The organism is Alishewanella maricola (assembly GCF_016343785.1).
GTDB lineage: Bacteria > Pseudomonadota > Gammaproteobacteria > Enterobacterales > Alteromonadaceae > Alishewanella > Alishewanella maricola.
Genome location: NZ_JAEINI020000008.1, coordinates 57,672 through 115,342, shown reverse-complemented (window position 1 = coordinate 115,342; position 57,671 = coordinate 57,672). Strand labels below are relative to the sequence as shown.

Below are 57,671 nucleotides of genomic sequence, written 5' to 3'. Positions count from 1 at the left end.
ATGGTATTAAATTTGAGTATTTTGCACCTAGCTTAGGTGATACCGAATTTGCACTGTATTACATGAACTACCATAGTCGTGTACCTGTTATTTCAGGGGTGGCTTCTAATTTTAGCTCGGCCGCTATTCAATCTGATATTGGTTACTTGGTACAAAACGCCGGTAACTTAGATGCCAGCAATGTACAAAATCTACAAGCGTTCTCAAAGGGTATTTTAGAATACCCTGAAGATATCAAATTGTACGGTTTTAGTTTTAACACTAACTTAGGCACCACCTCTGTAGCGGGTGAGATTTCTTACCGTCAAGATGATCCTCTACAAATTGATGACGTGGAGATTTTATACGCGGGTATGCCAGAGCAGTTAGCCAATGCAGGTTTACGTCCTGATTTAGCGGGTATTTCTCAGTTAGGTCGTGACATTGGCGTAAAAGCTACACCAGGTAACTATGCGCAAGGTTATATCCTGCGTGATACGGCACAAGCTCAAGTCACCTTAACCCATTTGTTTGGCCCAATGTTAGGTGCTGATAACTTTACGATGTTGGCTGAAGTCGGTGGTGTCAGAATCAACAATATGCCTAGCCAAGACGTATTGCGCTTAAACGGGCCCAGCACCGATCGTAGCGGTGGCCCGTTAATTGGTGCTAATGGCGTGTCAGATGGTTTGCATACTGGCTTATCAAATGGTGCTGAAACAAACCCGTTCCCAACTGCGTCAGCCTGGGGTTACCGGATCTTAGCAAAAGCTGATTACAATAACGTGTTTGCTGGGGTGAACTTATCTCAACGTTTAGTGTTATCACATGACGTGAATGGTATTACACCTGACCCACTGTTTATGTTTGTTGAAGATCGTAAGTCGGCATCTTACGCCTTGTCTTTCGATTATTTGAGTAAATGGTCTGGTGAACTCAGTTACAACTGGTTCTGGGATGGTGTTGGTACAACAAACAACATTGCTGATCGCGATTTTATTTCATTCAATATTAAATACTCTATTTAAGGGACGAGCACGAATTATGAAAAAACTCACCCTGTTAGCTTCAGCTGTAGCGTTAGTGTTCAGCTGTAATGCACTGGCTAAATTACCGGCTGATCAAGTTGCCCGTTTAGGTCAAGATCTTACGCCAATTGGCGCAGAACGCGCGGGCAATGCCGATGGTTCTATTCCGGAATGGACTGGTGGTATTAAATCTGCTCCAGCGGGTTTTACCCCGGGTAATCACCATCCAAACCCATTTGCTGATGACAAAGTGTTATTTACTATCAGCAAAGCGAATCTTGAGCAGTATCGTCAGTTTTTAAGCCCTGGCCAAATTGCTTTATTTGATTTGTATCCTGATACATTCAAAATGAATATCTACCCAACACGCCGTAGTGCGTCTTTTCCACAGTACTTTTATGATGCGACTAAACAAATTGCTGGTAGTGCTGAGTTAGTGCAGGGGGGCAATGGTTTACGCAATGCCGCTATTGGTATCCCGTTCCCTGTGCCATCTAACGGTGTTGAGGCGGTTTGGAACCACATTGTACGTTACCGTGGTGTAGCCGCTTCTCGTAATGGTGGCCAAGCTGCACCGACGTCGAATGGTACTTTCACGATCATTGGTTTTGACGAAGAAATCATGTTCAAGTATTCACATCCTGATGCGACGCCGACTGCATTAGAAGCGGAAAACATCCTGTTCCGCTTTAAACAAAGCGTAAACTCACCTGCGCGTTTAGCGGGTACAGCGTTGTTGGTGCACGAAACCATGGACCAGGTGGCAACACCGCGCCAAGCATGGACTTATAACACCGGTCAGCGTCGTGTTCGTCGCGCACCAAACGTGGCTTATGATGCACCAGGTACTGCGTCAGATGGTCTGCGTACCACGGACGATTTCGATATGTTCAACGGTTCTCCAGATCGTTATGAGTGGACGTTAAAAGGCAAACAGGAAATGTTTATTGCCTACAACGATTACAAACTGCATAGCAACACACTTAAGTATGACGATATTTTGCAAGCCGGTCATATTAATCCAGAACATGTGCGTTATGAAAAGCACCGTGTTTGGGTGGTTGAAGCAACCTTAAAAGAAGGTACCCGTCATGTTTATGGTAAGCGAGTATTCTTTATTGATGAAGACAGCTGGCAGATCCATGTAGCGGATTTATATGACAACCGTGGTGATTTGTATCGTGTTGCTGTTGCTCATGGCTTGAACTACTACGAAGTGCCAACGCACTGGAGTACTTTAGAGGTGTATCACGATTTGAACTCTCGTCGTTATATCGCTATCGGTTTAGATAACGAAGACAAGATGTATGATTTCTCGGTAACCCTGTCTGATAATGATTTCACACCAGCTTCGCTGCGTCGTGAAGGTACTCGATAACACTTAGTTCGAAACAAGGCTGGCTAGTAGCCAGCCTTTTTTTTAACAAGACCAGTGTCATTCACTGCTATATTTTAATTAACTGACGCGCTAAGCAGAGTGAACTCAGCTCATGTATAACAAAATTTTTACCGGATGTCTGGCCGCGATGTTCCTGGTTCAGGGTGCTTATGCACACGCCAGCGATGCAGACGAAAACACCGAAATGTCGCCTAAAGCGGCTTATATGATGCCGTTGGCAAGCCAATCGCTCTTAACTGATGTGGTCAAGGTCGGGCAGCAAGGTTTTGCAGCTGTGGGTCAACGTGGTCACATATTGCTGAGCAATGATGCCAAAAACTGGCAACAAGCTACTGTGCCTGTTCAATCATTACTTACTTCGGTCTATTTTACAGACGATCAGTATGGCTGGGCGGTTGGGCACGACGCGACCATTTTACATACTCAAGATGGTGGCAAAAACTGGCAACTGCAGCAATTTCTGCCAGAACAAGATAAGCCTTTGATGGATATTTATTTTTTCAATCGGCAACAAGGCTTGGCTATTGGCGCATACGGTCTGTTTTTTACGACGTCTGATGGTGGAGTGTCTTGGCAACCGACCTTCCACAAAACCTTAGTTTCAGCAGATGACGCTGAATATTTAGCTGATTTAGAAGAAACCGATCCTGAAATGTATTTACTAGAACGCGAGTCGGTGTTGCCACATTTTAATCGGTTAATTGTCAACGATCAGCAAATCATCATGGTGGGCGAAGCGGGTTTTATGGCCAAAAGTGACGACGCCGGCGCTAGTTGGCAGCGTTTAGAAGAATTTTACAATGGCTCGTTGTTTGCTGTGCATCGCACCGAACAGGGCAGTATTGTGACTGCGGGTTTACGCGGGCACGTTTTTTTAAGTGAGGATGATGGCGATAGTTGGCAGCAAATTGATTTGCCGGTGTCTGCTACCCTCAACAGTCTTTTTGCTGATTCAGCAGGTCGACTGTTTATTACTGGTAATGCTGGCGCACTGCTGCGAAGCGAAGATAACGGTCAAAGTTTTCAAGATATGTCACAAGCCGATGGTCGCGCTATTTTAAATGGTGTCGCCCTAGGTGAGCAGTTGTTATTGGTCACTGAGGTAGGCATTAAATTAACACCATTAAGTAAGTCTGAATAATATGAGTATGAATTGGCTGGTAAATAAAATTGAAATTGGCTTGTTTCGGCATCGGCTGATCGTGATTGTGCTTTTTGCACTCACCACGTTATTGCTGTTGTTTAAAGCAACAGACATTAAATTGGATGCCGCTTTTAGTAAGAACATCCCCTTAAAGCATGAATACATGCAAACCTATCTGAAGCATGAAGCGGATTTTGGTGGTGCAAATAACATTCTGATCGCCATGTGCGATGCCAGTGGTGATATTTTCAACGCCAATTTTTTTGATAGCTTTCGTCGTGCCCACGATGATGTGGTGTATACACCCGGTATTGAGCGGGTATTAGTTAAATCTCTGTTCAGTCCTAGTACGCGTTTTATTGAAGTGGTAGAAGATGGTTTTGCTGGTGGCCCAGTGATCCCGGCTAATTTTACGGCTGACGCGCGTGGTCTTGCCAAAGTAAAAGAAAATACCGAAAAAGCCGGTGTGGTTGGCCGGATGGTTGCTGACGATTACAGTTGTGCCATGATCACCGCTTCGTTATTAGAGTTGGATCCAGAAACCAACTTACCCGTCGATACCATTGCTTTTGCCTCGACGTTAGAAAACGACATTCGGGCAAAATATCAATCTGAGCAAATCAGTGTGCATATTATTGGTTTTGCCAAAATGGTTGGCGATGTGGCTGAAGGTGCTAAGGGTGTCGTGGCGTTCTTTGGCGTTGCGATTGTAATCACTTCCATCATGGTATTTTTGTTCTCCGGCTCGTTAATGCTTACAGTATTGCCCATTGCTTGTTCATTAATTGCGGTGGTTTGGCAAATTGGTTTATTAACGGTACTGGGTTTTGGTATCGATCCGATGTCGATACTGGTACCGTTTTTAGTCTTTGCCATTGGTGTAAGTCATGGTGTGCAAATGATTAACTCCACCGGTAAACGGGTTGCTAGCGGCATGAATGCAAAAACGGCCGCCCAAGCCAGCTTCCGCAAATTGTTAGTACCAGGCGGTGTGGCGCTGTTATCGGATACGGTGGGTTTCTTAACGCTATTAATTATCGAAATTGGCGTGATCCGTGAGCTTGCTATCACAGCCAGTTTAGGTGTTGCTGTGATCATCCTGACTAACTTGGTGTTGTTACCGGTGTTAATGTCGTTTGTGCGCTTTAGCGATAAGTACAAGCAAAAAGTAGCTGCGCCTAATCTGCGCGCGGAAAAGGTATGGATGGCCTTATCGGCCTTCGCAACTCGGCCTTATGCAACGGTCATTTTACTCGCTACGGCCTTGTTATTTGCTTATGGCCATTGGCAAAGCCAGCAGTTAAAAATCGGTGATCTGCATGCCGGTGCTCCGGCTTTACATGAAGACTCTCGTTATAACCAAGATACCTTTATGATCACCGACCGTTTTGCAATTTCAGTGGATTATATCAATGTGATGGTTGAAACCATTCCAAGTGCTTGTACTCATCATGAAATAATGGATCGGATCGATCAATTTCACTGGTTAATGGAAAATGTACCTGGGGTGCAGTCAGCCGTTTCTTTGCCGTCGGTATCAAAAGTGATTAACGCAGCCTACAACGAAGGTAATGCGAAATGGCGAGTTTTACCCCGTAACACACAAAGTTTGGTGCAAGCGTCTTCGCGCGTTGAAACCAGCACGGGTTTACTTAACGCCGATTGTTCGGTGATGCCAGTGATGTTGTTTTTAGAAGATCACAAAGCTGAAACCATCGAGCGTGTTGTTGCTGCGGTGAAGCAATACGGTGCAGAATTAGGTGATGAGCAAACGCGGTTTGCGTTAGCGACAGGCCCTGCAGGGGTGATGGCCGCCACCAACGAGGCGGTGAGCGATGCGCAACAACCGATGATGTGGTATGTCTATGCTGCGGTCATCGTATTGTGTTTACTGAGTTTCCGCTCTGTTCGGGCAACGGCTGCCGTGATTATCCCGCTGTATGTCGTATCCGTGTTAGCGACCGCGTTAATGACGAAACTAGAAATCGGTTTAACCGTATCGACGTTGCCAGTGATTGCGCTGGGTGTGGGGATTGGTGTTGATTACGGCATTTATATTTTATCAACAATGAGCCAGCAGTTGCGTGAAGGTATGCCACTGCGCCAAGCTTATTTTGAAGCCTTAAAAGAGCGGGGCAGCGCAGTCTTGTTTACTGGTATCACCTTAGCGATTGGTGTAAGCACCTGGGTGTTTTCAGCACTGAAGTTCCAGGTAGATATGGGGATCCTGTTAACCTTCATGTTTATTGTCAATATGCTCGGCGCTATTGTGGTTTTACCGGCACTGGCGAGCTTCTTTTGGCGCAAAAACTAAGCGATTGCGCTTAACGCGTTTTGACATATTTATGCAGTGATGCAATGAGAAAATGGCCGTAAGGCCATTTTCTATTTAGGGTGCTTGAATAATCAACCAAATCTTCAGGCTAAACACTGGTTTAACCAGCATAAAAGCCAGAAATATCACTTCAAAAGCGCTACAATAATTACTACACTGCACCTGCACCATCCCTTATAATTTTGTGGATCATGCGACCTCGCAGTGATTGATAAAAGGATGTAATAATAATGACCAAGTTAGACAGTCTACCCTCAGTGTTACTACAAAACGTCAGCAAGCTCATCAAACAAAAAGTAAAAGAGCAGGTAACGTTAGTCGAAAAGTTTGCTTTAACCCTCTATGGAAATATGTCCAACGAAGATTTAGTCGGTCGTAATGACAGTGATCTCTATGGTGCTGCCCTCAGTTTATGGCAAACATTAAATCAGCATGCCGATGCTGCCGCACGGATCCGGGTGTTTAACCCTGAACTGGCTCGCCATGGGTGGGAATCTAAGCACACTATTGTTGAGTTAGTTGTGCAAGATATGCCATTTTTAGTTGATTCGGTGCGAATGGCGTTAACCCGTCATGGCATTACCGCACACCTGTTATTACACAACCCGCTGCAAACTAAGCGAGAGAAAGACGGCACCATAACCGATTTTTCAAAATTAGGTCGTTTAACCGATCCCACCACACAACAAACCGTGTTTCATATTGAAATTGACCGGATGACGGATGCTAGCGCTATCGACGCGTTAAAAGCCGAGTTGTTGTCTGTGATGGAAGATGTGTCTTTAGCTGTGCAAGATTGGCAACCGGCTAAGCAAAAATTAGAAGCGGTGATCGCGGCATTACCTAAGCATGCGGGTAAAGCCAGCAAAGAAGACATCGCCGAAACTACGGCGTTTTTAAATTGGTTAGTGAAAGATAACTTCACTTTACTGGGTTATCGCGCTTATGACATTAATCCGGTAAAAGGCGATTACCAAATTGTTGCTCATAAAGACAGTGCGCTCGGCTTAATGCGTCGTTCTGAACCACGTGATTTGATGTTATCCGAATTACCCGAGCGTGGCCGTGTGCAAGCGTTAAATAGCTCGTTGCTGGTACTAACCAAAACCAACAATAAATCTCGTGTACATCGCCCAGCCTATATCGATTATATCGGTATCAAGCGTTTTGATAAGAATGGTAAGGTGGTGGGTGAGGATCGCTTTATCGGTCTTTATTCATCCAGTTTGTACAACAACAGTGCAGCAGATATTCCATTACTGCAAAGTAAACTGCAACAAGTGATGACCCGTTCAGAATTCGCGGTGGGCACACATGCCTACAAAGCGTTATTGAATATTTTAGAAACGTATCCGCGTGATGAATTATTACAAGCGAACGTTGATGAATTATTAGATGTGAGCATGGGCGTACTGCAAATGCAGGAGCGTGACATGACACGTTTATTTTTGCGTGCAGATACCTTTGGCCGCTTTGTTACGGCGATGGTTTATGTGCCGCGAGAACGCTATAACACGCAATTACGTAAAGATACGCAAGCCTTACTGGCACAAGCTTTAGGATCGACTGAGCCAGTTGAGTTTACTACCTATTTCTCTGAATCTGTGTTGGCCCGCACCCATTATTTGGTGCGGATCAATGACCGCCAAGTTGAGTATAAAGTGAAAGAAATTGAACGTAACCTGGTTGAAGCCGCCCGTACTTGGGAAGATAAACTCGAAACAGCCTTAATTGGTGTTTATGGCGAAGCCAAAGGTCGTGACCTTAGTCGTAAGTATTTACATGCCTTTCCACGTGCCTATAAAGAAGACATGTTACCGAATGATGCCTTGGTTGATATCGGTAAGTTAGAAGGCTTAAATGCTGAACATAAGCTGGAAATGTTGTTCTACCGGCCACAAGAAGAGAGCAAAGACAGCAAAGCAGTACGTTTAAACTTATTCCATAAAGATCATCCTATCCACTTATCTGATGTGTTACCGATGTTAGAGAACTTCGGTTTACGGGTTATCGGTGAAACGCCTTATGCGGTGAAGTGTCCGGATGGTTCTGTTAGTTGGATCTTAAACTTCGCTATGGAGTTAACGGGGGAGTTACCGGCCGACTTTGCTGCAGCACAACAAAGCTTTCAAGATTCTTTAACCAAAGTTTGGTTAGGGCAGTTAGAAGACGATGGTTTCAACCGCTTAATTTTAGGTGCAGGCATTACTGGTCGTGAAGCGTCAATTATTCGTGCGTATGCTAAGTATAAACGGCAAATTGGTAGCACCTTCTCGCAGGCTTACGTTGAAAATACGTTCTCGCGTTATGCGGGTTTAGCCAGTTTATTGGTGCAGTTGTTCAGCTTGAAGTTCGATCCAAAATCGAAAGCTACCGCTAAGACGATTGAAAAACTGGAAGAGCAAATTGCCGCACAGTTAGAAAATGTCGCTAACTTGGATGATGATAGGATTATCCGCCGTTTCGTCGATATGATTAACGCAACCTTGCGTACCAACTATTATCAAAAAGCGGCTGATTACAGCGACAAGCCATACATCTCATTTAAGATCAAACCTGATCTGATCCCTGAAGTGCCATTGCCGCTACCGATGTTTGAAATTTTCGTTTATTCACCCCGGGTTGAAGGTGTGCATTTACGCTTTGGTAAGGTGGCGCGTGGTGGGCTACGTTGGTCAGATCGACGCGAAGATTTCCGTACCGAAGTGCTTGGCTTGGTTAAAGCCCAGCAAGTTAAAAACACCGTTATTGTGCCGTCAGGTGCAAAAGGCGGTTTTGTATGTAAAAAACTACCGGAAACCGGCGGGCGCGAAGCCTTTATCAATGAAGGTAAAGATTGCTATCGCACCTTTATTCGTGGTTTGTTAGATATTACCGACAATATCGTGCAAGGCAGTATCGTTCCACCTACTGATGTTGTGCGTTTAGATGAAGATGATCCGTATCTCGTCGTCGCAGCAGATAAAGGCACGGCGACCTTCTCAGATATATCAAACGGTATTTCGGAAGAGTATTCCTTCTGGTTAGGTGATGCCTTCGCCTCAGGTGGCTCTAATGGCTACGATCACAAGAAGATGGGTATTACTGCTCGCGGCGGTTGGGAAGCGGTTAAACGCCACTTCCGTGAAATTGGCATCAATTGTCAAACGACCGATTTTACCTGTGTCGGTATCGGTGATATGGCCGGTGACGTATTTGGTAACGGTATGTTGTTGTCAAAACATATCCGCTTGCAAGTGGCATTTAACCATATGCATATCTTCGTTGACCCGAATCCTGATGCGGCCAGCTCGTTTAAAGAGCGCGAGCGTTTATTTAATCTGCCGACATCAACTTGGGATGACTATGACAAGTCATTGATTTCAGAAGGTGGTGCTATTTTCAGTCGTAGTGCGAAATCCATCAAACTTTCACCACAAATGAAAGAGATGTTAGGCACGAGCAAAGCGACCATGACGCCGAATGAATTAATTCGTGAATGCTTAACCATGCCAGTGGATTTAATTTGGAACGGTGGTATCGGTACTTATCTGAAAGCGACGAATGAAAGTCATGCTGAAGTGGGCGATCGTGGCTCAGAAGCCCTGCGGGTGAATGGACGTGATTTAAAAGCGAAGATCTTCGGTGAAGGGGGTAACTTAGGTGCGACGCAGCGTGGTCGTATCGAGTTTGCTAACAACGGTGGTCGTATCAATACCGACTTCGTTGATAACGTCGGTGGTGTCACCTGCTCTGATAACGAAGTTAATATCAAGATACTCTTGAATGCGCTTGTCACAGGTGGTGATTTAACCATCAAACAACGTAATAAGTTGTTAAACGAAATGACGGATGATGTGGCGGCAATCGTGATTAAAGATTGTTACCGTCAAACGCAAAGCATTAGCTTGTCTTCATTACTCGGCTCTGAGCAAATTAAAGAATACACCCGTTTTATCCACGCTTTAGAAAAAGACGGTAAGCTAAATCGTGAATTAGAATTCTTACCTTCTGATGATGATCTTGCCGATCGTATGGCTAAAGGCATGGGCTTAACGCGTCCAGAACTGGCTATCCTAACGGCCTATGGCAAGATGGTATTAAAAGAGCGTTTAGTTACGCCAGATATCTCGGATAATGCCTATTTCCAACAGTTACTCAGTGGCGCTTTTCCAAAAGTATTGCAAACAAAGTTTGCTGAGCAAATCAGCCAGCACCCGTTAAAAGCCGAAATTATTGCCACTAAACTGGCCAATATGCTGGTTAATGAAATGGGACCTAACTTTGTGCAACGAATGTTCGAAGAAACGGGCGCCTCAGTATCGGAAGTGGCCATTTGTTATGCTATCGTCCGTGAGTTGTTTGAAGTGGGAAGCCATTGGAAACAATTAGAATTACTCGACAATAAAATTGCCGCAGATTTACAAAGCCGTGTGCTGTTCCAGTTACGTCGTACTATTCGCCGTGCCACGCGTTGGTTTGTGCGTCATCGTGACAAGTCATTGGATATCAAACAAACGATTGCTTTCTTCCAGCCTGCTTATAATGATCTGGTTCACGATCTGTCGAAATACGTGGCCGAGCGTGAAATGCAGGAATTAACGGAAAAGAGCAAGGTGTTAACTGAACAGTGTATCCCGGCTGAGATTGCCCGTTATCTGACGCAGTTAAGCACGGTATTTTCGGTAATGGATATTGCCCAAGTTGCGGATAATCAACAACTGCCATTAGCGATGGTGTCAGAAATTTACTTCAAACTGGGCGACAAGCTGGAGTTACATTGGTTCCTCGAGCAAATCACGCGTCAACCGGTTGCCAACCACTGGCAAGCGCTGGCACGTGCCTCTTATCGTGAAGAATTAGATTGGCAACAACGAGGTTTAACTGCGGTAGTGGTGAAAAACTGCGGTAATGCTTGTGATACCGACGAAATAATTGACAATTGGTTAGATCAACACCATAGCTTAGTTGAGCGCTGGCGCTCAATGTTAGCCGAGTTTAAAACAACGCAAAGTCATGAATTTGCAAAATTCTCAGTGGCGATGCGTGAATTGATGTTGTTAAGTCAGTCAGTTTGATGCTGTTGTTTTAGCCTTAAAGTCATTACAATACCCCGGTTTTTCCGGGGTTTTTTATTGCAGGACCAACTATGTTTTATTCATTGACCAAGAAACTGTTATTTACCTGTGATGCTGAACGCTCGCATGACTTCGCTTTAGGCAGCCTAAAACGGCTAGCGCATTCTCCTGTTGCAGGCTTATGGCGGCAACAATTAGTGGCAAAACCCAAAACGATAGCAGGGATCCATTTTGATAACCCGGTTGGTTTAGCCGCCGGTCTAGATAAAAATGCGGATTGTATTGATGCTTTTGGCCAAATGGGTTTTGGCTTTATTGAAGTAGGTACAGTAACGCCACGGCCACAAGCGGGTAATGATAAGCCGCGGATGTTCCGTTTACCACAAGCCGAAGCCATTATTAATCGCATGGGCTTTAACAATAAAGGTGTTGACTATCTCGTTAACAATGTCAAAAACAGCCAATACAAAGGCGTGCTGGGTATTAATATTGGTAAAAACAAAGATACCCCGAACGAGCAGGGTAAAGATGACTATATTCACTGTATGCGCAAGGTTTACGCCCATGCCAGCTATATCACGGTCAATATTTCTTCGCCAAATACGCCGGGCTTACGTGATTTACAATTTGGTGAAGCCTTACTCGATTTATTAATGGCGGTAAAAAACGAGCAATTAGACTTACAAGCTCAATATGATAAGTATGTGCCGGTTTTCGTGAAGATAGCACCGGATATGGATTTAATCGCGGTGGAACAAGTCGCTGATACCTTACTGCGCAGTAAAATGGACGGTGCTATTGCCACCAATACCACTTTAGATCGAAGCCAAGTGGTGAATTTACCTTTTGCCAATGAAGCAGGTGGCTTAAGTGGTTTACCCGTACAACACAAAAGTACGGAAGTCATTGCTCAATTACGCCATAAAGTAGGTAAGGACTTTCCTATTATTGGGGTGGGCGGTATCAACAATTCAGCTTCAGCGCAAGCAAAACTTTCGGCAGGGGCTGATCTGTTGCAAGTTTACACCGGTTTTATCTATCATGGCCCTAAACTCGTGAAAAACATCGTTGAATCGCTATAAAAAAGCGTTTTTAATGTGAATTGCGCTTTTCAAATCTGATCTGCGTGCTATAGTACTTTGTAGTTATCTGTTCTGTTTCAAGGAGTAAAGAACATCAGATGTTAACGCCATCAGAACATTGGGTTTGGTATTATTGCCAAAATTCAGATCGTTTGTTGTTAACATTGAGTGCATCGTCATCGTTCACTTCCGAGTTAACGGGCGCTGTGCTCAATCAAAAAATCGTCTCACAGCCTTTTTCGTTAGAGGAAGCTGAGGCGTTTTGGCGTTTTCATGATGTGTTATTACCTTTGCCCTTGAGTGATGAAGAGCGAGAACAGTTTGCTTTGCACGCCTTAGCTAATCGTTATCGCCAATTATCTGCGCATAAAAGCTGGTATTTCGTTACTCAGCGCCAACAAGACATTGGTTTATATCAGTTAGTGCAATTACAGGGTAAAGATATTATTCCTGCTTTAGTGGTCGCCTCAGACTTAGAATGTATCGAATGTTTACTGCTGACCAAAGGCGAAACCTTAGCGGGTAAGTTGCTCACTCGCGGCAGCGTGATCCGCGTATTGCGTAATCGTGCACAACTCTTTGAAATGAACGTTGATTTTGCCCAAACAGCCTAACGGCATCCCTTCTGCTTGGCGCCATGTTAAACTACAGCGTGGCTTTAAAGGGTAGGTTAACGTGTCATGCTTCGCATAAAAAAATTACTGCAGCAAGCGCTGCAGCGCACTACTAGCGATAGTGATAGCCCTAGCCATTCAGGGTTAAGTAAAAAACGCCGTCTGTTACTACTCTTTCTTGCCTTATTTCATCTGTCAGGTTTGTTGTCTTCAGTTGATGCCTTGATGTCATCTCGTACCGCGCAAGGCAGTATTGCTTGGTTAGTGTCGCTTAATACCATGCCTTATGTTGCCGTGCCGGCTTATTGGATTTTTGGCCGCAGTCGATTTCAGGGGTATGTGATTTCCCGACAGTCTACGGATAACGAATTAGCAGCCAAGCATCAGTTAAAAACCAGCAGTGTTGATCCCTTTATTCGTGATGAAACCTTAGCAGTAAGTCAGTTAGATGCGGTGGAACGACTAGCTAAAATGCCGTTTTTAACCGGTAATCAACCAGAATTATTAATTGATGGTGCACAGAGTTTTGCTAGCATGTTTGCTGGGATCCGAGCTGCAGAAGCGTATGTGCTGGTACAATTCTACATTGTTAGAGACGATGAATTAGGTCGCCAGTTGCAGCAATTGCTGATTGATAAAGCGCGCGCTGGCGTGAAAGTGTATTTTTTATATGATGAAATTGGTAGCTATCGTTTGCCGCATCAGTATATTCGCGCATTACGAACCGCCGGTGTTGATATTCGGCCATTTCAATCCACTAAAGGCCCGGGTAACCGTTTCCAACTGAATTTTCGCAATCATCGCAAAATCGTGATTGCGGATGGTCAATTCGGCTGGTTAGGGGGCTTAAATGTGGGTGATGAATATTTGGGGCAGGATCCGCGCTATGGCGCATGGCGAGATACCCATTTAAAATTAACGGGCCCCGCAGTACAAGCCTTGCAGCTGTCTTTTGTGGAAGATTGGTTTTGGAGTACCGACGGCCTGCCGGCATTACAATGGCAAGCCCAGGCCGCAGCAAAGGGTGATGCTGCGGTATTAATCTTACCCTCAGGCCCTGCAGATCGATTTGAAACGGCCAGTTTACTGCTCCAGCATGCCATACACAGTGCCAAACATCGGTTTTGGATTTCCAGCCCATACTTTGTGCCAGATGAAGGCACATTAGCGGCGTTAAAACTGGCGGCGCTTCGCGGTGTTGATGTACGGGTATTGATCCCAGAGCGGACAGACAATGTGTTGGTCACCCATGCAGCCTATGCTTTTATTGGGCCTTTATTGGATGCGGGCGTAAGCATTTATCGTTATCAGCAGGGTTTTTTGCATGCTAAAAGCTTTATTGTTGATCAACAACTCGCCGCAGTGGGCACCATTAATCTAGATAATCGCTCGTTTCGACTAAATTTTGAAATTACGGCACTGGTGCTTGATGACACCTTTGTACAGAACTTGGCGGCACAATTTCAGCATGATTTTGCGCGGTCGCGCCAAATGAACTTAACCGAATTACAGGCTCAGCCTTGGTGGCATCGTGTGTTTGCACGTGCGGCTCATTTGCTGGCGCCGATCCTTTAGGAGTATTGCGATGCAAGTGCAAGCAAACTATCAACAGTTTATCGAAGTGTTACAGCACGCCCTGCGGGCTGAGCAACTGGTGAAAGTGGTGTTGAGTAAATACCACGGCCTCGAAGCCGCTCTACAACGCTTAGAAATGACACCCGTGCAACTTAAAGCACAATGGCAATTAAAGTGTGTTTATCATTATCAAACGAATCACATCACAAAAAACCTATTACCAGAGCAGGCCCTTAGCCTAATTGCCGGCTTAGTACAGAATGACTTTCGGCAAGCGAATTTACAAACAAGCACACAGCAATGTCAGCTTAGTTTAAGTAAAAAAGGCAAGTTTTTATTAAGCTGCCAAACCCAACACACGCAAACGGTCAGTGTGGCCAGTCATAATCGGCAAAAGCAGCGCTATGTCGAGCAAAGCCAGCCGTTTTTAAAAGCGTTAGGGGTCACTGATCAGCAAGGTCAGATTATTCCGGCGCTATCCAATAAATGGAAACAGCTGAATAAGTTTGTCGAAATTTTAGCGGCTGCGGTAAAAGAAACCGGTTTGAGTCAGCGGCAACAGTTACGCGTAGCCGATTTTGGCTCGGGTAAGGCTTATTTAACCTTTGCTATGCATGATTACTTTACTCATACCTTAGGTCTAACGGTGCAGGTTACCGGTGTAGAGTTGCGCCAACCTTTAGTGGATTTATGTAATAACACGGCGCAAACGCTGGGGTTAAGCGGGCTGGATTTTGAACAAGGTGATGTAAAGCACTTTAAAGCTCGGGGCATTAATATTATGGTGGCGTTACATGCTTGTGATACCGCGACGGATCACGCACTGCATATGGGGATCCGTACCGGAGCTGAGATCATCATGTGCTCACCCTGTTGTCATAAAGAAATTCGCCCTCAGGTACGCTTACCCGACGTGCTAGCCCCCATGCTACAGCATGGTATACATTTGGGGCAGGAAGCAGAAATGCTCACCGACAGTTTGCGCGCATTGCTATTAGAAGCACACGGCTATCAGACCAAGGTGTTTGAGTTTATTTCGTTGGAACATACCAGTAAGAACAAAATGATCTTAGCAACAAAGCGCCAAAGCCCTGAGGATAATAGCGCTGTGTTAGCCAAGATTGCCGCTTTAAAGCAGTTTTATGGAGTAGAGCAGCATTGTTTGGAGCAATTATTGGCGGCGTCCGCAAACACCGCCTCTTGTTAGAGTGTTAACGCAGAGCCGCCGCCAATTGTTTTACGGCAAGGTTCTGTGGGCCTTTTTTGGTGAGGTAATTGCTTGCGCTATAGCCCCACCAATCCCAACAGCCAAACGGGTTTAACGTGCTTTTTTCAACTTGCGGATATAACACCACCAGTTGATTGGCTTCAGCATAGTCATTTAAACCGGTTTGTCGAAGATAGGCTTCTCCGATCTGGCTAGCGTCTTGTCGACAGCCATGAAAGCTAATGTGCAAGTCACAACGTTGACCGGCAGCACAGCTTTGTGGGATATACACATAACCATATTGTGCTAACTGACCTTGGCTGGCGGGTGCTAACTGGTGTTGATCCAGTTTCAGTAACTGACCAATCGGATCCGTAGCGGCTTTTAAAGGTTTAGCCAAGATATGGCCCAGTAGTTTTGCTGCAGCGTCATACTGACAACTGGCGATAAAAGGTGATTCTGATTTATCACACTCAGTCAAACCGGCTTTTGCCGTGGGAAAGTGGTGAGCAAAAGGTTGATCGGCCACAACGGCTAACTGCGCTGCAGGTAACCAATGAGTATATTGTTTGGCTAAGGCCGCGCCGACTTTAGCTGACACGGTTTGATCGGCACTGCCATTGAACAACCACACTTTAGCGCCTTGTACCGCGCTCAGTGGTGCTAATTCTCCCGCCTCGCGTAACTGATTCAGTTTCGTTTCAATAGAGGCTAAATCAGGCTCTGAGTTCGGGTTCGCCATGCAGTGCCCCATAGCAATACGTAAATCGCCTTGAGCACAGTTAACCGGCCCAGCGGCTAAAATGGCGACCCCCGTCACTTCTTCAGCATAAGCTTGATGAAACTGACCGGCCATATACCCGCCGGAAGACAAGCCTGAAACGGTGATATTTGCGGTTAAATTCAATTTAGGTAAGGGTTCGCTGGCCGCGAGAGAGGTACTGACTACCATAGCACTGAGCACAGCTAAACGACATGACAACATAGTCACTCCAAAAATAACAATTAGATGCCTTACTATCGGTCAGCATGCGACTAACGACAATAAGGCTTTAGTACAGTAGCGAGCGGTAATTAATCTTCAACCAGTAAGGCTACACCGCGACCTCGTGGATCGGCCACGGCGATCGGTGTCTGATTTTCAATTTTAATTAATTGAATATCGCCAAGGTTCCAGTTTGGCGTGTGAAGCTGATATCCACGCTGTTTTAACTCTGCTGCCACTTCGCTGGCTAAATTGGCATAGGGTTCTAAGCGAATTTGATCTTGAGGTAATAATTGATGATGAAACCGCAGCGCAGCTACCGCAGCAGCGGGAGTCATTTTATAATCGTAAATATTCAGCATCACCTGAAAGATACTGGTGAAAATGGTTGAGCCACCGGGTGTGCCAATCACTAATTCCAGTTTTTGATCTTTTAACACAATACTCGGCGTCATCGAAGATAACATGCGTTTTTTCGGCGCAATGGCATTGGCATCGCTACCAACCACACCAAAAGCGTTCGGCACACCGGCTTTGGCAGAAAAATCATCCATTTCATTATTCAATAAAAAGCCTGCATCGGTTACCACAACACCACTGCCATAATCTAAATTCAGGGTATAGGTATTTGACACCGCATTACCGGCTTTATCGACGATGGAAAAATGCGTGGTTTGCTCAGATTCTAAACCCGGGCGTACTTTTGCCGTCTCTGAAATAGCCTTGGCATTCACTTCACTGGCGCGCTTAGCTAAGTAACGCTGATCGAGTAAGCGTTGCTGTGGTACTTCAGTAAAATCAGGATCACCAAGATAATCGGCACGATCGGCAAAAACGCGTTTTTCGATTTCGGCAATTAAGTGAACGTATTGGGCCGAGTTATGGCTGACATTAGCAAAGTGTGGGGCATTCAGATCTTTTAACGTCAGCAATTGAATTAACGCAATACCTCCTGAGCTAGGCGGTGCGACGGTTATCAATTGTTTATCGCGCCAAGTAGTCACAATAGGGTTACGCCAGACTGCCCGATAATTGGCTAAGTCTTCGGCACTGATTAAACCTTGCCCCCTTGCCATTTCAGCTAACAGTAATTTTGCGGTTTCACCTTGGTAAAAATCGGCTGGGCCATGCTCAGCAATTCGGCTTAAGGTTTTTGCTAAAGCCGGTTGTTTAAACTGTTCGCCTGGGCGCATTGCGCCAAAATAGTCAGCAAAGTTTGTCCGTCCGGCATAACGTTGAAGCGCATTCCCTTCATAATGATAGGCTTTATCTGGCACGGTAAAGCCTTCCTCTGCCAGTTTAATCGCTGGCGCGACTAAAGTTGCCCAAGGCAAGCTGCCGAATTGCTGGTGTGCTTGCCACAAGCCCATGACGGTACCTGGCACGCCCGAAGCTCGATGACCCACTAAGCTCATGCCTTCAATCACTTCACCTTCGGCATTTAAATACATATCACGGTGCGCTTTTGCCGGTGCCATTTCCCGATAGTCAAGAAAATAGGCTTTATTGTTAAACCACAGTGTCATAAAGCCACCGCCACCGATATTGCCTGCCTCAGGATAGGTTACTGCTAAGGTTAAAGCCGTAGCCACTGCTGCATCAACGGCATTGCCGCCTTGTTTTAGCACCGCAGCCGCTACTTCTGCACCATAACGATCTGGGCTGGCGACCGCACCGGCGCTAAGGGCGTTTTCTGCCTGCACGGGAGACATAACGGTGAGACAAACAATCAGCCCTAAGCGGCTGAACGGACGAGTGAACAAAGACATAGCGAAGCTCCGAACAAAGATGAAACATAGAACATAGCATTGACGTTTAAGAAAAGAAATCGATGTTCTAATGCGTTTTTTGTCTTAGCAAAAATAAAGCGGCGTTGAGTGCTGTTTTGTAAAGCATTTATGGGCTAACTTAAGGCGGTCAGTGCCATCCAGCATGCAAGACACCTTCGATTGACTCAGCGCTTAGCAAGCGGCTGAACAACAAAAAAAGGCGCCCAATAAAGGCGCCAAGTGTCAGGTTAGTGTTGTATCACCAAAAATGCTAACAACGAGCATTAATATAAGCACTAACTGATTTTACGTTTTGATCTATCGCAAGAAATAGCATAATCAACCGATATACTTGCTGAGCCCGCTGAAATAACGTACATCTGATAGCAGAACTTATTCACTGAAAAAGGTAGAAAAGACGATGAAAGTTTCCGTTTTAGCGGCATTGCTAGGTGTTGCTTGTGTTAATGCATTTGCAGCAAGCCCCGTTGGTATTGTTATTCATGGTGGTGCAGGCACGATCAACAAAGCACAGATGACAACCGAGCAGCAACAAGCCTATGAAGCGGCGTTAACCCAAGCCGTAGAGCAGGGTTACGCGGTACTACAGCAAGGTGGTAGCAGCTTAGATGCCGTGACTGCTGCAGTGATGCTGTTGGAGGATTCACCGTTATTTAATGCGGGCAAGGGGGCGGTATATACCTTTGACGAGCAGCATGAATTGGATGCGTCAATCATGCAGGGACAAGACCGACAAGCCGGTGCCGTGGCGGGGATAAGTACGATTAAAAACCCCATTTTATTAGCGCGCGCCGTGATGGAGCAATCTGAGCATGTCATGTTTGCTGGCGCCGGAGCTGAAGCCTTTGCTGATACCTTACCACTTGAGCGAGTGAAAAATACCTATTACAACACCGAGTTTCGGTATGAAGCCTTGCAACGCGCTAAGCAAGCTATGGCACCGCAACCGCATCAGGCACAGATCCCATTTGATCCAGCCTGGCGCATGGGCACCGTGGGCGCGGTTGCGATAGATCAGGCTGGTAATTTAGCCGCTGCCACTTCAACTGGTGGTATGACCGCGAAACGCTATGGCCGCATTGGCGATGCTCCGGTGATCGGTGCCGGTAACTTTGCGGATAACAGCAGCTGTGCGGTTTCTGCGACAGGCCATGGTGAATACTTTATCCGCTATCAAGTGGCTTCTGATATCTGCGCACGGGTTAAATATCAAGGTAAAACGGCCTCTTTGGCCGCGCAAGAAGTCATGAGTGAACTGGCAAAAGTAGGGGGCACTGGCGGTGTTATTGTGGTGGACGCGGCCGGGCAATTAAGCTGGGCGTTTAATACTGAAGGGATGTACCGCGCAATGCGTGGCGCAGTCACGCCATTGCGGGTCGAAATTTTTAGTGACAACGCTGAGAATTAATCGTTAACACCCCATGCAAAATTAACCTGATGAGCTAAGCTTAAAAAGTTAACTAACAGGTTGTTGTGGGGGAAATATGGATTTACTGAAAGTCGCTGATTATATGAATAAGCATCCCGTGACGTTTAATGCGGAGATGCCAGTAGAAATGGCTGTTGATCGTTTAATTAAATGCCGACAAACCGGTGGGCCGGTTATTGATGAACGGCGCAAAATTATTGGGTTTATTTCAGAGCAAGATTGTTTAGCCCGAATGCTGATGTCAACCTATCACGATCAGCAATCGTTTAAAGTGTCAGATATTATGCAAACGAATGTGCTGACGGTTAAAGATTACTACGGCATCATTGATGTGGCACAAACGATGCTAAAAGCGCAGCCGAAACTCTATCCGGTTGTCGACGATGATGGTTTTTTACTGGGGATCATTACCCGTTCCGATGTGTTAGCGGCAATAGACAAGGAACTGCATTCGCATTACGGTAAAGTAGGTTAAACACTTACGCCTTAGTATATTTACACTTATTACGATAAGGTGGGTTAAACACTGACGCCTCAGTATATTTACACTTCAGTTAGCAGGCGGTGTCGCGTATTACTGGATTGCCGCACCCTTACTTGGTAGCATTGCGCCCTCTTACTTCTGAGGGCGTTATTTTGTCTGCTACAGCACCATTTTCTGTTTCCGAATGTTACGCAAAATTGGCTGATTGCTTACTGCAAGATCAGTTTCGTTTCCGTCGCCAATTATCTGCGCTAAAAAAACTTGCTGACGTTGCTGCACAACAAAGTAAATTGTCTCGGCTTTGTGCCGATATTGAGCGCTCCATGGCGCTGCGCCAAGTGCGGGCGAAAGCTGTGCCGGCGCTTCATTACCCTCAAGAGTTACCGGTTGTTGCTAAAAAAGATGACATTAAAGCCGCCATTGCTGCGCATCAAGTGGTGATCATTGCCGGTGAAACCGGTTCGGGTAAAACCACTCAGATCCCGAAAATTTGTTTAGAGTTAGGCCGAGGTGTGGCCGGTACGATTGGCCATACCCAGCCCCGCCGTCTTGCCGCCAGCAGTGTTTGTGCGCGTTTAGCTGAAGAATTAGATTGTCAGGTTGGGCAGCAAGTTGGTTATAAAATCCGCTTTGGCGATCATACTCATGCCGACACCTTAATAAAGTTAATGACTGACGGTATTTTGCTGACCGAGATGCAGCATGACCGGTTTTTAAATCAATACGATACGTTGATCATTGATGAAGCGCATGAACGCAGCTTAAATATCGATTTCTTATTAGGTTATTTGAAGCAATTATTACCGAAGCGTCCTGATTTAAAAGTCATTATTACTTCTGCGACAATTGATCCGGAACGGTTTTCTAAGCATTTTTTCGATGCGCCTATTGTTGAAGTGTCGGGGCGAACTTATCCGGTAGAAGTGCGTTATCGCCCTTACAGTGAACTGGATGATAAAGATGGCGATCAGCTGCAAGGTATCTTTGATGCCGTCAATGAGCTCTATCAAGAGCCGCCAGGTGACATTTTAATTTTCTTAAACGGTGAGCGTGAAATTCGTGATACGGCCGATGCGCTAGAAAAACTGCAATTACCGCACACCGAAGTTTTACCACTGTATGCGCGGCTAAGTGCTGCTGAGCAAAATCGGATTTTTCAGCAACATGCAGGCCGACGCATCGTGTTATCAACCAACGTGGCCGAAACCTCCTTAACGGTACCAGGGATCCGTTATGTGATCGATCCGGGTACTGCGCGTATTTCGCGCTATAGCTATCGCTCCAAAGTACAACAATTACCCATTGAAGCGATCAGTCAAGCGAGCGCGAATCAACGTAAAGGCCGCTGTGGTCGGGTTGCTGCCGGTATTTGTATTCGTTTATATAGCGAAGAAGACTTTATCGGACGCCCCGAGTTTACCGATCCGGAGATCCTGCGTACGAACCTTGCATCGGTGATTATGCAAATGCTGGCGCTGGGATTAGGTGATATTGAAGCCTTTCCTTTTTTACAAAAACCCGATAGCCGCTTCGTCAATGATGGTTTAAAACTATTAGAAGAGCTCAGTGCAATTGCACAGCAGCGCGGTAAAGATCCACTAAAATTAACCGCGTTAGGAAAGCAACTGGCACGTTTACCTATCGATCCGCGTTTAGCTCGGATGGTGATAGCCGCCAGTGATAATGGCGCCTTGCGGGAAGTGTTAGTGATTGTGGCGGCGTTATCGATCCAAGATCCGCGAGAGCGGCCACTGGATAAACAGCAAAAAGCCGATGAATTACATAGCCGCTTTGCCGATCCGGATTCGGATTTTAGCAGTTGGCTTAAACTGTGGGATCACCTGCAACAACAGCAAGATGCCTTAACGAATAATCAATTTCGCCGCAACTGCCGGTTAGAATTTTTAAACTACCTACGTGTGCGCGAGTGGCAAGATCTCGTTGCGCAATTAAGCCAGGTGGCCCAAGAGCAGCAACTGAAAAGCAACGAGCAAGCCGCGAATTATCAGCAAGTGCATATGTCATTGTTAAGCGGTTTATTAGGGCAAATTGGCTGTAAAGACAGCGAAGCCGATTATTTGGGCCCGCGGCAAACCCGTTTTTATGCTTTTCCGGGCAGCCATTTGTTTAAACGCAAACCTAAATGGGTTATGGCCGCCGAATGGGTTGAAACCAGCCGTTTGTATGCGCGAAGTTTAGCTAAAATTGAACCCGAGTGGGTTGAACCCTTGGCGCAGCATTTGGTTAACCGCAGTTACAGTGAACCGCATTGGGAAAAGAAAAAAGGCGCTGTCGTCGCTTATGAACAAGTGACGTTATACGGTGTGATCATTGTTGGAAAAAGACCGGTTCTGTATAGCCGTATTGATGAAGCCGTGTCCCACCAATTGTTTATTCGCGAAGGCTTGATTAATGGCGAGTCGGGGCTACAAGATGCATTCTTACAACACAATCAGCAATTAATTGAGCAGGTGCAATCGCTCGAAGAGAAATCTCGGCGTCGCGATATTTTAATCGATGATGATGCGTTAGCCAGTTTTTATGCTGAGCGTATTCCCGTGTATGCTAATAATCGTGTTGATTTTATTAAATGGTGGAAGAAAAAACGGCAACAAGATGCGACTTTTTTAAATTTCGATCCTGATGCTTTATTACAGCGGGATGCCTCAGATATTACCTCGGCTAAATTTCCAGAAAGCTGGCAGCAGGGAAATTTAACCTTACCATTAGAATACCATTTTGCACCTGGTGAACCTGATGATGGTGTCAGTGTATTGATCCCGCTGGCGCTGCTGAATCAGGTTGAAAATACCGGTTTTGATTGGTTGATCCCAGCATTACGTCATGAATTACTGGTGGCTTTGATTAAATCGTTACCAAAAAACTTGCGGCGTAATTTTGTGCCCGCGCCAAATTACGCCGATGCCTTGTTGCAAAGCATTCAACCAGAGGATGGCCCTCTGTTAGACGTTGTTACGTATAAATTAAAACGAATGTCGGGGCTGAATATTCCAGAAGATGCTTGGGAGCTATCAGGCTTAGCGGCGCATTTGCGAATGAATTTTAAAATTGTCGATGAGCGCAAGCTCGTGGCTCAGGGGCGTTCGTTGGCTTTGTTAAAACAGCAGCTGCAAGGTGAAGTACAGCAAAGCCTTAGCGAAGTGGCAGAGCAGGGTATTGAGCAAGCGGCGCTGACGAACTGGACCTTTGGTGATTTACCGCAAGAGTATGTCAAGCTGCAAGCGGGTTTTGAAATTAAAGCCTTTCCGGCTTTAATTGATGAAGGCGATAGTGTCGCCATTCGGCTGTTGGATAATCCGCAGCGCGCGCAACAAGAACATATCAAAGGCTTACGTCGCTTATTATTGCTGAATATTCCATCCCCAGTGAAGTATTTACAAGATACGTTACCTAACCGCGCCAAATTGGGTTTGTACTTTAATCCGTTTGGTAAGGTATTAGAGCTGATTGATGATTGTATTGCGGCAGCCACCGATGAGTTAATTACGCAAGCACTGCCGGTACAAGATGCCAACGCGTTTCAGCAGCTAAAAGAGCGCTTACGTGCTGATTTAGCTGAACGGGTGCGGCAAATTGCGCTGCAGGTTGAGCGGATCCTTAATCAGTATCACGAAATTCAAAAGCGTTTGAAGGGCAAAGTCGATTTGGCGCATTATCAGGCGCAAGCCGATGTGAAAAGTCAATTAGAGCAATTGATTTTTAAAGGCTTTGTTACAAAACATGGCGCTTCGCGTATGGACGATTTACTGCGTTATCTCAGTGCTATGGTGAAGCGTTTAGAAAAACTGCCGGTCGATCCAAATCGAGATCGTTTGTTAATGCACGAATATCAACATGCCGAACAAGCCTATTTGCAACTACTTGGCAAATTTGCTGGGCAACCCTTACCTGAGGCCGTAAGCGCGATAAGTTGGATGCTACAAGAGCTAAAAGTATCTCAGCATGCGCAGCAATTGGGTACGCCTTATCCCATTTCTGCGAAGCGGATCCTTAATGCCGTACAAGAGCTTAAATAATATACTTGCAGGCTGTGTTAAGCTTGCTAAGATTAAGGTTAAGTTGTTTAAGGAAATCGATATGGTAAACAGGAATGATAACCGGCATTTTTACCGCATGATGGTAAATGCTGATGTAAAGCTGATGATTAACGACCCAGAAGCTGCCCGAGTGGTAGATGGGGTTTGTCGTGATTTAAGTGCTTCGGGAATGTCGGTTGAAACCGATGAGTTGATAGAGTTAGGCACTTTAATTCGCATCCGTTTAGAATCGCCGAATGCCAGCGTACCGCCGCTTGATGCGACGGCTAAGGTGATGCGTTGCAGTCAAGACAGCGAAGAGAGCTACAATTTGGGATTAGCTTTCATCGAGCTTAACTAAAGCGGTTAATCACTCTGTCTCTATAAAACGTTGCTATGCCTTTTAATAAAAAGGCATAGCAACTTTATTTATTGGCTGATGCTAGCAACATTGCCATGTAGTGTACTGCTGCTGACATATTCTCATGTCAATTACATCACACTGACATACTCTGTCATACAGAGCTTTAATCTGCATTGCTGTAAATTTTCAGCAAATCTCAAGCGGCCTTAATATATTTTGCAAATTAAGCCTTTCAAGTAAAAGCCTTCAGGAAAAAAGCTGGCAATCAGATGGTCACTGTCTTGTTGTAAGCGTTCGATAAACGAACAATCTCGCTTGGCATCCAGCGCCGCATCGGCCACGACTTTTTGAAATAATGCTTCTTCAATTAAGCCTGAGCAAGAAAAGGTGAAGAGCAAACCGCCAGGTTTAACTAATTGCATCGCTAAGCGGTTTATATCTTTGTAACCCCGACAGGCACCATTGAGTTGTGATTTATTATCCGCAAACTTCGGCGGGTCTAATATAATCATATCAAAGGTTTTGCCTTCTTCTTGATACTGTCGTAATAACTTAAACACATCGGCCTTTGTATGGGTGAGGGCATTTAAATCTAAGTGATTAAGCTCGGCGTTACGGCTGGCGGTAGTTAAGGCTAACTCTGACATATCCACGTTAGTCACATGACGAGCACCGCCTAATAAAGCAGCTACGCCAAAGGTACCGGTATAGCTAAAGCAGTTTAAAATCTCGGCATTTTTCGCATACCGACGCACGGCTGCACGGCTGGCACGTTGATCGAGGTAAAAACCGGTTTTGTGGCCTTCAATAATATCAACAATCAGCGTCATACCGTGCTCTTTAATGAGCACTTCGCCGCTTTCGCGGGGTAAATGTAACCAGTCTTTAACCAGTGGTAAGCCTTCTTTTTTACGGATATCAACATCTGAACGCTCGTAAATACTGTGCTCAGGAAAAACCTGTTGCAAAGCGGTTACCAGCATTTTGCGTTTGGCATCCGCCCCCGCGGATAATAATTGCACCACCAATACATCGGCGAATTTATCGATAGTAATGCCGGGAAGATCGTCCGACTCGGCTGCTATGATGCGCAGGCCATTGGTATCTTCGGTATTAAAGACACTTTGACGGATCTGCCATGCTCGGCTGATTTTACGTACAAAGAAATCAACATCAATCGCTTCATCTTGTTGGAAAGTCCAGATGCGGGCGCGAATTTGTGAACTCGGTGAATAGGCTGCCCGTGCCAGCCATTGTCCTTTACTACTGAGTACTTCAACCGTGTCGCCGCGATTAGGGGTATTTAACACCTTATCTATGGCATTGGAAAACAGCCACGGATGGCGGCGGTTTAGAGCCTTTTCACGACCATCTTGCAAGACAATAGTAGGTAAGTTTACGGTTCTATTCATGATTTTATGTACGCTGTGCTAGACTAAATGGCGTATTTTAGAGAAGAGACCGACAAAGCTAAAGTAAATTCGTAAAGCTATCGTTATGGAGTGCTATGAACAAGCCAATTCCGCAGCAAATGCTTGCCGTTTCGGTACAGCAACCCGGTAAAAACAGTGTTTTAGTATGGCAAAGCCAACCTATACCAGAATTGATGACCGGTCAGCTATTAATTCAAGTAGCGGCTTGTGGGATTAATCGTGCTGATTTGATGCAGCGCCAAGGGTTGTATCCGCCACCGCCAGGCGATAGCGACATTTTAGGCTTAGAGGTGGCTGGCATCGTGGTGGCGGTGGCGGAGGCCCGTTTAGAGGCTTGGCTTGGCCGGCAAGTGTTTGGTTTAGTCAATGGTGGGGGTTATGCCGAATATGTGGTGATGCCAGAAGCGCATGCTATGCTCGTACCAACTGGCTGGACCATGGTTCAGGCTGCAGCAACCGCAGAAACCTTTTTAACGGCTTACCAATTATTATTTACCGAAGGCCAAGCGCAACCTGGCCAGCGTGTGCTTATTCATGCGGGGGCCAGTGGTGTTGGCACTTCTGCTATTCAATTAGCCAAAGCTAAAGGGTTGCATAGTGCCGTTACGGTGGGCAGTACTGACAAAGCCGAGGCATGTTTAAAGCTCGGTGCTGAATATGCTATCAACTATCGGCAGCAGCAGTTTAGTGACGTGTTAAAACAGTCTTGGCCAGAAGGCATTAATCTGATCTTAGATCCGGTTGCTGGGCCTTATATTAATCAAGACGTCGCCTTATTAGCTCAAGATGGTAAGATCATTATTTATGCGATGATGGGAGGACGCACGGTGCCCGAATTCGAACTAGTGCCGTTATTTCGAAAACGCGGCCAGCTTTGGTGTTCTACCTTACGTAATCGCGATTTAGCCTATAAGGGCAAGTTAACTGCGGACTTTATTCACGATTTTGCAGCAGATATGGCCCGCGGCAAGGTTACACCCGTGATCCAGCAACAATTTGCTGCCTCAGATGTCGAGCAAGCACACCAACTGCTGGCGTCGAATCAAACCATTGGTAAATTAGTTTTAACATTTTAATTGATTGGTGTTTCGCCAAGTGAAAGGACGACATAACGCATGGCAGTTAGTTTTGGCAAGGCCAACTATGCAAAAACGGTGCAAAGGCTGATAGAGCGGATTTATAACCATAGTCCGTTGAAAGACTCTATTTATGAGCAAGCTGTGCTCTGGTTTGCCGCTAAGCCACAGGAAGATGCACAGGCTGCTGCGTTAGAGCAGCAATTGTATTTATTTGAAAACAATCACAGCGGCGCGAGAGGTAAGGCAGGCACAGCGCGTAATTTAAAAGAGGCCGAAAGCCAATCTCAAGAATTCAATAATCAAATTGAAGAGGCAAAATTTCAGCGTTATAGCGAGCTAGAAGCGATTTGTTATGACGTATTACAGCTATGCCAAAGTGACACCTTTGTGGATACGAACCAGCAAACTGCCAAGATGCTCGGTACGATCCAATTGATGTCGCCCACTAAAGGCCGACATGTCGCCAAAACCAACCAAAAAGTGCGTCATCTTTATAAAGCATTACTCAGCTTACGCCTGTTAGACCGTTTAGTCATGGACGGTCTGATTGATCATCCGTATATCATGGAATGTTATCAAGCCAGTAAAGAACTTCCTTATGCGGACAATGCTATTCACCATCCTTATCGCGATAATATTCATGTCACGGTGTTAATGGCGGCGATTTTACAAGATATCGGCCGTTGTCATCCCAGCTGTCAATTGCTGTTGAAAGGGCCTGAAGGTAACTTCGATGAGTTTCGTGAACTCGAGGCGGATGAGCGCAATACATTTTTACAAGACAGTTACACTGAAGCGTTTAACTATGTGCAGCATGCACTGAGTAAGGGCCGCTATCGTGGGCGCGCTCGTGATGAGCGAGATCGCTTTGTGCGTGATGAGGAGCAAAAACGTGAGTTATTGCTGTTGCTGCTGAAACAAGCGGCCCGGCCGCAAGAGGGCATTGGTAATGTGCTGCGGATCCCGCAAATCTATACTTCGATGGTGTTATCAACCAAGCAATCTTACAATTATGAAGATCTGCCAAAGGCCGCTTTGGCGCTAGATAAAAGTGCTGAGCTTGGCAAAATTAGTAAAAATAGTGTGGCGGGTTTTTTGCGGATTGTCGGGATGTTTCCGCAAGGTTATGGCTTGCCTTATATTCCAAAAGACTCTGATGGTAACGACATGGATCGTTATGAATACGCCATCGTTGCCGGGCTTTATCCGAGCAATTTCCGCCAGCCGTTTTGTCGTATTGTGACCTACAGTTTAACTTACCAAGCGTCTGCGCGAGCTTGTGTGTTAAGCATCGAAAATAACTTATATTTTGCGCCAGCCCGTAAAAAGCTTGAAGTGATCCCAGAAGAGCGTTTGTTAGATATTTTACGCAAGCTCGTTTACGACTTCCAAGAGCGCATGGCTTCACCGCTCATTCCAAAGTTTTGGCATCCTTATGATTATTTTCTACATACCAAAAACCAAAACTTGTGGAATAAAGCCATAGTGATCTCGAACTAAGCTAGCAAAGCACCCTAAGCCGAGCCAACTCTTGCTTAGGGTTTTGGGGGGGATTCAGGCTCTATCAAGCTGTCAGAGGGAGCGAAGGGGGGCGCATCTTCTTGGATATTGGGCACAAAGTTGTTGTGTTGTCCTGTCTGCTCAGAGGCAACCTCTGACTGGGCGACGCCTTCTGCAGTTGCTTCATTTGCTGTCGTGTTTTGTTCTGCTCGCGGCTCAACATCATCACGCATTTGTTGCTGTACCAGCTCTTCATCAACTCGCGGATCTAAAGCGGCCGCTAAAGGCGATGACACTAAATCACCCGAAGCCAGTTGATAATCGGAAGGTTGCTGTTCGGATAGCAGTCGGGTCGCCACTTTTTGGTTGTAATTGACCCGCGCCAAGCGCAAGAACAAGATCACACAACATACCGCCATATAGAGGTAAAGCATGCTATTACCAAACAGCTGCATGCTAAAAGAGGCCACTAAGGGCCCTAAGGTTGCACCAATACCAAAGGTCAGTAAAATGGTGGCGGATAGCGCGACACGCTCACTTTGTTCAATGCGCTGATTGGCCATGGCTGTCGCCAGCGGATATAAAGTAAAGGCGAGGATGCCAAAACAGAAGGTCGCCGCTAACAACAGTAGGGTGTTAAGAGGGACTAAGGCAATCACTAACACAATCAGGCCTAACAAAGCACTATTGACCCGGACCAGACGACTTCGCGGGATCCGATCCGATAGCTTACCCATCGGCCACTGCGCTAATAAGCCGGCTAAAATAGTGGCAGACATAAAACTGGCAACTTCGCTATTGCTAAGGCCAATACCCGCTGCAAAGGCAGGCGCTAAACCGTAAAACGAACCGGAAATCCCCCCCGCAATTAAAATGGTGGTGAGAGATTGCGGTACTTTACGCCAAAACGCCATGATTTTGAGCGGTGCAGGATGCAGCGGCTGTGGGTGGATGCGCCGAGTGAGCGCAATTGGCACAATGCAAAGCGCATAACAGATTCCAACCAGTAATAACGGCTCTATTCCCAGCTGTGGAAAGAACGACAACAGGGTTTGACCGCCTACCATGCCAAGGTAAGACACTATCATATAACCCGCAAACACTGAGCCACGCTGTGAGCTATCGGCTTGCTCGTTCAGCCAGCTTTCAAGCACCATATACTGACACATCATGCCGGTGCCAACGAGCAGACGCAGCAGCAACCAAATTTCAAGTGTATCGGTAAGTGCGTGGCACAGGGCCGAGGCCGTTACAATACTGGCGCTGGCCACAAAGGTGCGAATATGACCCACCCGCGCAATGAGTCTATGGCCTACTTTGGAGCCCGCAACCAGACCGAAATAGTAAGCCGACATCATGCCACCAATCCACAGCTGCTCGACACCATCGCGGGCTAATGACAACGCTAAGTAGGTGGTCAGTAGGCCGGCTCCCAACACCATAATCAGCGTGGTGGAAAACAGCGACGAAAAACTGCGAAATGGCGATGGCATCCTTTACCTCTAAGTGTTTAACTGTGTTACGCGTTACTTAACGCGCATGCCGGGCTGAGCACCGTCATCTGGGCTTAACAAGAAAATATCACTGCCGCCAGGCCCCGCTGCGAGCACCATACCTTCAGATAAACCAAAGCGCATTTTGCGTGCAGCTAAGTTAGCGACCATCACCGTTTGGCGACCGACGAGGCTTTCTGGAGTATAGGCTGCTTTAATGCCTGCGAATACCTGACGGGTTTCACCCGCACCAATATCTAAGGTTAATTGTACTAACTTGTCAGCGCCTTCAACTGGCGCAGCGGCAATAATTTTGGCGACGCGCAAATCGATTTTGACAAAATCATCAATGCTGATGGTGTCGCTAATCGGTTCACGCTGTGCACTTGCTATTGGCGCAGCAGCCGGTGCTTTTGCTTTTGCGACTGTGCTGCTGGCATCTGCTGTGGGTTGTAAGTTTTCGGTAGACGCCGCAACCATGGCTTGCACTTTAACCGGATCGACACGCTGCATTAAGGCTTTAAACGGGTTAATCGCATGATTTAATAAAGGGCTTTGGTAGTGTTGCCACAGCAGTTCGGTATTTAAAAAGGCTTCGCTATCCGCGGCCATTTTCGGTAACACCGGCTTAAGGTAATGCATTAACACGCGGAATAAGTTTAAACCCATAGAGCAAACATCATGCGTTTCTTGTTGTTTGCTCTCGTCTTTGGCTAATACCCAAGGCGCTTTGGCATCAATATATTGATTCGCACGATCAGCAAGCGCCATAATGTCGCGAATGGCCTTCGCAAATTCACGTTGCTCATAGCATTGCGCAATGCTGCTACCGGCATTAATAAAATCTTGATACAGCTCTGGCTCGGCCAGCGTTGCCGACAAGGTGCCATTAAAGCGCTTACTAATAAAACCGGCACAGCGACTGGCGATATTGACCACTTTGCCGACGAGATCAGCATTCACTTTTTGCGTGAAATCTTCGAGGTTTAAATCGAGATCGGTAATACCACTGGTTAATTTGCTGGCAAAATAATAGCGAAGGTATTCAGGATCTAAGTGCTCTAGATAGGTACGTGCTTTGATAAAGGTGCCGCGCGATTTTGACATTTTCGCGCCATTTACCGTGACAAAACCATGTGCATAAACCGCGTTGGGTTTGCGAAAGCCCGCGCCCTCTAACATGGCAGGCCAAAACAGGCTGTGGAAATAAATAATATCTTTGCCGATAAAATGATAAACCTCGGCATCTGAGCCGGGGGCCCAGAAGCTGTCAAAATCGACATTGATGCGATCGCACAAATTTTTAAAGCTGGCTAAATAGCCAATGGGGGCATCTAACCATACGTAAAAAAACTTGCCTGGCGCATCTGGAATTTCAAAGCCAAAGTAAGGCGCATCTCGGCTGATATCCCACATTTGGAGGCCATCTTTAAACCACTCTTGTAGTTTATTGGCCATTTCATCTTGCAAGGCACCGCTGCGCGTCCAGGTTTGCAACATTTCTGCAAAGGCCGGTAAGTCAAAGAAGTAATGTTCACTGTCTTTTAAAATGGGCGTTGCGCCTGACACAACCGACCGTGGATTTTTAACTTCTGTTGGGCTATAGGTTGCGCCGCAGACATCACAGCTGTCGCCATTTTGATCTTGTGCGCCGCACTTGGGGCAATCGCCTTTGACAAAACGATCCGGTAAAAACATGGATTTTTGTGGATCGTATAACTGGCTAATGACTTTACGTTTAATATGTCCCGCAGCGTTTAAGCGGTTATAAATGGTATTAGCAAACTCGCGGTTTTCTTCGCTGTGCGTAGAATGATAATTGTCAAAGGCTATGCCAAAGTCAGCAAAATCAGTGCTGTGTTCAATTTTAGTTTGCGCAATCATCTGCTCAGGACTAATACCTTGCTGCTGCGCTTTAAGCATAATCGGCGTGCCGTGGGCATCATCGGCACACACGTAATAACATTGATGGCCACGTGCTTTCTGAAAGCGGGCCCAAATGTCGGTTTGGATATATTCCAATAAATGACCAAGGTGGATGGGGCCGTTTGCATACGGCAGGGCGCTGGTGATCAGAATTTTCCGTGTTGACATTAAAGATCGCTCTTACATAAATGACTGAAAATATATGCGCTAATGATACTATAGCCGCCATTAAATCGCATCCGGCATTGTCAGATTGCTGGGAAAAATGCCACCCTTTTTGGTTTTTGAGGAGTCTCGATGTTTAATTGGCTGAAAAAATCAGCAGTAACCCAAACACCACAGGCTGAGCCTTGGCAAAACGCGTTGTTGGCAATTCGCCAACAGGCCCCGGTATTTAAAGCGATCCACACGGTTATTTTGGTCGCGTCGGGCAAAGGTGGCGTGGGTAAATCGACTACGGCTGCAAATTTGGCCATGGCGATGGCTAACGCGGGTGTACGCACCGGCTTGCTTGATGCCGACATTTATGGCCCTTCTTTACCTACCTTGTTTGGTTTAACGGGGCAAAAAGTTAGCTCGCCCGACAATAAATTAATGCAACCCCTGCAGCAGCATGGGGTAACATTACAATCTATTGGTTTTTTAGTGGATCCCGAGGTTGCCAGTGTTTGGCGTGGCCCAATGGCAAGCCAAGCTTTACTGCAACTGATTAACGAAACGATTTGGCCGGAATTGGATGTATTATTGATTGATTTACCCCCAGGCACCGGTGATATTCAGTTAACTTTGTCACAAAAGTTACCGGTAACCGGCGCGGTTGTGGTAACTACACCTCAAGATTTAGCACTGGCCGATGCCCAAAAAGCCATTAGTATGTTTCGCCAAGTGTCTATTCCTGTACTGGGCTTAGTTGAGAATATGAGCTTTTACCTTTGCCCAAGCTGTGGTGCGCATGATGATGTATTCGGTAGTGCCGGGGGGCTAAGGTTGGCTGAGCGCCATCAAGTCCCGGTACTAGGGCAATTACCTCTGCAAGGGAGTATTCGTCAGCAGTCGGATCTGGGCGTGGCGTTAACCCAAGGCGATGCGGCCATGGCCGCTTTGTATCATGATATTAGCTTATCGCTTTTACAGCGGGTAAGCGGTGAATTACCGGAGTACGCTTCGGTTGAAATTAAAATAACGGATGATTAAACATGAGATTATGTGACCGCGATATAGAGCGCTACCTAGCCGACGGCAAAATTTGCATCACGCCAGCCCCCGATGTTGACATGATCAGTGGCGTGAGTGTCGATATTCGTTTGGGTAATAAGTTTCGAGTTTTTGTGGCGCATGCCGCACCTTACATCGATTTAAGTGGCCCCCGCGCCGAGGTGGATGCGGCGTTACATTCCGTCATGAGCGATGAGATCGTGTTAGCCGATGATGGGGTATTTATTCTGCATCCCGGTGAATTAGCCATTGGTGTAACGTTAGAGTCAGTGACCTTGCCAGACGATATTGTGGGCTGGTTGGATGGCCGTTCGTCGCTAGCGCGTTTAGGCTTAATGGTGCACGTAACGGCACATCGCATTGATCCAGGCTGGTCAGGTAATATTGTTTTAGAGTTTTACAACAGTGGTAAGTTACCCCTAGCTTTACGCCCTAATATGAAGATAGGCGCGTTAAACTTTGAACTGATGACTGGCCCTGCTGCCAGACCTTACAATAAAAGGCTGGATGCGAAGTACAAAGAACAAACAGGGGCGGTTGCCAGCCGGATTAGCCATGACCATAAAGGTGGCTGAACTAAAAAATAAAAAGCCCACGTATCAGGTGGGCGCAAGCTTATAAAGCAAAAATGAAGCGCAATGATTATGCAATAAAACTGCATAGTCTGGCAACTGTGTGCTAAGCATAGTGATTGGTTTCTGTGTTTTAAATGCATAAAAAATGATTTTTTATTAGCTCAATACAGCTTTAAAGGAAGTGAAATGAAATTATATGGCTCACAAACCTCACCTTATGTGCGACGCATTCGTTTGTTACTGGCGGCACAGCCGTATGAGTTTGTTGATATGCAAATTTTTGCAGAAGGCGATCGTGAAAAGCTTTTAGCCTTGAACCCGACACTTAAAGTGCCGATGTTTGAGCATGACGGGCAAATGGTGTTCGATTCAGGGGTTATTTACCGTTACCTCACTACGGTTTTATCATTACCCGCCTTAAGTTGGTATCAAGAGAATCAATTAACGGTGATTAACGCCATTAATGATTCACTGGTTACGTTGTTTTTATCTGCGCGCAGTGGCTTAGATACTAATGAAGATCGGTTGTTTTTTAATATACAAAAACAACGTATTGCCGCTTCGATGTTCGTGCTAGAGCAACAAGCGCAAAACCATGAGTTTGCCCAGTGGAATTATATAGCGATGTCACTTTACAGCTTACTAGACTGGGTGATCTTCAGAGAACTGTTAGAATTAGACGAATACCCGGCGCTGCAGGCCTTTTATGCTGAAAATAAACAACAAGCTGCCATTGCAACCACCGATCCGCGTTTAACTTAAGATCTTGGGTAGTGAATTAAAAAATAGCGAAATAGCGCCATGGCGACGTTCATGCCATGGCGTAACAACTTAGCCTTGCTGCAATACTTCAGGTTCAATTAACACGCTTTGCGTCGCATCAGATAACCAAATTTGGCTTTCGCTAATATTACATTGAATTTGCATATTACGGTTAAATAGCTTAGCCATATCCGCTACTGCTTGTTCGGGAATGTCGATAACGGTTAAATTTTGATAGCGAGCTAACGCCGCGCTGTTGGCTTTCCACCACACTGGAACAACGCGGCCACCATAGCAATATAGTGTTACCTTTTTAGCGCGGTTACAGGCTTTTCTCAGCCATTTTTCATCAACTTGACCAAACTCAACCCAATGTGCAATTACACCATCTAAACCTAAGTCCCACAACTCTGCTTCATCTTCACTACCGCTAAGCCCTTTGGTAAAACCTAAGGTTTCATTGGCATTAAGGGCAAAAGCCAGTAATCGCACCATTAATCGTTCGTTATTTTCAGAAGGATGCTGCGCCAAGGTTAAACTGTGATCGGCGTAGTAATGCCGATCCATATCCGCAATTTGCAATTGCACTTTGCACACTGTCGCTTTAAGCGCCATAACCATTCCCAGCTTATAAAAAAACGCAGTGTACCTTAAAGCCTAAAGCTTTGAATAGTGAACTGATGGCAGCAATGGGTTAGGGCAAGGTTATCTGTAGTTTGTTGCACAACCTTCGGAGCAAAAGAAATATTCGGCGCTTTAAAATATATGAGCTTGTATGTATATACAGTTTTAGGTGAATTTATTGTTATCAAGTAAATTGCAAGTTTAGAACATGCTTTCTAGAATAACTTTAAAAGAGCTAGATAAAATCTGTTGATTTACGCAATGTTGTTAGATAATTTAACTATTTAACAAAAAAGAGAAAGTTGTTTACATGGTTAGAAATAATGAGTGCTCCAAACTATTAAGCTGCTATGTCCTCTATGAGGATTTTGTGCATTGAACAAAAGCAAAAATTTTAAGCTCTCGCTTCTTGTAAATGCTAGACCAAGAAGTGACAAATATTTATACGGTTGGTGAGTTTGCGTCTTACATTGCTACCAAAGTCAATGAATCAAAAGGGACATCATTCGATTATGCAGATATTCTTCCAAAGCTTTTAGAGGTATTAGAATCTGACTATGGTGTCGACAAAGGTAAAGTTGCCTTGAATAGTCGATTCGTTCAGGATCTGGATTTTGATTAAATTGCACACAACAAGCGCCATTAATAATGCGCTATTCGGGCGCTTCAACTCGCAACAAGTTGCTCGCATTTGTGACGTGCGTTAGCGGAGTTTCACCTTCACAACACAAGGAAGTTAAAATGAAAATTAAGGCAAGTTTACTGGTTACTACTTTACTGGCGTCGGCGTCCTGTTTCGCGGCTGACACTTATCAAGTATCTACATCTGTGTACTCTCAAGGAAAACGAGTGGCAGCTCCAGCCATGATGGTTGAAGCAGATAAAATGGCGTCAATTACTATGGATATTGGCTTTAGTTATACCCTCACCGTTACGCCAAACCAAGATGAGACCGCAGATGTTGTAGCTGTTGTTACCGTGGGTGATAGCACGATACATCCTTCATTTACTGTTACCTACGGCAAAGAAGCAACAATAGCAATTGCTGAGCAAAAACTCACGCTAATGATTAATAAGATTAGCAGCTAACAATTTGCTTCATTCGGCTTTTAGGCCCATGCGACGCTGACACGTTCGCACGCCTGCGCGGGACGTTAAATTAATAGTAGTCTTGCGAAAGATTTTAATCTTCAACTTAATTTAGGATTAAATTTATGATGGGTGGAATAAGTATTTGGCATTTTTTAATCATAATGGTTTTGCCATTGATCCACGTGATCCTATCAAGCCGTTCCCACGGTGGTGCAAAGTTTGGTTGGTCTTTAGCGGTTGTATTTTTTCCGTTACTTAGCTACATCATTTACTTGATCGTGACTCAGCCTGCAAAGAGAGTACAACAGAGCTAATGACGTTTAATAAGGCCAGTCAGCAACGCTGCCGTTGTTCGCTGAACCTCAAATTTGCTGCATTGCTTTTCGGCCGCGGCTGGCTGCGTTAAGCTGCTGGCATGAAAAACTACCCTACAATAACATTGGTCGCCTTTATTGTTCTTTGTGGATGCACTCGCTCATCGTATTTTGCTGAGCTTGATCCAAGAGCAAAATCGGTGAATTCATCGAAATATGGAAAGGGTAAATATTTTTATCATTACTCTAAATTTATTTTTCCAAGTGAAAATGCTGCCCAAGAGAAAGAAGACTATTTCAATTTTGCGCAAACAGAAATTGCGCAAAAAATTGCTGGAAATCAGGCTTGTACCATTATCCCAGAGTCGCTTTCGTACTACGGCGAAGGCGGCGTTGTCAGTGTTCTGGTGAAATGCAATGAAACCTAACACGTGCTTTAAACAACCCGCTTAAACTCGCTGGAGACTCAGTAAGTTGGTCAAGTAATATGTATTGTACTTGTCTTTTTTAAAGCACATGTTGAGGTGTTTATAATCCTATTTATGACACAACCTCGAAGTTAAATTCTTAACGTTGAGCGTTATTTTTTAAGCGGGATATATTCTTTATCGTCGCCGATGACGTTGGGGAATTTGCCATTTTGCCAATCCGCTTTTGCTTGCTCTATCCGCGCTTTACTGAAAGACACAAAGTTCCAGTGTAAATAAGGGGTCACAGTAAATTTTTCGCCTCCTAGCATGATAAATCGTCCGCTTTGCAGAACCGTCATTTCAGTGTCGGTATCATCGAGCAAGACAAACTCACCCGCACCATAGGTTACTCCGTTAATGTCTATTTTTCCGCTAATAGGGAATATCGCGGTTTCATACGTTGGATGGGGTTTGGCAATCTTGCTGTTTTCATCTGCCGTTATGTCGATATAAAACATCGGCGAGTAAGTTTTAACGGGTGAGCTCATGCCGTAAGCTTCGCCGATAATGAGCCGCATCATAACACCCTCGTGAATGAGGTGGGGGAGTTGCTGTTTTTTTACATGAGTAAAAGAGGGATCAAGTTCAGCCATCTGCTCTGGTAGTGCGATCCAGCACTGTAAGCCATTAATGGCGTGCTTGTTTGCTCTTACTTCAAAGGTTTCTCGCTCGGAATGGGTTATGCCTTTACCTGCTGTCATCCAGTTGACATCTCCTGGATGTATTTCGACATGATGTCCTAACGAATCTCTATGCAAAATACTGCCTTCGAACAAATATGTCAGTGTACTTAGGCCAATATGTGGATGCGGTCGCACATTGATACCTTGCCCAGCAGGAAAATCATGTGGGCCAATTTGGTCAAAAAATATAAAAGGCCCAACCATTTTTTTATCTTGGTGAGGCAGCACTCTATTTACCTGAAGGCCGCCTAAGTCATGTGTTGTTGCTTTCAGTACTTTTGCCATGTGGTACTCCTTAACAATGCAGAAATTAAGTCTACTCAGCACGGTATCATTCTAAACAGGGTAATAATATTAGAATAAAAGAAGCGAATAGTTCTATTTAAAAGAACTAATGCGCAGGTTCTGATTGACATGGACCAGAATAACCTTGGAACCTTTGAGGTCAGATACCGAGATCCTTTTTTAAACAGAGCTTAACGTTTTCGCTGTTGGCGAGATACTTTCTTTTGTGTCACCAAAAAAAGTATCCAAAGAAAATGCGACCCAATTTCGCTCGAAAGCCCGACTGCTCATACGTTGTCCAAGGCGAAAACGTCACTCGCGCTAGGCTTCGTCGCCGCACTCAAACCCCCGTTTTTTTAAAACCTTGGCCAACGATGATCAGCCGGCTCGCTGCCAAGGGAGTGAATATCCGTTGAGGTATGTGCTTAGCTTCTATAGCTTGTTGGTGACTAGCGGCTTGAAATAATTCATCTAACAACGAGGCACTTTTTTAAGGATCCAAATGAAAACTTATAGCCAATGGCGAAAAGGTTAATGGTTATGGTAAAAACAAAGTAAATTTAATGCTTAATTGCCTTTTCAAATTGTTTGTTTTCGGTAAAGCTATATGTGGTGTTACTACAGTTTTATTTCGTTGTGCAATTAATAGTATTTTTCATTCCGAGGATGGTATGGCTAGAGTTCGCTGCATGTTCATTTTAATTGGAATGAGTTTTTTAGTGTTAACGTCTATTGGTGATAGCTATTATCGAGATTGGGTATACGCCAATCAAATAGCCGATTTTGGTTTGGCAGATTATCTGCCAAGTATTACCGGAACCATTACCTCAATTTTTTTATTAATCGGTTTAGCAAAAGACGGGATAACTAAAGCACCCGAATCAGCATTGTGGATCACATGTGGTTGCGCAACTTATGAGTGTTTACAGCCCGTTGTCGGAACCGGTGTGTTTGATCCGCAGGACTTAATTGCTGTTTTTGTCACAGGGGGTATTGTTGTGTTCACGCTTAACAAAGTAAATGTAAGTATCTTGCGTACAGTAAAACATCAAGCGTAATAAGCATCATAGCCAGCGGTCGCTTGTTCCGCAAAAAACTGATTTGTTAGATTGTTCGAAACCTTCAGAGTCAGATAACGAGCACTTGATATACTCTTATTCTAAACACCTTGCTCAACAGTATTCAATTGCCTCGCCGCAAGAGCGGGGCATATTCTTAGAAGTAAGCGTTTAGCTGTTGAGCTTTCATGTGAGTTGCCCTGAGTTACTCTGACCGGCTTTCGGGGCTGTAGTCGCATTCTGACTTTATTCGTGAATTTGCTAGCAAAGATCTCATCGTCAGGTGAGGGCAGTAATAACAAAGTGTTTTATCCGCCTAAGCGATAGCCACCTAGGCGGTATTAAAAATGCTATATCAAGGCTTAATGAGCTTTGGTTTGCTCGGTGGCATGACGATATAACTCATTGACCTTATGCCAATTCACAATAGTCCACCAAGCCGTAGCGTAATCACCACGCTTGTTTTGATACTGTAAATAATAGGCATGCTCCCAAACATCCAGCGCAAGTATGGGTGTACCTTGCACTTCCACCACATCCATCAAGGGGTTGTCTTGATTAGGTGTCGATGTCACCTGTAGTTTGTGCTCCTTATCCACGATTAACCAAGCCCAACCAGAGCCAAAACGGGTAGCGGCTGCTTGATTAAACGACTTTTGCATGGCATCGATAGAGCCAAAATCACGTTCGATGGCTTTTTTTAAGGCCGCTGAAGGCTCGCCAACATCAGCCTGTGGCGCCATTAATTGCCAAAAGAGTTGATGATTATAATGACCACCACCATTGTTTCTTACCGCCGTATTAAAGCGTGATATTTGCGACATCATCGCTTCAAGTGACAGTGAGGCTAACTCTGGGGTGCTTGCTACTTGGGCGTTTAAGTTATTCACATAGGCTTGATGGTGCCTGCCATGGTGAATTTGCATGGTGTCTTTATCGATAACCGGTGCAAGTGCATCTGCAGCATAAGGCAGCGGTGCTAACGTAAAGGGTTCAGCGTGAGCACTGGCAGCAAGGAATAAACAAAGTAAGGTTGCAGGGAGTTTCGCTTTGAGAATAGTTAACACGGTATTGTACTCCTATGAAGATGAGGTTTTACCAATTTAGGGACTGACCAATCTTACAGTAGTATGATGCTGCTCGATCACTTTAATTTTAAAGTAGGGACCAATCGGCAATAAAACGCGACTAGGTGTTTTAATATTTGGGGTAATAGCGACTGTTTAGGCTTGGCGTTGTGTTAACAAGTGCTAGAAATGTCATTATCGTGAGTGTCATTCATTTTTAAGCGGCAGGCATACTCTGGCCGCGTGATGCACCTTTTTACCGGCATTAATCTGCAATTTAAAGTGCTTACGACAGCAAATAAAGCGGAATAATAGCTAAAAGGGTGCGCGAAAAACCGCAGATATAAAAAAAGCCAGCTCGCTTTAAGCTAACTGGCTTTTAGTAAAAATTTATTGGTCGGTACGAGAGGATTCGAACCTCCGACCCCTTCACCCCCAGCGAAGTGCGCTACCAAGCTGCGCTACGTACCGACTCAAGCGCGTATCATAATGATTCTCAGCGATAATGCAATGCTGATTGAATCGTATGTTGAAAAAAGCAGCATCATAGCGAGGTTAGGGATACAATTTGTGATAACCCGTTATTCATAACTGAACTGAATGGCTATATCCTTTAATTTAACCTCGTTGCCTTTTAATCGAAATACTGGTTAATTCTGAATAACACAGTAAAATAGGCGCTCTTTTACCCAGACAAAGTAGTGAGTACTGTGGCAGAGCAAGATATTTACGCCGATATCCGGCCTTATCATGATGACGAAGTCGCGCCAGCGATCGCCCGTTTAATTGCAGATGACGAATTTATTCATGCCATTCTCCATTATCGTTTCCCGCATTTGGCCGGGCCTTTGGGCTGGTTATTATCACCGCTGGTGAAATTCTCGTTAAAACGCCGTTGGTCACGTTTAGATAACGTCCAAGCGGTGCAGCGTCAGGTCGCGACCTTTATGGAGCGAATGATCGAAAGTAGTACCAATAAAATCACGGTATCTGGTTTAGAACATTTAACACCAGGCAAAGCTTACTTGTTTGTTTCTAATCACCGTGATATTGCGATGGATCCGGCTTTAGTAAATTGGTGTTTATATCACCATGGTTTAGATACCGTGCGCATTGCCATTGGCGACAACTTATTACGCAAGGCCTGCGCTTCTGAGTTAATGCGATTAAATAAAAGTTTTATTGTTAAGCGCGGTGCTAAAGGCCCACGTGAAATGCTGAAAAACTTTACCTTGTTGTCGTCTTACATTAAACATTCGTTAGAGCACAAACACTCTGTGTGGATCGCGCAAAAAGAAGGTCGTGCTAAAGATGGCTTGGATGAAACGGATCCGGCGATTTTAAAAATGTTTTATATGGAAGGCAAAAAACGCGGTGAAAGCTTTGCTGAATATATGGCAGGGCTAAATATTGTGCCGGTATGTTTGTCTTACGAATATGATCCTTGCGATGTCGATAAAATCAACGAATTGTGGCAAAAACAAACCTCTGGTTCTTACCAAAAAACGGAATTTGAGGATATTGATAGTATTATCAAAGGGATCGTTGGCTTTAAAGGCCGGGTTCATGTGGCGTTTGCAAAACCACTTACCGAGGTTCCTGCAGATCCCGATGCACTTGCTCAGCTAATTGACCAGCAAATTTGGCAAAACTACCGTTTGTATCCGGTTAATTATCTTGCTGCAGGTTTAACACATGCTTCGGTTGATGAAAAGCTGGTGGAGTTATGGCAACAGCGTTTGCAAAAGGTACCGCAAGGCGCGACTTCATTAATGAGTGCCTTATATGCTGCTCCGATCATGAGGCAGTCTGAACTAGAGTGAGTTATTTAGTTACCGTTACACTGCTGTGGGCGTTTTCGTTTAGCTTAATTGGCGTTTATTTGGCTGGCCAAGTGGATGCTTATTTTGCGGTGCTAATGCGTATTGCGCTCGCGGTGCTGGTGTTTTTGCCCTGGCTGCTACGTAAACCTGTGGCTTTAGCCGATGCATTTTTATTGGCCGCGCTTGGCGCGGTGCAATTAGGCTTAATGTATATCTTTTATTATCAGTCTTTTTTGTTACTGAGCGTGCCACAGATCCTGGTGTTTACCATCTTTACCCCGGTCTATATTACATTGCTGTATGATGTGCTTGATGGCCATTTTAATCCCCGCTTTTTATTTGCAGCCTTACTCGCCGTAGTGGCGGCAGCTGTGATGCGCGATACACTACCCGCAGTGAATTATTGGTTAGGCTTTTTAGTGGTGCAGGGGGCAAATTTTTGCTTTGCCGTAGGCCAAGTGGGCTATAAAAAGTTTATGGCTAGCAAAGCGCACCTAAACGCAGGCCATCAGCAATTTGGCTGGTTTTATGTCGGTGCTTTAGTGATTGCGATACCGGCTTGGTTATTATTGGGGCAAGCACAATATCCCACTACGCCAGTACAATGGGCAGTTTTGTTTTGGCTAGGATTAGTGGCTTCAGGTGCAGGTTATTTTTGGTGGAACAAAGGCGCTTCGCAGGTTTCTAGCGGTACTTTAGCGGTGATGAATAATGCCTTGATCCCTGCTGGTTTGCTGGTCAATATTCTGATCTGGCAGCGTGATACAGACATAAGCAAGTTAGTCTTGGGTATCGCTTTGTTATTGCTTTCATTGTGGTTGTGTCGTCGCCACGCAGTATAGGAAATAAGTTTTATGGCTAGACAAGTTAGTTACACCTTTAAAGGCCAAAAGAAAGTTATCGCCTTTAGTTATGATCGTTTTGTTGATTTATATGAAGCCGTTGCGGCAGCTGAAGGGATAGATCTCACGGCGTTTTTAGCCATGGAACAGCAATTACATCATACGGCTAAAGATAAAGCCGCAGTAAAAAACTTTCGCTCGCAATCATTCAGTAAAATGGGATTTGCAGATATCGCCTTTGTGCGAGAGAATCCCTAACACAATATGCGACCAGCGTGCCAGGCCAAGGTTTTTGCCGTACCCGCTGTTATTTGATGATACCAAATTAGAGAAAATAGTATGAAAATCACCTGCAATTTTGACAGTGGTAATATCGAAGTGTTACACGCCACGGATCCAGCAAACATTCAATTGGCGATCCGTAAAGATCATCAATCTGAGTTCTTTCAGTGGTTTCACTTTCGTTTAAACACCTCACACACTGAACCGCACACCATCAAAATTATGAATGCTGGCCAATCGGCGTACCCAGAAGGCTGGGAAGGTTATCAAGCGGTGGCTTCTTATGATCGACAAACGTGGTTTCGCGTAGATACCAGTTATGCAGACAACGTATTAACCATTCATCATTATCCAGAAGCGGAGTCAGTTTATTTTGCCTACTTTGCGCCTTATAGCTATGAACGGCATCAAGACTTATTGCACTATGCCCAAAATGATTACAACTGTCGGTTAGTTGAATTGGGTGAAACACTGGATGGCCGTGATATGACCATGCTGGTTGTCGGCGAGCCGGCTGAGCATAAAAAGAAGATTTGGATCATTGCACGGCAACACCCTGGCGAAACGATGGCCGAATGGTTTGTTGAAGGCTTACTGGATCGATTATTAGATGAAGATGACGGTGTTGCTCGGTTACTGTTAGCCAAAGCGGTATTTTACATTGTGCCCAATATGAACCCAGATGGCAGTGTTCGTGGTCATTTACGGACTAACGCCGCGGGCGTTAATTTAAACCGTGAATGGCAAAACCCGAGCATGACAGAAAGCCCAGAGGTGTATTTAGTTCGAGAAAAAATGCAAGAAATCGGCCTAGACATGTTCTTAGACATTCATGGTGACGAAAATCTGCCATATAACTTTGTGGCCGGCGCAGAAGGTGTACCGTCTTACAATGCAAAAATGCAACAACTTGAGCAGGCATTTAAAACGGCATTACAACTGGTAACTCCAGAGTTTCAAACCCAGTTTGGTTATGACAAAGACGAGCCGGGTAAAGCAAATTTAACCGTGGGCAGTAACTGGGTTGCAGAGCGCTTTGGTTGTTTAGCGTACACTTTAGAAATGCCGTTTAAAGATAACGCCAACCTGCCAGACGAGGCTTTCGGTTGGTCAGATGTACGTTCAATGAAACTCGGCCATGACACCCTTACCGCAGTATTAGCCGTAGTTGATGAGTTACGATAGGACCTATTAGACATGGCGATTATTTCTTGTCCGGTGTGTGCAAACCGGATCTCAAACAAAGCGGCAGAATGTCCAAAGTGTAAAACCAATTTAGGTGAAGCCAGCCCAGAAAAGCTGGCCTCAAAACACCGAGAGCAAATGGCTCGCCAAGCGCAATCACTGATGAACCAGTCGATGCTGGCCTTGCTGTTATTTTTGGCCGGATTTGGAATTTTGTATTGGTGGCAGCCTGAGAATGGCAGTTACAACCAATATGTTTCAACCGTAGCAATAGCCCTAGGCTTTGGTTGGTATGTGGTGTGTCGCGCACGAATTATTTGGTTAAAGCGAAAAAAATAGTATGGATTTTACAGCGATAGTCAGTGCGATGGCACCTGACACTTATAATAAACTAGCAGAGGCGGTAGCCACAGGTCGTTGGGCCGATGGCACGCCGTTAAGCGCAGAGCAAAAAGAGCAAACACTGCAACTGGTATTAGCTTATCAGTCTAAGGTGTTGAAGTCTCAAGATATCTTCACTGTGGGTCCAGACGGACAAATAGTTCATAAATCCAAGGCAGAGTTGAAAAAACAGTTTTCAGATCCTGCCGCTATTGCAAGGTTTTCGCACGATGATCTTTAAACGCTGGTTTAAACCGAAATGGCAGCATCCAGACGCCGCTATTCGTCAGCAAGCTCTTGAAACATTACAACCCACCAGCGCTGAGCATAAGCAAGTATTGCATGAGCTCGCTTTTAACGATGCCGCAGAAGCGGTGCGTAAAGCCGCTTTACATCGGTTAGACGATTTTGCGTTATGGTGGCAAGCCAGTAAACACGACACGGCAGAGCGTTTAAAACACTATGCCGAGCAACAAGTTGTTGATCAACTGTTAGCGAATCGGGTAGCTGCACCGTTAAAACAGAAATTTATTGAGCAGTGTAATCGCAGTAGCATTTTAGAGTCGCTAGCGCTAAAAGATGCCGATATGAATGTGCGCTTTGCCTTACTACAGCGGTTAGAGCGCCCGGAGTTAATTCAACAAACTTTGTTAGATGCGGCCTTTCCTGTCGCCTTAAAACAGCAATTGTTGTCACAGATCACAGATGAAAAACAATTAGAGAAACTTAGTAAGCAACTTGAACCCTCGCTTGCTGAAACCTTGCAGGCTCGCTTGGCGAAAATGGCGGCGGATAAGCAAAAGCCACCTCGCTTACGCAAAGAGATCACCTTGTTGCTGGCTAAGCTGAATGCACTGCGCGAGCGTCATACGCTGTCCGAGCTACCGGCGTTACAACAAGAGTTGCAACAACAATGGCAAGTGTTAGCCGCGGAGTTACCTTTATTACCCGAACAAGAAGCGCAGGGTTTTTTAGAGAAGTTTCAGCAGCTCGACCAACGTTTAACCGAATGGTTAGCGCCAAAATTAGCCCAACTGCAGGCCGAGCAAGCCTTAGTTGAGCGTAAAGCGCGCCAAGTGTTAAAAACCCAGCAGTTGCAGCAAGCGGTCAGTGAGCTAGAACAACAATTGCAGGTGCAGTTACAACAAGTCGCCAGTACTGAGCAAAATGGCTTACTGGATGCCGCCGCCACAGCATTATGTGAAGAGTTGGATGCGGCCGAGTTAGCCCATGCTGAGCACAGCGCCTTACAACAACGTTTAACGGTGGTGCAGCAGCAATTAGCCCGTTTACCCGAGTTGAATAAAGCGCTTACGTCGATCCAGCAATTGCTAAATGCGTTTAGTGAACAGCCATTGCCTAACAGTGCTGAGCAGATAGCGGCAGCAGAGCAGCAATGGCAAGATTTTGCTGATGCTTGGCGCAGTGCCAGTAAAGGTTTCAGTGCAAGTTTACCTGCTGAGTTAAACGAACAATTCAAGCAGTTACGTCAGCAGTGGCAACAAGCACTGAGCCATATTAAACAACAGCAACAAAAAGAGCTTCGTCAGCTTCGTAGTAAGTGTGCCGAATACAAACGCCTACACGCGGCAGGACGTTACAAAGTGCTGTTTGGTTTGTATAAAGGCATGACGGCGGATGTGGCAAATTTATCTGCAGAAGCACAGCAGCAATTTGAAAAAGAGTTTGCCGAGATCAGCAGTTTACAAACTGAATTAGAATCTTTGCAGCAGTATATTGCCACACCACGTAAAACCGCGTTGTTAAACGAAATGACTGAGCTGGCAAATAGCCCTTTGCAAGATGCCAAAGCGCGTGCTGAGCAAGTGAAACTGGCCCGCGCAAACTGGAAGTCTTTAGGTAAAGCAGATCCCGCTGCCGAAGAAAGCTTGAATCAGGCTTTTGATGCAGCCTGTGAAGCGGCTTTTGAACCTTGCCGCCAGGTGTTTGCTCAGCAAGATGCTGAACGCGAACTGCATTTACAGCAACGTCAGCAATTATTACAAGAGCTTGGCAATTTAGTCGAAGCAGAATTGCCAGAACGGGATTTAGATGCCGCTTTTCGGCAGTTAAGCCAACGTTGGCGTGAAAGTGGCGCGGTTAATCGGCGTGATTACCAAGCGTTGCAACAACAATTTCAAGAACTGAGCAAACGCTTAAAAGACAAAGTGGCCACGGCGCAGCAGCAACAAGCGGCGGGTAAGGCGGCTTTGATTGCGGAAGCGAAATTGGCCATGACCTTAGAAGACGGCTCCAAAACAGCACAGGTGCTGAAAGAGTTGCAGCAACGCTGGAAGACCTTTGGTTTTGCCGGCCGTCAGCAAGATCAAGCGTTGTGGTTAGAGTTTCGTGCACTGTGTGATAGCTTTTTTGAAAAACGCAACGAAGAGTACAAGCTACAGCAGCAAGCTGAGCAGGAAGTTGCCCAGTTGGTATCAGAGCAATTAGCAACGCTGAATACAACCTTAGCGCAAGCCACTAGCGCTGGCGCATTGCAAGCGGTACAAGCGCAGTTGCGTCAATTGAGTTTACCCGATAGCGTTGGGGTGCGTCAGCAATATCAAGAGCTCAGTCAGCAATTGCAACAACGGCAAAAGCAGTTGCAAAAGTCGGCACAACGTCAAGAGTTACAAACCTTATTTGACGTATTAGAGCAGGGCGATATCAAAGCAGAACAATTACCACAGAGTTATCGTGAAGCCTTAAGTTTGCCGCAGCCAAGTTTGACTCGCTCACAACTGACCATCGCGTTAGAGCTGATGTCAGAGCAAAATGTTGAGCAAACCAGTGCGGCAGAGCGCCAACAAGTGCAACTGGCCTTGTTATCGTTAAAGCATAATGCGGGGCAACAATTAACACCAGAGCAGCTATTACAGCAATGGCTTGCGCATGGTCCGGTTGCCCAACAAGAAAAACCGTTGTTAAAGCGCGTTGCCGCGCTGTTTTAACGATTAAAGCGTTAATTCGCCACGCAGATCCTGTTGCATCTGCTGGCGAATTTCTTCTGCAGTGAATGGCTTACTCAGCAGGTAATGTAACTTAGTTAAGGTCGCTTCCAAGGTCATATCAAACCCACTGATCACCCCGCTATCACGCAACGCCTTGCCCGTGGCATAACCATCCATATTCACTTTGCCCTTAAAACATTGTGTGCAATTGACTAAAATTTGCCCTTGTTCACTTGCTTGCTGTAACACTTGCAGTAATTCTGGCCGCTGTGGGGCATTACCCACACCAAAAGATTTAATAATTAAGGCGCGTACTGGTGGTGCCAGCATATTGCGGATCACGTCTGTGGTAATACCAGGATACAGCGTGACGACACTGATCGGTTGGGGAGTGATTTCGGCAACCTCGAGTGGGAGGGCTGTTTCAGTATGGGTGATTTTGCCTGCATGCAGGTTAATATGGATCCCCGCTTCAAGTAACGCCGGCATATTGGGTGATGCGAAAGCATTAAAACCATCGGCATCGGCTTTAGTGGCACGGTTACCACGAAATAATTGATTATTAAAAAACAATGCTACTTCAGCGATGGGATAATTTGCCGCTAAATACAGGGCATTAAGTAAATTAACTTGGCCGTCTGAGCGCAGTTGCGCTAACGGGATCTGTGAGCCGGTAATAATCACCGGTTTTGATAAGTTCTCTAACATAAATGATAAAGCGGAAGCGGTATAAGCCATGGTGTCAGTACCATGCAGCACCACAAAGCCATCATAGTGTTGATAGTTTTCTTGAATATCTTTGGCAATAGTAAGCCAATGCGCTGGTGTCATATCTGACGAGTCGATAACCGGATGATATTCATGAATATCGAATTCTGGCATTTCTGGCCGATAAAACTCGGGCATGCGTTTTACGGTGTCGGTTAAAAAACCCGGTACTGGCACAAAGCCTTTATCGGATTGTTGCATACCAATGGTACCGCCAGTGTAAGCGACATAAATACGTTTTCTTTGCATAAAACACCTAAAAAAAATGCCCGGATAATACCGGGCATTGTAATCAGAATTACGCTTGCTGTCAGTTTATCTGGCAGCTTAAGCAGTAAGAGTAGATACCGTTTGGATCGTTAAACTGATTCATTAAAACAAAATCTTGTTTAACTTGCTGTGTTAACTGACGAAGCGCACGTTGCTCTGGTTGCATCGTTGCACTAGGTAACCAGCCTTTCGCTTTTGCTGCACCAAATAAATCCGCAATGATTTGCTCAGTGGGGCTAAGTTCTGGTTGCACTACAGTAATGTCGTATTGGCTTAAACCGGCCATTTCTGCAGCACGAGCAATCGCATCATCAAAAGTACCCAGTTTATCGACTAAACCTAACTCAAGTGCTTTAGAACCTGTCCAAACACGGCCTTGTGCAACTTTATCAACTTCTTCATTGCTCATATTGCGGTTTTTACCCACCATGGTTAAAAACTCGGTATAACCGCGTTCGATCAGCAATTGCATCATGTCTTTCGCTGGCTCAGATAAGCCTTTAAATAAAGGCATACCGGCAGAGAAACCGGCCAACTCTGTTGTACCGACACCATCCACATTTAAACCAATGGTCGACATCGCATTTTCAAATGTGTGTAATAAACCAAAGATCCCGATTGAACCTGTAATGGTAGTTGGTGAGGCCCAAATTTCGTTGGCAGGTGCTGCAATCCAGTAACCGCCTGACGCTGCAACTGCACCCATTGAAGCGATAACAGGCTTACCTGCTTCACGTAATAGGGTGATTTCTTGGCCGATGACTTCAGAGGCAAACGCGCTGCCGCCGCCGCTGTCGATACGCAGCACGACCGCTTTTACTTTATCATCATGGCGCGCACGACGAAGCAGCGCAGCTGTAGAGTCACCGCCGATCATGCCAGGTTTAGCTGTGCCATCAACAATGGTACCGCGAGCGACCACCACGGCAATTTTTTCTGTGATCGGGTTATCAAATTGCTTAGCCGGGATCACCATTTTTTTGTATTCATCAAAGGTGACATGGTTGTAGGTGTTATTGTCATTTTTGCCGACAATGGCGATCATACTATTACGGAACTGTTCACGGGTTTGTACGGCATCTACCCACTTGCTGGTTAAGGCATATTGGCCTAAATCACCTTCAGCGGCTTGCAGTTTGCTGTACATGGCGGCGAAGGTTTCATCGAAGTTATCAATACCAAAGCCACGACGCTCGGCAACTTGTTGTTTGTAATCAGCCCATAATTCATTTAACCAAGCTGAGTTCGCTTCTTTTGCGGCATCTGACATGTCATTACGAGTAAAAGGTTCTACCGCGGATTTGTAAGTACCCACGCGGAAAACATGTGTACTGACCTTCAGTTTTTCTAAGGCATTTTTATAGTACATAGGGTAGCTACCATAGCCCTCTAATAACACTGCACCCATCGGCTCAAGTGCAATTTGATCGGCATAGCTGGCTAAGAAGTATTGATTTTGGCCGTAGTAAGCACCGTAAGCAAAAATCTTTTTGCCACTGGCTTTAAAGGCTTCTAAAGCTTTACCTACGCTTTTTAATTTATCCAAAGAACCGCCACCTAGCGCAGACAGATCCATCACCATCACTTGAATGCGGTTGTCTTTGGCCGCATGGTTAATCAGTTTAACCACATCGGTAACCAGCATTTCTGGCGCTTCTTCTTGACCACCGGCTGCTTCATTAATTGCCGCAGCCATGGGGTCAACATAACGTTTTTGTTCAACAAGATCACCGCGAAGGTTCAGATATAATGCACTGGTATCGGCAATCTGTACTTTATCGCCACCACTAAACAGGGCACTGCCGATGACCAACACCAAGCAAATAAAGATAATATTTAAAACGGTAGCGCGAAAGCCCCGATAAACTGACCAGATTGCGCCAAATAAGCGCCTAAATAATCCTTTCTTTTTCTCTGACATAATATGTGTCCTGTTAATTCTCATTTAAAATTCATAAACATCCACGCTTAATGCTAACGAATTTTTCAACAAAGGCTATGTGGAATTTGTAAGAAAATGTATATCACTTGCGTATCGGCAGCAAAGCAGCTACATTTTAGCGATTAAACAGGTACGACCAGAGAGGGTGATGTGGCATATCAACACTTATTAGCGCCATTAGATTTAGGCTTTACCCAACTTAAAAATCGGGTAATTATGGGGTCAATGCATACCGGCCTAGAAGAAGAAAAAAACGGTTTCGAAAAGTTGGCCGCGTTTTATGAAGAACGAGCCAAAGGCGGTGTAGGTTTAATTATTACCGGGGGCATTAGCCCAAACTTTCGTGGAAACTTGGTGCCTTTTGGTAGCCAACTGAGTTTTTGGTGGCAAGTTGCAAAACACAAACCGGTTACCGCGGCGGTGCAAAAGCACGGTGCAAAGATTTGCCTGCAATTATTGCATGCGGGCCGTTATGGATATCATCCTTTTAATGTCGCGCCGAGTAACATTAAATCGCCTATTACGCCTTTTAAACCTTCTGAGTTATCCGATCGACAGATCCGCGGGACCATTAAAGACTTTGCCCATGCGGCCAGCCTCGCTAAAAAAGCCGGTTATGACGGTGTGGAAATCATGGGCTCTGAAGGCTACTTGATTAACCAATTTATATGTCAACGTACCAATCATCGTACGGACGCTTGGGGCGGTAGTTTTGAAAACCGAAGTCGTTTTGCTTTAGAAACCGTGCGAGCGGTGCGCGAGAAGTGTGGTGCTGACTTTATTATTATCTATCGGCTCTCTATGCTGGATTTAGTTGAGGATGGTAATACCTTTGATGAGGTTGTTGCACTTGGCCAAGGTGTGGCTGCAGCAGGCGCAACATTAATTAATACGGGCATTGGCTGGCATGAAGCGCGTATTCCAACCATCACGACTCGGGTGCCCCGAGCGGCTTTTACTTGGATCACAGAGCGGGTTCGGCAACAACTTAGTGTGCCGGTTATCGCCACTAACCGCATTAATGATCCTGGCGTAGCAGAAGATATTTTAGTAAAAGGCCAAGCTGATCTAATTTGTATGGCACGACCCTTTTTAGCCGATGCCGACTTTGTTAATAAAGCGGCTGCCGATCAAGCGGACGAAATTAATACCTGTATTGCCTGTAATCAGGCCTGTTTAGATCACGTATTTCAACAAAAACGTGCCAGTTGTTTGGTTAACCCTAGGGCATGTTATGAGACCGAGTTAAATTTTAATCCCGCTAGTAAACGGAAAAAATTGGCCGTTATAGGTGCCGGTCCGGCAGGGCTTGCTTTTAGTGTTTACGCGGCGCAGCGTGGCCATGAAGTACATTTGTTTGATAAAGCTTCAGAGATTGGCGGCCAGTTTAATTATGCCAAACAAATTCCTGGTAAAGAGGAGTTTCATGAAACACTGCGTTATTTTGCCAAAATGTTGAAGGTACACGCGGTAACATTACATCTTAATGAGCAACAAACTGCGGCAAGTATTCTGGCTGAGCAATTTGATGAGGTCATTTTAGCTACCGGTATCGTGCCGCGTGATATTGGTTTAGCTGGGCAAGATCATCCTAAAGTGTTGAGCTATTTAGATGTATTGCGCGATCACAAAGCCGTTGGCCAAAACGTCGCGATTATTGGGGCGGGCGGCATTGGTTTTGATGTAGCTGAGTTTCTATTAGAAAAACATTCACTGACATTACAACCTGATGCGTGGTTAGCCGATTGGGGCGTTGATAAAACTTATCAAAGCCGCGGCGCTTTATTAAGTAGCCAGGCGCCAGCTAAAGCCGAACGTAAAGTCTATTTATTACAGCGCAAAGCCAGTAAGGTGGGTGGTGGTTTAGGTAAAACCTCTGGCTGGGCACATCGCGCCTCTTTGCAGAAAAAAGGCGTAGAGATGATGGCGGGGGTGAACTATCTGCGCGTGGATGACGCTGGTCTTTGGATCAGTTTAAACGACAAAGAGCGCTGTTTAGCGGTGGATAATGTGGTGATTTGTGCCGGGCAGGTTCCCCTGCGTGCCTTACAAGCCGAGTTACAGGCGGCCGGCCAACAAGTACATTTAATTGGAGGTGCTGATGTTGCTGCTGAGCTGGATGCAAAAAGGGCGATCCGTCAAGGTGCGGAACTTGCTGCGGCCATTTAGTATTTGCTGATTTATAGCCGCAATTCATCGCGGTAAACAAGGGGTAAACTTTTCTTGCGGCCACTTTTCAAGTGGCCGTTTTTATTTTCTTGTTTTTTGGTACTACATAATTCTAGTTTTTGATGCTATGTTAAATCTACATCGATTAATGAAGGATTCTGAAATCTTGATGGAATTTCCCGACCGCGCTATAAGAACAGCTTACCTATAAATGTGCGGCGATAAAAAATGTAAGCGGTTACATACTAATAAAATACAGAGGAATATATATGTCTGGAGTGTTAACTATGATACTGGCTGGTGGCGAAGGCACCCGCTTATCACCTTTAACAGCGGTGCGTGCGAAACCGGCTGTTCCTTTTGGTGGAAACTATCGTATTATCGATTTTGTTTTAAATAACTTTGTAAATGCCGACTTACTGCAGATTTTCGTTATTACGCAGTTTAAATCACATTCATTGATGAAGCATTTAAGTCGCGCCTGGCGAGTAGGGGGGGTATCCAATCGTTTTATCGATCCCATTCCCGCGCAAATGCAAACAGGTAAGCATTGGTACTTAGGTACGGCAGATGCTATTTATCAGAATTTGCATCTGATTGAAGGTTTAGATCCAGAGCATGTTTGTGTGTTCGGTGGCGATCATATCTATAAAATGGATATTCGCCAGATGTTAGACTTTCATCGTAATAAAAACGCGAAACTAACCGTTGCTGCTATCCCTGTCCCGAAAGAGCAAGCTCATGAGTTTGGTATTATCGAGGTCGATGCCGACGGTCGGATGATCGGTTTTGAAGAAAAGCCAAAAAGTAATCCTAAAACAATCCCAGGTCAACCGGACATGGTATTGGCATCGATGGGTAACTATATTTTTGAAGCCAATTGTTTAGTGAATGTGCTAAATGCAGATGCCGCACAGCCCGATTCAAAACATGATTTTGGCCACAACATTATTCCAGGACTTTATCCGCAGGGTGAAGTGTATGTTTATGACTTTTCTACCAACCATATTCGCGGCGAATCACAGAGCAGCGCTGGTTACTGGCGTGATGTAGGCACCATCGATTCTTATTACGAAGCGAATATGGATTTAATCTCGATTGATCCCCCGTTCGATGTTTATAACCGTTTTTGGCCGTTACGCAGCTATACGCCGCCAGTACCGCCAGCAAAATTTGTGCACGATCAAGCTAATCGAACCGGCCAAGCGATAAGCTCAATGGTTGCCGCGGGTTCTATTATCAGTGGTGCGATTATTTATCAGTCAATCCTCGGTTATAATGTTAACGTGCATAGCCACAGTTATATCGAAAAGAGTGTGCTAATGGGCAATAACGACATTGGTCGTGGTTGTCGGATCCGTCGCTGTATTATTGATAAAGATGTGCGTATCGCACCCAACACGGTGATTGGTGAAGATTTAGAAGCCGATCGCAAGCGTTTTCATGTGTCTGCAGGCGGAGTTGTGGTGATCCCTAAAGGCGCCCGGATCGGCTTTGATGATGAGTAAGCTCGGCACAACCGATTAAGGAATTAGTAGTGCAGATTTTGTTGTTATGTAGTGAATACGAAGGCTTGATTAAAACCGGTGGTTTGGCCGATGCCTGTTATGGCTTAGCCATTAACCTAAAAGCCGCAGGCCATGAAGTCACCGTGATGCTACCTCGCTATGCGCCTTTATATAGCCGTCCGACGGGAGAGTCTGACGCGTTGTTTTTTGAGTTAGGTGGTCAGGAATATGGCTGTGCGGTGCGTCAGCTATTATCCCACGATGTCGATATTCGCGTAGTAGAGCACGATGATTTCTTTCAACGTGATCGCCCCTACGATGACGGTAAACATGGTTATGCTGATAATCCGCTACGCTTTGGCTTTTTTTGCAAAGCGGCGTTGGAGTGGGCTAAACATTATTTACCTGAAGTTGATATCATTCATGGTCATGATTGGCAAACTGGAGTTGCGGCAGCTTATTTAAAACAGCATTACGCCCATGATCCGGTATTAGGGGGAATACCCTTTGTTTATACCATCCATAATGGTGCGTATCAGCTCACAACTGATCATTATTGGTTTGGCCGTTTAGGCTTGCAGGCTAATGATGATCAATTTTTAAATATGCTAGAACAGGGTATTCGTCACGCTACTAAGCTGAATACCGTTAGCGTAGGTTATCGGGATGAATTAATGACTGAGCCTGCGGCTAATGGTTTGTCGGCACTCTATCAACGCCGTGCCGCTGATTTTTTTGGTATCTTAAACGGTTGTGACTATCAACAGTGGGATCCCGCCACGGATGATGCGCTGATCGCGAACTTCAGTATTAATGATTTAAGCGGTAAAGCGCAATGTAAATCCCATTTACGCCAACGCTTTAATTTAGCCGAGCTCGATGTGCCATTATTCGTTGCGGTAAGCCGTATTACCGGGCAAAAAGGCTTTGATTATTTAATACCAGCCTTACGCCGGTGGTTAGCTAACACCACAGCGCAAGTATTTTTGGTGGGCAGTGGTGACGCTGAGTATTGTAGACAGCTTTATCAGTTACAACATGATTTTAACGCGCAATTTCGTTTCTTCGAAGGTTTTGACGAGCGTTTAGCTCATCAAACGGAAGCGGCCGGTGACTTCTTTTTAATGCCGTCGTTATTTGAACCTTGTGGTTTGAATCAACTTTACAGCTTAAAGTATGGCACCGTGCCTTTAGTGCGATTAACGGGGGGGTTACGCGATACGGTTCAACCTTGGCCTGGTACTGCGGCAACCGGCATTGGCTTTACTGAAATCAGTGTTGAAGCCATGCAAACGGCCTTAGAACAAGCGGAAACGCTGTATCAACAACCGAACCAGTACCAGCAAGTACAACAACGCGGCATGCTGCAAAATTTTAGCTGGCCTGCTGCTGTTAACGAATACCAAGCCCTGTATCTGAAGGCAAGAAATGTGTACCTTGCTGAGGATTTATGCAGTTAACAGTTTTATTGAAAAATTGCCGTGAGAAATTCAGCAATATTTGGTAGCCTGAATTAACGCTTTTGAAAAGGTTAAGTTTATGGATGCATTAACGCTACTGACTACCCGATATTCCTCGCCACGACTGCGCGAACCTGCGCCAGAAGGTGAGGCGCTAAACTTAATTAAGCGTGCCGCTATACAAGTACCGGATCACGGTGCTTTGAGGCCTTGGCGTTTTGTTGTGGCTGAAGGCCGTGACGCGCTAACACGCTTAGGGGATATATTTGCCGAAGCAGCGATTGAAGAAGATCCGTCTATCTCAATTGATATGCAGGAGCGTGCCCGACAGTTACCCATGCGAGCACCCATGGTGATCATTTGTATTGCTAAGATAACTGAGCATGCAAAAGTGCCGTCTGTAGAACAAGTGCAATCCGTTGCGTGCAGCGTGATGGCGATGCAACAAATGGCGTTTGCGCTAGGTTTTGGTGGTATTTGGCGTACGGGAGCTTACGCACAATATGATTATGTGAAACAAGCTTTTAAACTGGATGCCGATGATGAAATTGTGGGCTTTTTGTATCTAGGCACCCCCAATGGTCAAGCACCACAAAAGAGTGCTTTAGAGCCAGAGGCTTTTTTTAGCGATTTTTAAGCTTAAACCCTTTTTATTAAACGCTGCCACTGGCCAAAACGCTGAGTGCTAAGTGTGATGCTTTGATCAATAAAACAGCCAGTGGCTTTTGCCATCTGGCTGTTTTTTTAGGTTACGGTTATTTACCCGGAGCATTCTTGTTTTGGTCTCTTTGATGTGTTGGCGCTATCGATAATTTTTCACCCTCCACACTGTGACTTAAAACCAAGCGGGTTAAACCCCGTAAACTATTTCGCTTAAATTTTACCCTGTGACAAGTCTGACATCATTACTGCGTTACGTTACAATAGGTATTTTAAAGCATTTAACTATAGCCAACCGCAGGACGACTTCATTTGTATAGTACTGATTTTAACCAAAAACGTAAATTTATTGTCAAATTAGGTAAGATGCTGCACAAGTACGGCACACCTGCATATCGGTTAGAGGCCCATTTAACGGAGCTAACTTCGCATCTGGGTATAAAGGGTTCGTTTATTATCTCGCCAACGTCTATGACTTTTGTGCTTTGGACCGATGGTCATGAGCAAGAGTACACCCATGCTTCTCGTGTAAACCCAGGGGATTTAGATTTGGGCGCTTTATCTCGAACCGATGAACTGGTAGATCAGGTGCTCAGTGGCCAAGTTGGCTTAGTTGAAGCCGATTCGTTGCTCGACATTATTGATGCCCGCCCCAGCTCTTACGGTAAGCTGGCTACCGCCATTGCCATGATGGGATCCGGTGGTGCCTTTGCGATGTTAATGGCAACCAGTTGGAATGATGTGCTGTGGTCGTCTTTATTGTCGCTATTGGTTTACTTATTTATGCTATGGGCGGCACACTCGCCACGCATTAACAATATGCTGGAGCCTCTGGTTGCTCTGGCCGCCGCGATCGGTGCTTGTGCAATTAGCAGCTATATCGATCCGGGTATTAATATTCGTCTTACGGTGCTTTCGGCCATTATTTCATTTATTCCCGGCTTGGCGCTGACCATAGGTTTTGCCGAATTAGCTGCGCGTCATCTGGTATCGGGTAATGCCCGGATCATGGACGCTTTAATGCTGTTGTTTAAATTATACTTTGGCGCTTTTTTAGGGATGGCGATTGGCTTTAAATTATTTGGTATTGTCGATTTTGTTAAACCTGAACCGATTTCACGGTATTTTGCCTGGTTGGCGGTGGGTATCTTAGTTAGCTCGTTGATTGTGTTATTTAAAAGTCGCGGAAAGTATACGCTGTGGTCTTTGGCTGCGGGCTTTATTGCCTATGGGGTTAGTATTACCGGCGCCAGTGCTTTTGATTACACCATGGGGGCTTTTTTAGGCGCTTTCGCTGTTGGTATTTATAGTAACCTGTTTACCCGTTTAGCCAAGGCTCCGGCAGTTA

The 57,671-nt window shown here is 45.4% G+C and carries 45 protein-coding genes and 1 tRNA gene (2 of these 46 cut by a window edge); 35 read left to right on the top strand and 11 right to left on the bottom strand.

The genetic code is table 11. The annotated features are described in order from the left end of the window. From JAO78_RS12400 to JAO78_RS12360, 9 genes are all read left to right on the top strand, one after another. Window positions 1-1,007, top strand: the 3' portion of a protein-coding gene (locus tag JAO78_RS12400) for a DUF1302 domain-containing protein (protein WP_226751674.1). 1,069 nt of this gene lie to the left of the window's left edge; 1,007 of the gene's 2,076 nt are visible here — the last part of the coding sequence; the start codon falls outside the window, past its left edge; the stop codon is at window positions 1,005-1,007. A 13-nt stretch (window positions 1,008-1,020) separates the two neighbouring features. Continuing rightward, window positions 1,021-2,385: a DUF1329 domain-containing protein gene (locus tag JAO78_RS12395; protein WP_226751690.1), complete on the top strand. Its 1,365-nt coding sequence runs from the start codon at window positions 1,021-1,023 to the stop codon at window positions 2,383-2,385. Window positions 2,386-2,533: 148 nt separating this feature from the next. Continuing rightward, a complete protein-coding gene (locus JAO78_RS12390; protein ID WP_226751673.1) occupies window positions 2,534-3,547 on the top strand; it encodes a WD40/YVTN/BNR-like repeat-containing protein in 1,014 nt (337 codons plus the stop codon). Between the two features lie 7 nt (window positions 3,548-3,554). After that, on the top strand, window positions 3,555-5,864 hold the full coding sequence (locus JAO78_RS12385) for an efflux RND transporter permease subunit (RefSeq protein ID WP_226751689.1): 2,310 nt from the start codon (window positions 3,555-3,557) through the stop codon (window positions 5,862-5,864). Between the two features lie 251 nt (window positions 5,865-6,115). Beyond that, the gene (locus tag JAO78_RS12380) at window positions 6,116-10,942 is read left to right on the top strand and encodes an NAD-glutamate dehydrogenase (RefSeq protein ID WP_226751672.1); all 4,827 of its coding nucleotides are present in this window, start codon (window positions 6,116-6,118) and stop codon (window positions 10,940-10,942) included. 71 nt (window positions 10,943-11,013) lie between these two features. Then, window positions 11,014-12,024: a quinone-dependent dihydroorotate dehydrogenase gene (pyrD, locus tag JAO78_RS12375; RefSeq protein WP_226751671.1), complete on the top strand. Its 1,011-nt coding sequence runs from the start codon at window positions 11,014-11,016 to the stop codon at window positions 12,022-12,024. A gap of 98 nt (window positions 12,025-12,122) precedes the next feature. Further along, a complete protein-coding gene (locus JAO78_RS12370; RefSeq protein WP_226751670.1) occupies window positions 12,123-12,638 on the top strand; it encodes a cell division protein ZapC domain-containing protein in 516 nt (171 codons plus the stop codon). Between the two features lie 66 nt (window positions 12,639-12,704). Further along, window positions 12,705-14,213: a cardiolipin synthase gene (cls, locus tag JAO78_RS12365; RefSeq protein ID WP_226751669.1), complete on the top strand. Its 1,509-nt coding sequence runs from the start codon at window positions 12,705-12,707 to the stop codon at window positions 14,211-14,213. Window positions 14,214-14,223: 10 nt separating this feature from the next. Next, on the top strand, window positions 14,224-15,420 hold the full coding sequence (locus JAO78_RS12360) for a class I SAM-dependent methyltransferase (protein WP_226751668.1): 1,197 nt from the start codon (window positions 14,224-14,226) through the stop codon (window positions 15,418-15,420). Window positions 15,421-15,424: 4 nt separating this feature from the next. Here the strand turns inward: JAO78_RS12360 and JAO78_RS12355 are convergent, their stop codons facing one another. Then, window positions 15,425-16,405: an extracellular catalytic domain type 2 short-chain-length polyhydroxyalkanoate depolymerase gene (locus JAO78_RS12355; RefSeq protein WP_226751667.1), complete on the bottom strand. Its 981-nt coding sequence runs from the start codon at window positions 16,403-16,405 to the stop codon at window positions 15,425-15,427. A gap of 89 nt (window positions 16,406-16,494) precedes the next feature. Next, complete coding sequence (gene ggt, locus JAO78_RS12350; protein ID WP_439647512.1) at window positions 16,495-18,117, bottom strand: gamma-glutamyltransferase; 1,623 nt, start codon at window positions 18,115-18,117, stop codon at window positions 16,495-16,497. 478 nt (window positions 18,118-18,595) lie between these two features. Between ggt and JAO78_RS12345 the strand changes: the two genes are divergently transcribed. From JAO78_RS12345 to JAO78_RS12330, 4 genes are all read left to right on the top strand, one after another. Then, on the top strand, window positions 18,596-19,603 hold the full coding sequence (locus JAO78_RS12345) for an isoaspartyl peptidase/L-asparaginase family protein (protein ID WP_226751665.1): 1,008 nt from the start codon (window positions 18,596-18,598) through the stop codon (window positions 19,601-19,603). Between the two features lie 76 nt (window positions 19,604-19,679). Continuing rightward, window positions 19,680-20,099 carry a CBS domain-containing protein gene (locus JAO78_RS12340; RefSeq protein WP_226751664.1) on the top strand — a complete coding sequence of 140 codons (420 nt, stop codon included), beginning with the start codon at window positions 19,680-19,682 and terminating at the stop codon, window positions 20,097-20,099. Window positions 20,100-20,260: 161 nt separating this feature from the next. Next, window positions 20,261-24,145, top strand: coding sequence for an ATP-dependent RNA helicase HrpA (gene hrpA / locus JAO78_RS12335; RefSeq protein ID WP_226751663.1), 3,885 nt, complete (start codon window positions 20,261-20,263; stop codon window positions 24,143-24,145). A 61-nt stretch (window positions 24,146-24,206) separates the two neighbouring features. Further along, complete coding sequence (locus JAO78_RS12330) at window positions 24,207-24,506, top strand: PilZ domain-containing protein (RefSeq protein ID WP_226751662.1); 300 nt, start codon at window positions 24,207-24,209, stop codon at window positions 24,504-24,506. 209 nt (window positions 24,507-24,715) lie between these two features. On the opposite strand, the gene JAO78_RS12325 is transcribed toward JAO78_RS12330, so the two are convergent. Further along, on the bottom strand, window positions 24,716-25,921 hold the full coding sequence (locus JAO78_RS12325) for a class I SAM-dependent rRNA methyltransferase (RefSeq protein ID WP_226751661.1): 1,206 nt from the start codon (window positions 25,919-25,921) through the stop codon (window positions 24,716-24,718). 95 nt (window positions 25,922-26,016) lie between these two features. Between JAO78_RS12325 and JAO78_RS12320 the strand changes: the two genes are divergently transcribed. Then, window positions 26,017-27,018: an NAD(P)H-quinone oxidoreductase gene (locus JAO78_RS12320; protein WP_226751660.1), complete on the top strand. Its 1,002-nt coding sequence runs from the start codon at window positions 26,017-26,019 to the stop codon at window positions 27,016-27,018. A gap of 39 nt (window positions 27,019-27,057) precedes the next feature. Continuing rightward, the gene (locus tag JAO78_RS12315) at window positions 27,058-28,521 is read left to right on the top strand and encodes a hypothetical protein (RefSeq protein ID WP_226751659.1); all 1,464 of its coding nucleotides are present in this window, start codon (window positions 27,058-27,060) and stop codon (window positions 28,519-28,521) included. Between the two features lie 35 nt (window positions 28,522-28,556). Here the strand turns inward: JAO78_RS12315 and JAO78_RS12310 are convergent, their stop codons facing one another. Further along, window positions 28,557-30,014, bottom strand: a complete 1,458-nt coding sequence (locus tag JAO78_RS12310; RefSeq protein ID WP_226751658.1) for an MFS transporter — start codon at window positions 30,012-30,014, stop codon at window positions 28,557-28,559. A gap of 33 nt (window positions 30,015-30,047) precedes the next feature. Then, window positions 30,048-32,108 (bottom strand): methionine--tRNA ligase, encoded by a 2,061-nt coding sequence (gene metG, locus JAO78_RS12305; protein WP_226751657.1) that lies wholly within the window; start codon window positions 32,106-32,108, stop codon window positions 30,048-30,050. A gap of 129 nt (window positions 32,109-32,237) precedes the next feature. On the opposite strand from metG, the gene JAO78_RS12300 reads away from it, so the two are divergent. The 3 genes from JAO78_RS12300 (at window position 32,238) to JAO78_RS12290 (ending at window position 34,492) form a co-directional block, all read left to right on the top strand. Then, the gene (locus tag JAO78_RS12300) at window positions 32,238-33,134 is read left to right on the top strand and encodes an Mrp/NBP35 family ATP-binding protein (RefSeq protein WP_226751656.1); all 897 of its coding nucleotides are present in this window, start codon (window positions 32,238-32,240) and stop codon (window positions 33,132-33,134) included. Between the two features lie 2 nt (window positions 33,135-33,136). After that, complete coding sequence (dcd, locus tag JAO78_RS12295; RefSeq protein ID WP_226751655.1) at window positions 33,137-33,730, top strand: dCTP deaminase; 594 nt, start codon at window positions 33,137-33,139, stop codon at window positions 33,728-33,730. A 186-nt stretch (window positions 33,731-33,916) separates the two neighbouring features. Beyond that, window positions 33,917-34,492, top strand: coding sequence for a glutathione S-transferase family protein (locus JAO78_RS12290; RefSeq protein WP_226751654.1), 576 nt, complete (start codon window positions 33,917-33,919; stop codon window positions 34,490-34,492). Between the two features lie 69 nt (window positions 34,493-34,561). Here the strand turns inward: JAO78_RS12290 and JAO78_RS12285 are convergent, their stop codons facing one another. Then, entirely contained in the window at window positions 34,562-35,107 is a 546-nt protein-coding gene (locus JAO78_RS12285; RefSeq protein ID WP_226751653.1) for a YaeQ family protein, read from the bottom strand. A 424-nt stretch (window positions 35,108-35,531) separates the two neighbouring features. Between JAO78_RS12285 and JAO78_RS12280 the strand changes: the two genes are divergently transcribed. The 4 genes from JAO78_RS12280 (at window position 35,532) to JAO78_RS12265 (ending at window position 36,950) form a co-directional block, all read left to right on the top strand. Beyond that, on the top strand, window positions 35,532-35,738 hold the full coding sequence (locus tag JAO78_RS12280; protein WP_226751652.1) for a hypothetical protein: 207 nt from the start codon (window positions 35,532-35,534) through the stop codon (window positions 35,736-35,738). A 119-nt stretch (window positions 35,739-35,857) separates the two neighbouring features. Then, window positions 35,858-36,205: a hypothetical protein gene (locus tag JAO78_RS12275; protein WP_226751651.1), complete on the top strand. Its 348-nt coding sequence runs from the start codon at window positions 35,858-35,860 to the stop codon at window positions 36,203-36,205. Window positions 36,206-36,330: 125 nt separating this feature from the next. Then, on the top strand, window positions 36,331-36,522 hold the full coding sequence (locus tag JAO78_RS16875; RefSeq protein WP_369413466.1) for a PLDc N-terminal domain-containing protein: 192 nt from the start codon (window positions 36,331-36,333) through the stop codon (window positions 36,520-36,522). A 101-nt stretch (window positions 36,523-36,623) separates the two neighbouring features. Beyond that, window positions 36,624-36,950: a hypothetical protein gene (locus JAO78_RS12265; RefSeq protein WP_226751650.1), complete on the top strand. Its 327-nt coding sequence runs from the start codon at window positions 36,624-36,626 to the stop codon at window positions 36,948-36,950. A 152-nt stretch (window positions 36,951-37,102) separates the two neighbouring features. Here JAO78_RS12265 and JAO78_RS12260 read toward each other — a convergent pair whose 3' ends face one another. Continuing rightward, window positions 37,103-37,960: a pirin family protein gene (locus JAO78_RS12260; RefSeq protein ID WP_226751649.1), complete on the bottom strand. Its 858-nt coding sequence runs from the start codon at window positions 37,958-37,960 to the stop codon at window positions 37,103-37,105. Between the two features lie 689 nt (window positions 37,961-38,649). Here JAO78_RS12260 and JAO78_RS12255 point away from each other — a divergent pair. Beyond that, on the top strand, window positions 38,650-39,018 hold the full coding sequence (locus JAO78_RS12255; protein ID WP_226751648.1) for a hypothetical protein: 369 nt from the start codon (window positions 38,650-38,652) through the stop codon (window positions 39,016-39,018). A gap of 362 nt (window positions 39,019-39,380) precedes the next feature. Here JAO78_RS12255 and JAO78_RS12250 read toward each other — a convergent pair whose 3' ends face one another. Both JAO78_RS12250 and JAO78_RS12245 read right to left on the bottom strand, forming a co-directional pair. Beyond that, complete coding sequence (locus tag JAO78_RS12250) at window positions 39,381-40,085, bottom strand: superoxide dismutase (protein WP_439647511.1); 705 nt, start codon at window positions 40,083-40,085, stop codon at window positions 39,381-39,383. A 394-nt stretch (window positions 40,086-40,479) separates the two neighbouring features. Then, a tRNA-Pro gene (locus tag JAO78_RS12245) sits at window positions 40,480-40,556 on the bottom strand. Window positions 40,557-40,786: 230 nt separating this feature from the next. Between JAO78_RS12245 and JAO78_RS12240 the strand changes: the two genes are divergently transcribed. From JAO78_RS12240 to JAO78_RS12210, 7 genes are all read left to right on the top strand, one after another. Beyond that, entirely contained in the window at window positions 40,787-41,908 is a 1,122-nt protein-coding gene (locus JAO78_RS12240) for a 1-acyl-sn-glycerol-3-phosphate acyltransferase (protein WP_226751647.1), read from the top strand. Then, complete coding sequence (locus JAO78_RS12235; RefSeq protein WP_226751646.1) at window positions 41,905-42,750, top strand: EamA/DMT transporter family protein; 846 nt, start codon at window positions 41,905-41,907, stop codon at window positions 42,748-42,750. Before JAO78_RS12240 ends, JAO78_RS12235 begins: the two co-directional genes overlap by 4 nt. A 12-nt stretch (window positions 42,751-42,762) precedes the next feature. Beyond that, window positions 42,763-43,008, top strand: coding sequence for a DUF2960 domain-containing protein (locus JAO78_RS12230; RefSeq protein ID WP_226751645.1), 246 nt, complete (start codon window positions 42,763-42,765; stop codon window positions 43,006-43,008). A gap of 81 nt (window positions 43,009-43,089) precedes the next feature. Continuing rightward, the gene (locus JAO78_RS12225) at window positions 43,090-44,217 is read left to right on the top strand and encodes a M14 family metallopeptidase (protein WP_226751644.1); all 1,128 of its coding nucleotides are present in this window, start codon (window positions 43,090-43,092) and stop codon (window positions 44,215-44,217) included. 12 nt (window positions 44,218-44,229) lie between these two features. After that, a complete protein-coding gene (locus tag JAO78_RS12220) occupies window positions 44,230-44,556 on the top strand; it encodes a zinc ribbon domain-containing protein (RefSeq protein WP_226751643.1) in 327 nt (108 codons plus the stop codon). Window position 44,557: 1 nt separating this feature from the next. Next, entirely contained in the window at window positions 44,558-44,839 is a 282-nt protein-coding gene (locus JAO78_RS12215; protein WP_226751642.1) for a YeaC family protein, read from the top strand. Continuing rightward, complete coding sequence (locus tag JAO78_RS12210; RefSeq protein WP_226751641.1) at window positions 44,829-47,546, top strand: DUF349 domain-containing protein; 2,718 nt, start codon at window positions 44,829-44,831, stop codon at window positions 47,544-47,546. The genes JAO78_RS12215 and JAO78_RS12210 overlap by 11 nt, the downstream gene beginning before the upstream one ends. A gap of 3 nt (window positions 47,547-47,549) precedes the next feature. Here JAO78_RS12210 and ansA read toward each other — a convergent pair whose 3' ends face one another. Both ansA and sppA read right to left on the bottom strand, forming a co-directional pair. After that, window positions 47,550-48,563 carry an asparaginase gene (gene ansA, locus JAO78_RS12205; RefSeq protein ID WP_226751640.1) on the bottom strand — a complete coding sequence of 338 codons (1,014 nt, stop codon included), beginning with the start codon at window positions 48,561-48,563 and terminating at the stop codon, window positions 47,550-47,552. A gap of 61 nt (window positions 48,564-48,624) precedes the next feature. After that, on the bottom strand, window positions 48,625-50,505 hold the full coding sequence (gene sppA, locus JAO78_RS12200) for a signal peptide peptidase SppA (RefSeq protein ID WP_226751639.1): 1,881 nt from the start codon (window positions 50,503-50,505) through the stop codon (window positions 48,625-48,627). Between the two features lie 171 nt (window positions 50,506-50,676). On the opposite strand from sppA, the gene JAO78_RS12195 reads away from it, so the two are divergent. The 5 genes from JAO78_RS12195 to JAO78_RS12175 form a co-directional block, all read left to right on the top strand. Further along, entirely contained in the window at window positions 50,677-52,695 is a 2,019-nt protein-coding gene (locus tag JAO78_RS12195; RefSeq protein ID WP_226751638.1) for an oxidoreductase, read from the top strand. 269 nt (window positions 52,696-52,964) lie between these two features. Further along, window positions 52,965-54,203 carry a glucose-1-phosphate adenylyltransferase gene (glgC, locus tag JAO78_RS12190; protein WP_226751637.1) on the top strand — a complete coding sequence of 413 codons (1,239 nt, stop codon included), beginning with the start codon at window positions 52,965-52,967 and terminating at the stop codon, window positions 54,201-54,203. Window positions 54,204-54,232: 29 nt separating this feature from the next. After that, window positions 54,233-55,663: a glycogen synthase gene (locus JAO78_RS12185; RefSeq protein ID WP_226751636.1), complete on the top strand. Its 1,431-nt coding sequence runs from the start codon at window positions 54,233-54,235 to the stop codon at window positions 55,661-55,663. A 79-nt stretch (window positions 55,664-55,742) separates the two neighbouring features. Next, window positions 55,743-56,300 carry an NAD(P)H nitroreductase gene (locus JAO78_RS12180; protein WP_226751635.1) on the top strand — a complete coding sequence of 186 codons (558 nt, stop codon included), beginning with the start codon at window positions 55,743-55,745 and terminating at the stop codon, window positions 56,298-56,300. A gap of 335 nt (window positions 56,301-56,635) precedes the next feature. Further along, window positions 56,636-57,671, top strand: the 5' portion of a protein-coding gene (locus JAO78_RS12175; protein ID WP_226751634.1) for a threonine/serine exporter family protein. 191 nt of this gene lie beyond the right edge of the window; only the first 1,036 of its 1,227 coding nucleotides appear in the window; its start codon is at window positions 56,636-56,638; its stop codon lies off the right edge, out of view.

Bases quoted from the DNA above. Each gene is read 5' to 3' on its own strand.
- JAO78_RS12390 (WP_226751673.1), top strand. From the start codon at position 2,534: ATGTTCCTGGTTCAGGGTGCTTATGCACACGCCAGCGATGCAGACGAA.
- JAO78_RS12385 (WP_226751689.1), top strand. From the start codon at position 3,555: ATGAATTGGCTGGTAAATAAAATTGAAATTGGCTTGTTTCGGCATCGG.
- JAO78_RS12380 (WP_226751672.1), top strand. From the start codon at position 6,116: ATGACCAAGTTAGACAGTCTACCCTCAGTGTTACTACAAAACGTCAGC.
- pyrD (WP_226751671.1), top strand. From the start codon at position 11,014: ATGTTTTATTCATTGACCAAGAAACTGTTATTTACCTGTGATGCTGAA.
- JAO78_RS12370 (WP_226751670.1), top strand. From the start codon at position 12,123: ATGTTAACGCCATCAGAACATTGGGTTTGGTATTATTGCCAAAATTCA.
- cls (WP_226751669.1), top strand. From the start codon at position 12,705: ATGCTTCGCATAAAAAAATTACTGCAGCAAGCGCTGCAGCGCACTACT.
- JAO78_RS12360 (WP_226751668.1), top strand. From the start codon at position 14,224: ATGCAAGTGCAAGCAAACTATCAACAGTTTATCGAAGTGTTACAGCAC.
- JAO78_RS12355 (WP_226751667.1), bottom strand. From the start codon at position 16,405: ATGTTGTCATGTCGTTTAGCTGTGCTCAGTGCTATGGTAGTCAGTACC.
- ggt (WP_439647512.1), bottom strand. From the start codon at position 18,117: ATGTCTCCCGTGCAGGCAGAAAACGCCCTTAGCGCCGGTGCGGTCGCC.
- JAO78_RS12345 (WP_226751665.1), top strand. From the start codon at position 18,596: ATGAAAGTTTCCGTTTTAGCGGCATTGCTAGGTGTTGCTTGTGTTAAT.
- JAO78_RS12340 (WP_226751664.1), top strand. From the start codon at position 19,680: ATGGATTTACTGAAAGTCGCTGATTATATGAATAAGCATCCCGTGACG.
- JAO78_RS12330 (WP_226751662.1), top strand. From the start codon at position 24,207: ATGGTAAACAGGAATGATAACCGGCATTTTTACCGCATGATGGTAAAT.
- JAO78_RS12325 (WP_226751661.1), bottom strand. From the start codon at position 25,921: ATGAATAGAACCGTAAACTTACCTACTATTGTCTTGCAAGATGGTCGT.
- JAO78_RS12320 (WP_226751660.1), top strand. From the start codon at position 26,017: ATGAACAAGCCAATTCCGCAGCAAATGCTTGCCGTTTCGGTACAGCAA.
- JAO78_RS12315 (WP_226751659.1), top strand. From the start codon at position 27,058: ATGGCAGTTAGTTTTGGCAAGGCCAACTATGCAAAAACGGTGCAAAGG.
- JAO78_RS12310 (WP_226751658.1), bottom strand. From the start codon at position 30,014: ATGCCATCGCCATTTCGCAGTTTTTCGTCGCTGTTTTCCACCACGCTG.
- metG (WP_226751657.1), bottom strand. From the start codon at position 32,108: ATGTCAACACGGAAAATTCTGATCACCAGCGCCCTGCCGTATGCAAAC.
- JAO78_RS12300 (WP_226751656.1), top strand. From the start codon at position 32,238: ATGTTTAATTGGCTGAAAAAATCAGCAGTAACCCAAACACCACAGGCT.
- dcd (WP_226751655.1), top strand. From the start codon at position 33,137: ATGAGATTATGTGACCGCGATATAGAGCGCTACCTAGCCGACGGCAAA.
- JAO78_RS12290 (WP_226751654.1), top strand. From the start codon at position 33,917: ATGAAATTATATGGCTCACAAACCTCACCTTATGTGCGACGCATTCGT.
- JAO78_RS12285 (WP_226751653.1), bottom strand. From the start codon at position 35,107: ATGGCGCTTAAAGCGACAGTGTGCAAAGTGCAATTGCAAATTGCGGAT.
- JAO78_RS12280 (WP_226751652.1), top strand. From the start codon at position 35,532: ATGCTAGACCAAGAAGTGACAAATATTTATACGGTTGGTGAGTTTGCG.
- JAO78_RS12275 (WP_226751651.1), top strand. From the start codon at position 35,858: ATGAAAATTAAGGCAAGTTTACTGGTTACTACTTTACTGGCGTCGGCG.
- JAO78_RS16875 (WP_369413466.1), top strand. From the start codon at position 36,331: ATGATGGGTGGAATAAGTATTTGGCATTTTTTAATCATAATGGTTTTG.
- JAO78_RS12265 (WP_226751650.1), top strand. From the start codon at position 36,624: ATGAAAAACTACCCTACAATAACATTGGTCGCCTTTATTGTTCTTTGT.
- JAO78_RS12260 (WP_226751649.1), bottom strand. From the start codon at position 37,960: ATGGCAAAAGTACTGAAAGCAACAACACATGACTTAGGCGGCCTTCAG.
- JAO78_RS12255 (WP_226751648.1), top strand. From the start codon at position 38,650: ATGTTCATTTTAATTGGAATGAGTTTTTTAGTGTTAACGTCTATTGGT.
- JAO78_RS12230 (WP_226751645.1), top strand. From the start codon at position 42,763: ATGGCTAGACAAGTTAGTTACACCTTTAAAGGCCAAAAGAAAGTTATC.
- JAO78_RS12225 (WP_226751644.1), top strand. From the start codon at position 43,090: ATGAAAATCACCTGCAATTTTGACAGTGGTAATATCGAAGTGTTACAC.
- JAO78_RS12220 (WP_226751643.1), top strand. From the start codon at position 44,230: ATGGCGATTATTTCTTGTCCGGTGTGTGCAAACCGGATCTCAAACAAA.
- JAO78_RS12215 (WP_226751642.1), top strand. From the start codon at position 44,558: ATGGATTTTACAGCGATAGTCAGTGCGATGGCACCTGACACTTATAAT.
- JAO78_RS12210 (WP_226751641.1), top strand. From the start codon at position 44,829: ATGATCTTTAAACGCTGGTTTAAACCGAAATGGCAGCATCCAGACGCC.
- ansA (WP_226751640.1), bottom strand. From the start codon at position 48,563: ATGCAAAGAAAACGTATTTATGTCGCTTACACTGGCGGTACCATTGGT.
- sppA (WP_226751639.1), bottom strand. From the start codon at position 50,505: ATGTCAGAGAAAAAGAAAGGATTATTTAGGCGCTTATTTGGCGCAATC.
- glgC (WP_226751637.1), top strand. From the start codon at position 52,965: ATGTCTGGAGTGTTAACTATGATACTGGCTGGTGGCGAAGGCACCCGC.
- JAO78_RS12180 (WP_226751635.1), top strand. From the start codon at position 55,743: ATGGATGCATTAACGCTACTGACTACCCGATATTCCTCGCCACGACTG.